47 protein-coding genes (1 of these 47 running past the window's edge) are annotated in these 57,671 nt (G+C 65.4%); 27 read left to right on the top strand and 20 right to left on the bottom strand.

Translation table 11 applies throughout. The annotated features are described in order from the left end of the window. Together mfd and ACLB1G_RS02285 are read right to left on the bottom strand one after the other, a co-directional pair. On the bottom strand, positions 1 to 2,493 hold the 5' portion of the coding sequence (gene mfd / locus ACLB1G_RS02290) for a transcription-repair coupling factor (protein WP_491625550.1). The gene continues 948 nt to the left of window position 1, outside the view; only the first 2,493 of its 3,441 coding nucleotides appear in the window; its start codon is at positions 2,491 to 2,493; the stop codon falls past the left edge of the window. A 68-nt stretch (positions 2,494 to 2,561) separates the two neighbouring features. Then, on the bottom strand, positions 2,562 to 3,500 hold the full coding sequence (locus ACLB1G_RS02285) for a 5'-nucleotidase (protein ID WP_491625549.1): 939 nt from the start codon (positions 3,498 to 3,500) through the stop codon (positions 2,562 to 2,564). Between the two features lie 157 nt (positions 3,501 to 3,657). Between ACLB1G_RS02285 and ACLB1G_RS02280 the strand changes: the two genes are divergently transcribed. Further along, entirely contained in the window at positions 3,658 to 5,391 is a 1,734-nt protein-coding gene (locus tag ACLB1G_RS02280; RefSeq protein ID WP_491625548.1) for a methyl-accepting chemotaxis protein, read from the top strand. A 78-nt stretch (positions 5,392 to 5,469) separates the two neighbouring features. On the opposite strand, the gene ACLB1G_RS02275 is transcribed toward ACLB1G_RS02280, so the two are convergent. Further along, the gene (locus tag ACLB1G_RS02275) at positions 5,470 to 6,300 is read right to left on the bottom strand and encodes a PP2C family protein-serine/threonine phosphatase (protein ID WP_491625547.1); all 831 of its coding nucleotides are present in this window, start codon (positions 6,298 to 6,300) and stop codon (positions 5,470 to 5,472) included. A gap of 97 nt (positions 6,301 to 6,397) precedes the next feature. Here ACLB1G_RS02275 and ACLB1G_RS02270 point away from each other — a divergent pair, with 97 nt between their 5' ends. Further along, a complete protein-coding gene (locus ACLB1G_RS02270) occupies positions 6,398 to 7,096 on the top strand; it encodes a TetR/AcrR family transcriptional regulator (RefSeq protein WP_491625546.1) in 699 nt (232 codons plus the stop codon). Positions 7,097 to 7,160: 64 nt separating this feature from the next. Here the strand turns inward: ACLB1G_RS02270 and ACLB1G_RS02265 are convergent, their stop codons facing one another. Next, a complete protein-coding gene (locus ACLB1G_RS02265; RefSeq protein ID WP_491625545.1) occupies positions 7,161 to 9,509 on the bottom strand; it encodes a penicillin-binding protein 1A in 2,349 nt (782 codons plus the stop codon). A gap of 143 nt (positions 9,510 to 9,652) precedes the next feature. On the opposite strand from ACLB1G_RS02265, the gene glpD reads away from it, so the two are divergent. Further along, complete coding sequence (gene glpD / locus ACLB1G_RS02260; RefSeq protein WP_491625544.1) at positions 9,653 to 11,224, top strand: glycerol-3-phosphate dehydrogenase; 1,572 nt, start codon at positions 9,653 to 9,655, stop codon at positions 11,222 to 11,224. 106 nt (positions 11,225 to 11,330) lie between these two features. Beyond that, entirely contained in the window at positions 11,331 to 12,344 is a 1,014-nt protein-coding gene (locus ACLB1G_RS02255) for an Rpn family recombination-promoting nuclease/putative transposase (RefSeq protein ID WP_491625543.1), read from the top strand. Between the two features lie 45 nt (positions 12,345 to 12,389). Here the strand turns inward: ACLB1G_RS02255 and ACLB1G_RS02250 are convergent, their stop codons facing one another. Then, positions 12,390 to 13,886, bottom strand: a complete 1,497-nt coding sequence (locus tag ACLB1G_RS02250) for a peptide MFS transporter (protein WP_491625542.1) — start codon at positions 13,884 to 13,886, stop codon at positions 12,390 to 12,392. A 10-nt stretch (positions 13,887 to 13,896) separates the two neighbouring features. Then, entirely contained in the window at positions 13,897 to 14,166 is a 270-nt protein-coding gene (locus tag ACLB1G_RS02245; protein WP_491625541.1) for a hypothetical protein, read from the bottom strand. On the opposite strand from ACLB1G_RS02245, the gene ppnN reads away from it, so the two are divergent. After that, entirely contained in the window at positions 14,165 to 15,535 is a 1,371-nt protein-coding gene (ppnN, locus tag ACLB1G_RS02240) for a nucleotide 5'-monophosphate nucleosidase PpnN (protein WP_491625540.1), read from the top strand. The two genes, ACLB1G_RS02245 and ppnN, sit on opposite strands and share 2 nt — an antisense overlap. A 73-nt stretch (positions 15,536 to 15,608) precedes the next feature. On the opposite strand, the gene lysS is transcribed toward ppnN, so the two are convergent. The 3 genes from lysS to prfB all read right to left on the bottom strand — a co-directional run bounded on the left by lysS (position 15,609) and on the right by prfB (position 18,965). Beyond that, entirely contained in the window at positions 15,609 to 17,138 is a 1,530-nt protein-coding gene (gene lysS, locus ACLB1G_RS02235; protein WP_491625539.1) for a lysine--tRNA ligase, read from the bottom strand. Between the two features lie 25 nt (positions 17,139 to 17,163). Continuing rightward, on the bottom strand, positions 17,164 to 17,856 hold the full coding sequence (locus ACLB1G_RS02230) for an HAD family hydrolase (RefSeq protein ID WP_491625538.1): 693 nt from the start codon (positions 17,854 to 17,856) through the stop codon (positions 17,164 to 17,166). A 4-nt stretch (positions 17,857 to 17,860) separates the two neighbouring features. Next, a protein-coding gene (gene prfB, locus ACLB1G_RS02225) for a peptide chain release factor 2 (protein WP_491625537.1) occupies positions 17,861 to 18,965 on the bottom strand; the annotation gives its coding sequence in 2 pieces (ribosomal slippage) (positions 17,861 to 18,883 and positions 18,885 to 18,965; 1,104 coding nt in all). A gap of 236 nt (positions 18,966 to 19,201) precedes the next feature. On the opposite strand from prfB, the gene ACLB1G_RS02220 reads away from it, so the two are divergent. The 15 genes from ACLB1G_RS02220 (at position 19,202) to ACLB1G_RS02150 (ending at position 38,724) form a co-directional block, all read left to right on the top strand. Next, complete coding sequence (locus ACLB1G_RS02220) at positions 19,202 to 21,178, top strand: bifunctional 2',3'-cyclic-nucleotide 2'-phosphodiesterase/3'-nucleotidase (protein ID WP_491625536.1); 1,977 nt, start codon at positions 19,202 to 19,204, stop codon at positions 21,176 to 21,178. A gap of 17 nt (positions 21,179 to 21,195) precedes the next feature. Next, positions 21,196 to 21,720: a tetratricopeptide repeat protein gene (locus ACLB1G_RS02215; protein WP_491625535.1), complete on the top strand. Its 525-nt coding sequence runs from the start codon at positions 21,196 to 21,198 to the stop codon at positions 21,718 to 21,720. 145 nt (positions 21,721 to 21,865) lie between these two features. Next, a complete protein-coding gene (locus ACLB1G_RS02210) occupies positions 21,866 to 23,023 on the top strand; it encodes an ABC transporter substrate-binding protein (protein ID WP_491625534.1) in 1,158 nt (385 codons plus the stop codon). Positions 23,024 to 23,101: 78 nt separating this feature from the next. Continuing rightward, complete coding sequence (locus tag ACLB1G_RS02205) at positions 23,102 to 23,992, top strand: branched-chain amino acid ABC transporter permease (RefSeq protein WP_491625533.1); 891 nt, start codon at positions 23,102 to 23,104, stop codon at positions 23,990 to 23,992. Between the two features lie 2 nt (positions 23,993 to 23,994). Then, positions 23,995 to 25,935: a branched-chain amino acid ABC transporter ATP-binding protein/permease gene (locus ACLB1G_RS02200; protein ID WP_491625532.1), complete on the top strand. Its 1,941-nt coding sequence runs from the start codon at positions 23,995 to 23,997 to the stop codon at positions 25,933 to 25,935. Positions 25,936 to 26,031: 96 nt separating this feature from the next. Continuing rightward, positions 26,032 to 26,754, top strand: a complete 723-nt coding sequence (locus ACLB1G_RS02195) for an ABC transporter ATP-binding protein (RefSeq protein WP_491625531.1) — start codon at positions 26,032 to 26,034, stop codon at positions 26,752 to 26,754. A 44-nt stretch (positions 26,755 to 26,798) separates the two neighbouring features. Continuing rightward, positions 26,799 to 27,344, top strand: a complete 546-nt coding sequence (locus ACLB1G_RS02190) for a nucleotidyltransferase family protein (RefSeq protein ID WP_491625670.1) — start codon at positions 26,799 to 26,801, stop codon at positions 27,342 to 27,344. After that, positions 27,341 to 28,951: a carboxylesterase/lipase family protein gene (locus ACLB1G_RS02185; RefSeq protein ID WP_491625530.1), complete on the top strand. Its 1,611-nt coding sequence runs from the start codon at positions 27,341 to 27,343 to the stop codon at positions 28,949 to 28,951. Before ACLB1G_RS02190 ends, ACLB1G_RS02185 begins: the two co-directional genes overlap by 4 nt. 96 nt (positions 28,952 to 29,047) lie before the next feature. Then, positions 29,048 to 29,479, top strand: a complete 432-nt coding sequence (locus ACLB1G_RS02180) for an RcnB family protein (RefSeq protein WP_491625529.1) — start codon at positions 29,048 to 29,050, stop codon at positions 29,477 to 29,479. Positions 29,480 to 29,566: 87 nt separating this feature from the next. Next, positions 29,567 to 30,415: an aldo/keto reductase gene (locus tag ACLB1G_RS02175; protein ID WP_491625528.1), complete on the top strand. Its 849-nt coding sequence runs from the start codon at positions 29,567 to 29,569 to the stop codon at positions 30,413 to 30,415. Between the two features lie 69 nt (positions 30,416 to 30,484). Further along, positions 30,485 to 32,641: an alpha/beta hydrolase domain-containing protein gene (locus tag ACLB1G_RS02170; protein WP_491625527.1), complete on the top strand. Its 2,157-nt coding sequence runs from the start codon at positions 30,485 to 30,487 to the stop codon at positions 32,639 to 32,641. A 120-nt stretch (positions 32,642 to 32,761) separates the two neighbouring features. Next, positions 32,762 to 34,123, top strand: a complete 1,362-nt coding sequence (locus ACLB1G_RS02165; protein ID WP_491625526.1) for an 8-oxoguanine deaminase — start codon at positions 32,762 to 32,764, stop codon at positions 34,121 to 34,123. Between the two features lie 65 nt (positions 34,124 to 34,188). Next, entirely contained in the window at positions 34,189 to 36,654 is a 2,466-nt protein-coding gene (locus tag ACLB1G_RS02160) for a glycoside hydrolase family 95 protein (protein WP_491625525.1), read from the top strand. A 106-nt stretch (positions 36,655 to 36,760) separates the two neighbouring features. Then, positions 36,761 to 37,318 carry a hypothetical protein gene (locus ACLB1G_RS02155; protein ID WP_491625524.1) on the top strand — a complete coding sequence of 186 codons (558 nt, stop codon included), beginning with the start codon at positions 36,761 to 36,763 and terminating at the stop codon, positions 37,316 to 37,318. Between the two features lie 65 nt (positions 37,319 to 37,383). Continuing rightward, entirely contained in the window at positions 37,384 to 38,724 is a 1,341-nt protein-coding gene (locus ACLB1G_RS02150; protein WP_491625523.1) for an energy transducer TonB, read from the top strand. A 31-nt stretch (positions 38,725 to 38,755) separates the two neighbouring features. Here ACLB1G_RS02150 and ACLB1G_RS02145 read toward each other — a convergent pair whose 3' ends face one another. From ACLB1G_RS02145 to ACLB1G_RS02120, 6 genes are all read right to left on the bottom strand, one after another. Beyond that, the gene (locus tag ACLB1G_RS02145) at positions 38,756 to 39,460 is read right to left on the bottom strand and encodes a GntR family transcriptional regulator (RefSeq protein ID WP_491625522.1); all 705 of its coding nucleotides are present in this window, start codon (positions 39,458 to 39,460) and stop codon (positions 38,756 to 38,758) included. 52 nt (positions 39,461 to 39,512) lie between these two features. Next, on the bottom strand, positions 39,513 to 39,842 hold the full coding sequence (locus tag ACLB1G_RS02140; RefSeq protein ID WP_491625669.1) for a DUF2288 domain-containing protein: 330 nt from the start codon (positions 39,840 to 39,842) through the stop codon (positions 39,513 to 39,515). 8 nt (positions 39,843 to 39,850) lie between these two features. After that, positions 39,851 to 40,510, bottom strand: coding sequence for an RES family NAD+ phosphorylase (locus tag ACLB1G_RS02135; protein WP_491625668.1), 660 nt, complete (start codon positions 40,508 to 40,510; stop codon positions 39,851 to 39,853). 30 nt (positions 40,511 to 40,540) lie between these two features. Then, positions 40,541 to 40,978, bottom strand: a complete 438-nt coding sequence (locus ACLB1G_RS02130; protein WP_491625521.1) for an antitoxin Xre-like helix-turn-helix domain-containing protein — start codon at positions 40,976 to 40,978, stop codon at positions 40,541 to 40,543. Positions 40,979 to 41,049: 71 nt separating this feature from the next. Continuing rightward, positions 41,050 to 42,744: a single-stranded-DNA-specific exonuclease RecJ gene (gene recJ / locus ACLB1G_RS02125; protein ID WP_491625520.1), complete on the bottom strand. Its 1,695-nt coding sequence runs from the start codon at positions 42,742 to 42,744 to the stop codon at positions 41,050 to 41,052. Beyond that, positions 42,741 to 43,805 (bottom strand): hypothetical protein, encoded by a 1,065-nt coding sequence (locus ACLB1G_RS02120; protein ID WP_491625519.1) that lies wholly within the window; start codon positions 43,803 to 43,805, stop codon positions 42,741 to 42,743. The genes recJ and ACLB1G_RS02120 overlap by 4 nt, the downstream gene beginning before the upstream one ends. Before the next feature lie 194 nt (positions 43,806 to 43,999). Between ACLB1G_RS02120 and ACLB1G_RS02115 the strand changes: the two genes are divergently transcribed. Genes ACLB1G_RS02115 through ACLB1G_RS02105 form a run of 3 tightly spaced genes read left to right on the top strand, consistent with a single transcriptional unit; the run spans position 44,000 to position 46,760 of the window. Continuing rightward, positions 44,000 to 45,265, top strand: a complete 1,266-nt coding sequence (locus tag ACLB1G_RS02115) for a lipoprotein-releasing ABC transporter permease subunit (protein WP_491625518.1) — start codon at positions 44,000 to 44,002, stop codon at positions 45,263 to 45,265. Continuing rightward, complete coding sequence (lolD, locus tag ACLB1G_RS02110) at positions 45,258 to 45,959, top strand: lipoprotein-releasing ABC transporter ATP-binding protein LolD (RefSeq protein ID WP_491625517.1); 702 nt, start codon at positions 45,258 to 45,260, stop codon at positions 45,957 to 45,959. Before ACLB1G_RS02115 ends, lolD begins: the two co-directional genes overlap by 8 nt. A gap of 9 nt (positions 45,960 to 45,968) precedes the next feature. Beyond that, entirely contained in the window at positions 45,969 to 46,760 is a 792-nt protein-coding gene (locus tag ACLB1G_RS02105) for a TatD family hydrolase (RefSeq protein WP_491625516.1), read from the top strand. Here ACLB1G_RS02105 and ACLB1G_RS02100 read toward each other — a convergent pair. Both ACLB1G_RS02100 and ACLB1G_RS02095 read right to left on the bottom strand, forming a co-directional pair. Next, positions 46,757 to 47,146, bottom strand: a complete 390-nt coding sequence (locus ACLB1G_RS02100; RefSeq protein ID WP_491625515.1) for a hypothetical protein — start codon at positions 47,144 to 47,146, stop codon at positions 46,757 to 46,759. The genes ACLB1G_RS02105 and ACLB1G_RS02100 overlap by 4 nt on opposite strands. A 10-nt stretch (positions 47,147 to 47,156) precedes the next feature. Beyond that, positions 47,157 to 47,537 (bottom strand): hypothetical protein, encoded by a 381-nt coding sequence (locus tag ACLB1G_RS02095; protein ID WP_491625514.1) that lies wholly within the window; start codon positions 47,535 to 47,537, stop codon positions 47,157 to 47,159. A 143-nt stretch (positions 47,538 to 47,680) separates the two neighbouring features. On the opposite strand from ACLB1G_RS02095, the gene ACLB1G_RS02090 reads away from it, so the two are divergent. Further along, positions 47,681 to 50,116 carry a DNA internalization-related competence protein ComEC/Rec2 gene (locus tag ACLB1G_RS02090; protein WP_491625513.1) on the top strand — a complete coding sequence of 812 codons (2,436 nt, stop codon included), beginning with the start codon at positions 47,681 to 47,683 and terminating at the stop codon, positions 50,114 to 50,116. 9 nt (positions 50,117 to 50,125) lie between these two features. Here ACLB1G_RS02090 and ACLB1G_RS02085 read toward each other — a convergent pair whose 3' ends face one another. Next, a complete protein-coding gene (locus tag ACLB1G_RS02085) occupies positions 50,126 to 52,522 on the bottom strand; it encodes a DUF4214 domain-containing protein (RefSeq protein WP_491625512.1) in 2,397 nt (798 codons plus the stop codon). A 179-nt stretch (positions 52,523 to 52,701) separates the two neighbouring features. On the opposite strand from ACLB1G_RS02085, the gene ACLB1G_RS02080 reads away from it, so the two are divergent. Both ACLB1G_RS02080 and dcd read left to right on the top strand, forming a co-directional pair. Next, positions 52,702 to 53,529, top strand: a complete 828-nt coding sequence (locus tag ACLB1G_RS02080) for an alpha/beta fold hydrolase (protein ID WP_491625511.1) — start codon at positions 52,702 to 52,704, stop codon at positions 53,527 to 53,529. Between the two features lie 79 nt (positions 53,530 to 53,608). Further along, complete coding sequence (gene dcd / locus ACLB1G_RS02075) at positions 53,609 to 54,175, top strand: dCTP deaminase (RefSeq protein WP_491625510.1); 567 nt, start codon at positions 53,609 to 53,611, stop codon at positions 54,173 to 54,175. Between the two features lie 56 nt (positions 54,176 to 54,231). On the opposite strand, the gene ACLB1G_RS02070 is transcribed toward dcd, so the two are convergent. Together ACLB1G_RS02070 and ACLB1G_RS02065 are read right to left on the bottom strand one after the other, a co-directional pair. Then, positions 54,232 to 56,025, bottom strand: coding sequence for an ATP-binding protein (locus ACLB1G_RS02070; RefSeq protein WP_491625509.1), 1,794 nt, complete (start codon positions 56,023 to 56,025; stop codon positions 54,232 to 54,234). 3 nt (positions 56,026 to 56,028) lie between these two features. Further along, positions 56,029 to 56,718 (bottom strand): response regulator transcription factor, encoded by a 690-nt coding sequence (locus tag ACLB1G_RS02065; protein ID WP_491625508.1) that lies wholly within the window; start codon positions 56,716 to 56,718, stop codon positions 56,029 to 56,031. Between the two features lie 197 nt (positions 56,719 to 56,915). Between ACLB1G_RS02065 and ACLB1G_RS02060 the strand changes: the two genes are divergently transcribed. Beyond that, the gene (locus ACLB1G_RS02060) at positions 56,916 to 57,620 is read left to right on the top strand and encodes a Spy/CpxP family protein refolding chaperone (protein ID WP_491625507.1); all 705 of its coding nucleotides are present in this window, start codon (positions 56,916 to 56,918) and stop codon (positions 57,618 to 57,620) included. Positions 57,621 to 57,671 lie beyond the last annotated feature (51 nt).

The following is a 57,671-nucleotide window of genomic DNA, read 5'->3' as shown; positions in this document are numbered from 1 at the left end:
CATGGCCAGGCGGTTCTGGATGGTCTCCACCTCGTTGTGCAGGAAGTACACCTGGCCGCCCCGTTTCAGCTCGCGCAAACAGGCTTCGCGGATGATGGATTCGCTCTCGCTGCGGACAAAGGTCTTGATGGCCAGCCGCTTTTGCGGCGCGGTGGCGATCACCGAGAAGTCGCGCAAGCCTTCCAGCGCCATGCCCAGGGTACGCGGGATGGGCGTCGCGGTCAGGGTCAGCACGTCGACCTCGGCCCGCAGCGATTTCAGCGCCTCTTTCTGGCGTACGCCGAAGCGGTGTTCCTCGTCGATGATGACCAGGCCCAGGCGGGTGAACTTGACGTCCTCCGACAGCAGCTTGTGGGTGCCGATGATGATGTCCAGGGTGCCGTCGGCCATGCCCTTGATGGCCTGGGCGATCTCCTTGCCGGTGCGGAAGCGCGACATTTCGGCGATGCGCACCGGCCAGTCGGCGAAGCGGTCGGCGAAGGTCTGGGCGTGCTGCTCGGCCAGCAGGGTGGTCGGGGCCAGGATGGCGACCTGCTTGCCGCCCATGACGGCGATGAAGGCGGCGCGCAGCGCCACCTCGGTCTTGCCGAAGCCGACATCGCCGCACACCAGGCGGTCCATGGGCTTGCCCGAGGTCATGTCGCGGATCACGTTGTTGATGGCGGCCGCCTGGTCGGGCGTCTCGTCGAAGCCGAAGCTGTCGGCGAAGCGCTCGTAGTCGTGCGCCGAGTATTCAAACGCGTGACCCTGGCGCAGGGCCCGGCGGGCGTACAGGTTCAATAGCTCGGCGGCCGTGTCGCGCACCTGTTCGGCGGCCTTGCGCTTGGCCTTTTCCCACTGGCCCGAGCCCAGCGTGTGCAGCGGCGCATCCTCGGGCGAGGCGCCGGAATAGCGCGAGATCACGTGCAGCTGTGATACCGGCACGTACAGCTTGGTGTCCTTGGCGTATTCGAGGTGCAGGAATTCGGTCTCGCCTTCGCCCAGGTCCATGCTGGTCAGGCCCATGTAGCGGCCGATGCCGTGGTTCACGTGCACCACCGGGTCGCCTATCTTGAGCTCGGACAGGTCGCGCACCATGGATTCGACCTGGGTCGCGCCTTCCTGCTTCTTCTTGCCGGCGCGGCGGCCGGAGCCGGCATACAGCTCGGTCTCCGTGATGAACACCAGCTGCTCTTCCGGCGTGGCCAGGGCGAAGCCGGCCTGCAGCGGGGCCACGCCCAGCACCACCTTGGCGTCGGAAGCGGTGAAGCCCTGGAAGCCTTCCACCGGGACCAGGGGCAGCTGGTACTCATTGAAGTACTGCTGCAGGGTTTCGCGGCGGCCATTGGAGTCGGCGCAGATCATCACCCGGCGGCCGGACTGCATCAGGTAGCTGCGCAGGTTGGTCAGCGGGTCGTCGGTGTGGCGGTTCACGGCCACGTCCGGTATCGGCGCCGACAGCGTGGACGGGCTGCCGTCCAGCTCCTTGGCAATGGCGATACGGCCGTAGGGCTTGGCCAGCGTGAAGAATTGCTCGTCGCCGAGGAACAGCTCCTGCGGCGCCAGGATGGGGCGCTCGCGGTCGGCCTTGAGGAAGCGGTAGCGCGATTCGGTGTCAGTCCAGAAGCGCTTGATGGCGGCGTCCACGTCGCCCACCATGGCCAGGCCGGCGCCGTCCGGCAGGTAGTCGAACAGGGTGGCGGTCTGCTCGAAGAACAGCGGCAGATAGTATTCGATGCCGGCCGAGGCGATGCCGCTGCCGATGTCCTTGTAGATCACGGTGCGCGAGGGATCGCCCTCGAACTGTTCGCGCCAGCGGCTGCGGAAGGTGGTGCGCGAAGCCTCGTCCATGGGGAATTCGCGGCCCGGCAGCAAGCGCACTTCCTTGACCGGATACAGCGAGCGCTGGCTGTCGGCGTCGAAGGTGCGTATGGTTTCTATGGTGTCGCCGAACAGGTCCAGCCGGTAGGGCAGGGCCGAGCCCATGGGGAACAGGTCGATCAGACCGCCGCGCACCGAGTATTCGCCGGGCGACATCACCTGGGTTACGTGGGTGTAGCCGGCCAGGGTCAGCTGCGACTTGAGTGCCGCTTCATCCAGGCGCTCGCCTTGCTGGAAGAAGAAGGTGTAGGCGGCCAGGAAGGAGGGCGGCGCCATGCGCACCAGCGCCGTGGTGGCCGGGACTATCATGACGTCGCACTGGCCGCTGCGGATTTCGTGCAGGGTGGCCAGGCGCTCGGACACCAGATCCTGGTGCGGCGAGAAAGCGTCGTAGGGCAGGGTTTCCCAGTCCGGCAGCAAATGGCAGCGCAGGCCGGCGGCAAACCAGGGGATTTCGTCGCGCAGGCGCTGGCCGTCGCTGGCCTGGGCCGCGATCACGGCCAGCATGCGGCCCTGGGCCTTCAGTTCGAGCGCGATGCGCGCCAGGGCATAGGCGTCGGCCGAGCCGTACAGGGCTGGCAACACAAAACGGGTGCCCGGCTTGGGCAGTGGGATGGTCAAGTCTGATGGCATCAACAGCGTATATTCGACAGTGAGTTGCGGCGCCCCGACATTATAGTGCATGCACCGCAGGGGCGTGGTCAGCCGGCCGCAGGCAGGTTGGCCACGCCGAACGGCACGTGCACCATGGGAATGTCGTCCGTGTGCGATGTCAGATGGGTAAGCTGGTCGTCAAAGAAGATATGGGGCCGGAACACGCCCAGCACCCGGGCTTTCTCCATCCCGCCCAGGAAGAAAGTCTCGTTGGCCGACACGCCCCAGCTCTTGAGCGTGGTCACCACCCGTTCATGCGAGGGGGCGCTGCGCGCCGTGATGATGGCGATGCGCAGGATGCGCCGGTAATCGGGATCGCGCCGCTGCGCCCTTTCCTCCAGCCGCTGCATGGTGGCCAGGCGCTGGAACAGGCCGGCCAGCGGGCCGGGGCGGTGCGGCGTGCCCACGTGCTGGCGCTCGTGGGCGTGGAATTCGGCCACGTCGTTGTTGCGCTTGTAGACGGTTTCCGATTCGTCGTCGGCGATCACGCCGTCGAAGTCGAAGGCCACGCGCAGTTCGGCATCGTCCTCGTCATCGGCGGTGCGCGAGGGCAGCACCAGGCCGGCCGGATAGCCGGCCGCCAGCGCCTTGCGCACGTCTTCCTCGTTGGCGCTCAGGAACAGGGAGCAGTTAAAGGCGGGCAGGTAGCTGTACGGCGATTTGCCTGTCACGAAGCAGGCTCGCGAAATGTCCAGGCCGTAGTGGGCGATGGAATGCATGACGCGCAGTCCGGTCTCGGGCGAATTACGCGACAGCAGCACCACCTCCACCGGGGCCTGGCGCGGATAGTGCTTGTTGATGTTCAGGAAGCGGCGGATGAAGGGGAAGGCCACGCCGCGCTGCAGGACCACGCCGTGCAAGGCTTCCTGGTACTTGCGGTATTCCTCGGCGCCCTGTTCCAGGTAGACGCGGTGCGATTCGGTCAGGTCGAACAGGGCGCTGGAGGCGATCCCGATCACCAGTTTCTGCTCGATGGGGTAGGGCATGGGCGGCTCAATCTTGGTGTAACGCCAAGTGTAATGCAGATTTGGGGGCGACGTCGCCTGTGCGCTGCGCACCACAAGCCAGGATATTGCTATTGACGCAACGCACGCCAGCCCGCATATTTGTTGATATAGGACAATTTACACGCTAGGGAGCAGCATGTTCAGGAATTTACGCATCAAATGGAAACTCGCCACGCTGGTGGGCGTCATGATCATTGCGCTGATGGTGGTGGGGGCGGCCGGCTACATGGGCATCCGCACGGTGGGTGGCGCCGTGAACGAAATCGGCGTGGTGCGGCTGCCGTCGGTACAGGGCTTGCTGCAGGTGAGCGAAGGCCAGACCGCCGTGTCGGCCGCGACGCTGTACACGGCGGTATTCGAGGAAAACTACAAGGCGCAGGACCAGTTCGCCGAGGTGATCCGCTTGCGGCAAAAGGCCTGGGCCAATATCGACGCCGGCTGGAAGCTGTATGAGCCGTTGCCGCAGACCGACGAGGAAGCCGTGCTGTGGAAGCAATTCATGGCCGACTGGGCGGCCTGGAAAACAGTGGACGACAAGCTGGGCGCCCTGATCGGGAAGATGGCCTCGAACCAGGACGAGCAGCAGCAGAAGGCGCTGTTCGCCGACTTTTACCGTGTGTACGAATCGTCGCGCCCCTTGTTCCTCAAGGCCGAGGGCACGCTGAAGAAGATAGAGCAGCTCAATATCGATGTGGCCGACGCCAGCGTGCGCAGCGGCGGCGAGGCGATCGGCCGGGCCCAGTGGATCATGGGCATATCGGCCCTGGTCGCGGCCCTGGTGGCAGTGGCTTGCGCGGCTTATATCACGGGGGCCATCACCACGCCCATCAACCAAGCGGTGCAGGTGGCGCAGACCGTGGCCTCGGGCGACCTGACCAGCCGCATCGAGGTTAGCACCACCGAGGAAACCGGCCAGTTGCTGGGCGCCTTGAAGGAAATGAACGATAGCCTGATACGCATCGTGGGCCAGGTGCGCAACGGCACCGACACCATCGCCACGGCCTCCACCGAGATCGCCAACGGCAACCTGGATCTGTCCTCGCGCACCGAGGAGCAGGCCAGCTCCCTGGAGGAGACCGCATCGTCGATGGAGGAGCTCACCAGTACCGTGCGCCAGAATGCCGACAATGCGCGCCAGGCCAACCAGCTGGCCGCCACGGCGTCCAGCGTGGCCGTGCGCGGCGGCGAGGTGGTGGCCCAGGTAGTGCAGACCATGGCCTCGATTAACGAATCGTCCAACAAGATCGTGGACATCATCGCCGTCATCGACGGCATCGCGTTCCAGACCAATATCCTGGCCCTGAATGCAGCGGTGGAGGCGGCCCGCGCCGGTGAGCAGGGCCGCGGCTTCGCGGTGGTGGCGGGCGAGGTGCGCACCCTAGCGCAGCGTTCGGCGGCGGCGGCCAAGGAAATCAAGGCCCTGATCGTCGATTCGGTCGACAAGGTCGGCGCGGGCAGCAGGCTGGTGGGCGAGGCCGGTTCCACCATGGAGGACATCGTCACCAGCGTGCAGCGCGTTACCGATATCATGGGCGAAATCACCATGGCGACCCAGGAGCAGAGTACCGGCATCGACCAGATCAACATGGCGGTGGGGCAGATGGACACGGTCACCCAGCAGAACGCGGCGCTGGTGGAGGAAGCGGCTGCTGCTGCGGCCTCGCTGCAGGAGCAGGCCGCCCGGCTGGCACAGGTGGTCAGCGTGTTCCGCATGGAGCAGGGCGCGGCGCCGCCTCCGGCGGCGGCGCGGCGGCCCTCGGCGCCGCCCGCCGGCGCCAAGGCCAAGGCCCCTGCCCAGTCCGTGACGCTGGCCAAGCCGGCCCCGCGCAAGGCGGCGCCGGCCGCCGGCGATGATTGGGAAGAGTTTTGAATCCGGACTTTCCGGACGAGAGGGGAAGCCGCCGCCAGGCCGCATGGTGCTGCCTGGGCAGCATGGTGGCTGCCTTGTCTAGCCGTCGCACTGTAGCAGGACGGCGGTAATGTTGTCGCGGCTGCCGTCGAGCTTGGCCATCTCCACCAGGCGGGCGCAGCAGGCTTCCAGGCCGGCGGCGTCCAGCTGCTCCAGTACGGAGGCGATGTTGGCGGCGGCGGTGTCGCCGTGCAGGCCGTCGCTGCATAGCAGGTAGGCGTCGCCGGGCAGCACGGCGATGCTCTGCAGTTCTGGCTGGATGCTGGCGGCCGGGCCCAGCGCCTGCAGCAGCAGGTTGCGGGCCGGAAGCATGTGGCGCACGCCGGCTTCCAGCGCCTGCTGATACAGGGTCTGGTCGCGCGTCACCTGGGTCAGGCGGCCTGCGCGCCAGCGGTACAATCGGCTGTCGCCGACGTGGAACACCAGGACTGGGCCATCGGCCAGCGGCCGCCATACGCCGGTCAGCGTGGTGCCCATGCCCGCCCCCTCGGGCTGGCGCAGGACGCGGTTGTGCTCGTAAATGCCGGCGTTGGCGTGGTCTAGCGCCGCCTGCAGCGCAAGCATGGCCTGGATGCCGGCCGCTCCTGGTGCGATGCCGGCATCATTGCCGCCGGCTGCGGGCGTGGGGTGCGGCGCGCGCCCGCTGTCGCGCAGGTATCGGTGCAGCAGGGCCAGGGCTTCTCTGCTGGCGACTTCGCCGGCGTCGTGGCCGCCCATCCCGTCCGCCACGGCCAGCAGGCCGAGGTCGGGATCGATCAGGAAATTGTCCTGGTTGACTTCCCGTACCGTGCCGACGTCGGTCAGGCCATATGCCGTGCCAAAGCGCAGCCGCAGCGGCTGCGACGGCGTCAGTTGCTTCCATTCGCCCAAACAGGCCTCCCGCAGAGCCGAGTAATGCCCTCATCCTAGCATGGGCGACCGCGCCCCGCGCTATAATCGGCGGCCAACCTCATCTTCGGAGCGATCCTTGCCGGTACTTCTGGACTTCCAACAATTCCAGCGCATGACGCCAGTCGATGGCGACAATATCTGGAGCTATATCCTGGACCGCAATGCGCAGCGTATCGGCGTCAAGCGCCGCAAGCCCGCATTGGAAAACCTTCAAAAAATCTTCAACGCCACCTTCCGCCTGGCCAACGAGAGCGGCTTCCGGGCCATGAACCTGCGCGACCTGTGCAGCGAAACCGGACTGTCCATGGGTGGCTTGTATGGCTACATCGCAGGCAAGGACCAGCTGGCCGAGATGATAGAGGATGTGGTGCGCCACACCACCCACGAGGTGCCGCTGCTGTTCTCGGACGTGAGCGATGCCATGCTGCGGCTGGAATCGCTGGTGCGGGCCTCGATCTACCTGTCCGAAATCCTGCAGCCCTGGTTCTACTTCGTATTCATGGATTCGCGCGTGCTGCCGCCCGACCAGCGCAGCATGGCCAAGGATTCGGAACTGTATGTGCAGGGCCTGCTGGCCGGCGCCATCCGCGAGGTCGGCACTCCGGCCGGCTGCGACGCGGAGCTGCTGGCGGCCCACGTGCTGGCCATGTTCCAGGACTGGTATGTCAAGCGCTGGAAGTACCGCGCGGCCCAGGTCACGCCGGACCAGTTTGCGGACAGCACGGTGCGCTTCGTGCGCAGCAGCCTGCGGCCGCGGCCGGCTGTGGCGGCATAAAAAGCGGCGCCCGCTCGGGGCGCCATTGCCGTCTGCCGTCGCCGTCAGTCGCCCGCGGTTGCCCTCAATTGGTGGGAGGCGTGGGCGCCGTTGGCGGGGCCGGTGGCGGCACCGGCTGCACCGATTCCGCCTGCGGTTCCTGGTCGTCCATGTCCAGCGTGCGCCGCGCGGCGTCGCCGGTGAATTCGTCGTACAGCCATTCGCCATCGACCTGGGTAAGGCCGGCCGGCACCAAGCGTTCCTGCGGCGGGCGGCCCTTGAGCGCCACCCGCATGTAGTCTATCCAGATGGGCATGGCCACGGTGGCGCCGAATTCCCGCCCACCCAGCGACTTGGGATCGTCATAGCCCATCCACGACACCGCCACGATGCCGCCGCCGTAGCCCGCGAACCAGCCATCGACCGCGTCGCTGGTGGTGCCGGTCTTGCCGGCGATGTCCGGACGTCCCAGCTTGCCGGCTTCGGCGCCGGTGCCGGTGCGGGTCACTTCGCGCAGCATGCTGTCGGTGACGTAGGCGTTGCGCGGATCGATCACGCGCGCCTCGTCCTGCAGCGTGGCCGAGGGCTTGGCTTCCGAAATCACCTTGCCGTCGCCGTCGACGATGCGCTCGATCAGGTAGGGCTGCACGCTATAGCCGCCGTTGGCGAATACCGCGTAGGCGCCGGCCATCTGCAGCGGGGTGACCGAACCGGTGCCCAGGGCCATGGTCAGGTTCCTGGGCCACTTGGCCAGGGTGAAGCCGAACTTGCCCAGGTAGTTGTGCGCATACGGCACCGTGATGGCGCGCAGCAGCCGCACCGAGGGCACGTTCTTGGACTTGGACAGCGCCATGCGCATGCTGATCGGACCGTCGAACACACCGTCGTCGTTCTGCGGGCTCCACACTTCATTGCCGGTTTCCGAGCCGGGCAGGGTGAGCGGCACGTCGTTGATCAGGGTGGCCGGCGAGAAGCCGCGCTCCAGCGCCGACGAATACACGAATGGCTTGATCGAGGAGCCGGGCTGGCGCCAGGCCTGGGTCACGTGGTTGAACTTCTGCAGGTTGTAGTCGAAGCCGCCCACCAGCGCGTGGTAGCCGCCGGTGACCGCGTCGATGGACACGAAGGCGGCCGCCACCTGCGGCACCTGGGTGATGGCCCAGGCGCCCTTGTCGCCCTTGATGATGCGCACCACGGCGCCGGGGCGAAGGCGTATGCCATCCCTGGCCTTGTCCGACAGGCCGGGCGCGGCCAGCTTCAGGCCGTCGCCGCTGATGGTGAGCTCCTCGCCCTGCGGATTCTGCACCTTGACCGCCTTGGGGCCGGCCTCCAGCACCACGGCCGGGATCAGGCGGTCGCTGGTGGGACGCTTCTGCAGCGCGTCCTCGATGGCGTCGTCGCGTTCCTCCTCGCCCTCGGGCAGGGTGATGAAGGCTTCCGGGCCGCGGTAGCCGTGGCGCTGGTCGTAGGCCAGCACGTTGCGGCGCACCGATTCATAGGCTGCGTCCTGGTCGGCTTTCAGGATGGTGGTGTAGACGCTGATGCCGCGCGTGTACGACTCTTCCTTGAACTGGGCGTACACGGCCTGGCGCGCCAGTTCCGACACGTATTCGGCGTGGGTGTCGAATTCCTGGCCACGGCGGTTGATGTGCAGGGTCTCGTGGCGTGCTTTCTCATATTGCGCGTCGGTGATGACGTCCTGGTCGTGCATCATCTTCAGCACCAGCTGCTGGCGCTGGCGGGCGCGCTTGGGGTTGGAGACCGGATTGTGGTTGGCCGGATTCTGCGGCAGGCCGGCCAGCATGGCCATCTCGGCGATGCTGAGGTCCTTGACCGGCTTGCCGAAATAGCTCTGCGCGGCGCTGCCGAAGCCGAACGAGCGCTGGCCCAGGTAGATCTGGTTCATGTACAGCTCCAGGATCTGGTCCTTGTTCAGCGAAGCCTCGATCTTCATGGCCAGCATGATCTCGTTGAGCTTGCGGGCGTAGGCCTTGTCGCGGCTCAGGTAGAAATTGCGCGCCACCTGCATGGTGATGGTGGAGCCGCCCTGGGCGCGGCGGAAGCCCATGTTGGCGCGCAGCGCGCCCAGGCCGCGCAGCCAGTCGATGCCGTGGTGCTCGTAGAAGCGCTTGTCCTCGATGGACAGCACGGCCTTCTTCATCATCTCCGGCATGTCCTTGATGGGGATGAAGTCGCGGTGCTCCTCGCCGAATTCGCCGATCAGCACCTTGTCGGCTGTGTAGATGCGCAGCGGGATCTTGGGCCGGTAATCGGTGATGGCGTCCAGCGCCGGCAGGTTGGGCGCCACCCACAGCAGGGCATAGGCCAGCAGGGCGCCGGCCGCCAGCAGTCCTGCCAGGGCCAGGCCGATGAAGCCACGGATGAGGTTGCGGCGGGTCAGCCAGGTGGACAAATCGGGTGTGGAAGCAGTCAAGACAATTATCCCTTGGTGATCTGGTGCGGGCGATTATAGACCATCGAAAAATCCTTTCCCTTAAATGCCGCCTGTGCCATAGTGTTGTATGATATATCCTGTTGATATATCACTAACATTCATTTCACAGCAGCTGGTGTCACATGGCGGAACCGCAGCACACACTCGATTGCGATCTCCTGGTGGTCGGAGGCGGCATCAATGGCGCCGGGATCGCGCGCGATGCCGCCGGTCGCGGACTGTCGGTGGTGCTGTGCGAGAAGGATGACCTGGCCGCGCACACTTCCTCGGCCTCGACCAAGCTGATCCACGGCGGCCTGCGCTACCTGGAACACTATGAATTCAACCTGGTGCGCAAGGCCCTGATCGAGCGCGAGGTGCTGCTGCGCAGCGCGCCGCACATCATGTGGCCGCTGCGCTTCGTGATGCCGCGCGACACCGGCCAGCGTCCGGCCCTGCTGATACGCACCGGGCTGCTGATGTACGACCTGCTGGCGCGGCGCGAGCTGCTGCCGGGTTCATCGGGCGTGGACCTGCGCCGCCATCCGGCTGGCCAGCCGCTCAAGCCTGAATATACCGAAGGTTTCCTCTATTCGGACGGCTGGGTGGACGACGCCCGGCTGGTGGTGCTGAACGCCATGGACGCGGCCGAGAAGGGCGCCACCATCCTGACCCGCACCGTGTGCCGCCAGCTGGAGCGCCAGCCGGGCCGCTGGGATGCCACGCTGGAAAAAGCCGGCTGCGGCGAGATCCGCGTCCACGCGCGCGCCGTGGTCAACGCGGCCGGCCCGTGGACGGCCGATTTCCTGCACGGCGCGCTGCCGCGCAAGGAAGCGCGCCACCTGCGCCTGATCAAGGGCAGCCATATCGTGGTGCGGCGCATCTTCGAGCATGACCATGCCTACATCTTCCAGCATCCGGACGGGCGCATCGTGTTCGCCATCCCCTACGAGCGCGAATTCACCCTGATCGGCACCACCGACGTGGACTTCCACGGCGACAGCAACGCGGTCGCCATCTCCGAGCAGGAAATCGCTTACCTGTGCCAGCTGGCCAGCCGCTACTTCAAGCAGCCGGTCACTCCGGGCGACGTGGTGTGGACCTATTCCGGCGTGCGTCCGTTGGTGGAGGATGGCGCCGACGCCAGCGCCGTCACGCGCGACTACCGGCTGGAGTTGGACCAGGAGGGCGCGCCCCTGTTGAGCGTTTTCGGCGGCAAGATCACCACTTTCCGCAAGCTGGCCGAGGAAGCGGTCGACATGCTGTCGCGCCCGCTGGAGAACCGCCACGGCGGCTGGACCCATGACGCCTGCCTGCCGGGCGGCGACATCTACGGCGCCGAGCCGCAGAACCGCGCCGTGCTGGAATTCGGTAACTGGGTCAGCGACATGCAGAACCGCTACGGCTGGCTGCCGGCGCCGGTGCTGTGCCGCTACGTGCGCGCCTACGGCACCCGCATCCACACCTTGTTGAGCGGACGGCTGCAGCTGTCCGACATGGGGGCGGAAGTGGTGCCCGGGCTGTACCAGGTGGAAATCGACTATCTGCGCCGCTACGAATGGGCGCGCACTGCGCAGGACATTTTATGGCGCCGCGCCAAGCTGGGCCTGCACCTGCCGCCCGGCGCGGCGGACACGCTGCAATCCTGGCTGGACAGTCATCCCATGCAGCTGCGCCCGTCTAGCGCGCCAGCGCGCGCTTCAGGCTGTCAATAGCGTAGTCCTGCGCCTCCATGCATGGCCGCATCGGCGCCAGCGCTGTGGCGCACACCTTTGAACCTCCTCAATACTGCCCCTCTGGGCCGGGCCGTAGACTGGGACGATGCCACCGACCGTTCCTCCCTCCCGCTATGACTTGCCCTGGAAAGCCGCGATGACGCATGCTTTCCGCGCCTTCATGGAGTTCTTCTTTGCCGAGCTCAGCATTCAAATCGACTGGAGCAAGCGGCCCCGTTTTCGCGACAAGGAGTTGGAGGGGATAGGATTCGGAGCCGCCACGAATGCCTTGGTGGCGGACAAGCTGGCCGAGGTCCGGTTGCGCGATGGCGGCATGCAGCTGGTGCTGATCCATATTGAGGTCCAGGCCCAGCGCGATGCCGCCCTGGCGAGCCGTGTACTCGATTACAATTACCGCATCTTCAAGCAGTACGGCCGGCCGGTGGCCAGCCTGGTGTTGCTTGCCGATGAAGACGCCAACTGGCGCCCCAATGCCTTTCACAACGAGGTGCTGGGAACGGTGATGGGTATCTCTTTCGCCACCGCCAAACTGGCTGACTACGCCGCCCGCATGGACGAGCTGCTGGCCTCGCATAACCCGTTTGCCTGGCTTGCCGTGGCACACCTGCGCACACAGCAGGCCCGGCACGACCCGGAGCAGCTGTATGCGGCCAAGTGGCAGCTCACCAAGCTGCTGTACCAGCATGGCTGGCCCAAACAGCGCATAATCACCATGTTCAAAGTGATCAACTGGATGATGGCTTTGCCTGGCTTGTATCAGGAACGCTACTGGCGGGCTGTTCTCAAGATGCAGAAGGAGCGCAAAATGAAGCGAACCATCGAATGGATTACCCCATTGGAGGAGTGGCTCATGGACAAAGGCAGGCAGAAGGGCCTGGAGCAGGGCCTGGAGCAAGGCCTGGAGCAAGGCCTGGAGCAAGGCCTGGAACGAGGCCGCAGGGAAGGCGCCGTGGCGCTGCTGGAAAGGCTACTCACCCGGCGTTTCGGTCCCTTGCCCAGGACTGTAAGAAGCCGTCTGGCGAAAGCCAGCCTGGCGCAGCTGGAGGCCTGGAGTGATGCGTTGCCGGAGGCGCAATCGCTGAAGCAGGTATTCGAATAAAAAAAGCCGCAGCATCCGCTGCGGCTTGGAATGTGGCGATCAGGATTACTTCACGCCGTGCATCAGCTTCTGGATCAGCGGGGCGATCAGGAACAAAATCACGCCGGCCGCCAGCAGGGAGTAGAAGCCCATGGTGTAGCCGCTCAGCGCCGAAGCTACCGACATGCCTTCCTCGCCGCTCACGGCCGAGGCGAAGATGCCGGACAGGTTGTTGCCGATACCGGTGGACAGGAACCAGCCGCCCATGCCCAGGCCCACCAGGCGCACCGGCGCCAGCTTGGTCACCATCGACAGGCCGATGGGCGACAGGCACAACTCGCCGATGGACTGCAGCACATACACCATGGCCAGGGTCCAGAACGGGATCTTGTTGTTGACGTCCACCAGCATGGACAGCGCATACATCAGCAGCGCAAAGGCGGACGCATTGAACAGCAGGCCGAGGCCGAACTTGCGCGGGATGGACGGATTGGCGCGGCCCAGTCCCACCCACACCAGCGCCACGATGGGCGCGAACACGATGATGGCGATCGAGTTCACGGTCTGGAACCAGGCGGTCGGGAAGGTCCAGCCGAACATCACGCGGTTGACGATGTTCTCGGCCAGGAAGGTGAACGAGCTGCCGGCCTGCTCGAAGAACATCCAGAACATGATGTTGAAGAAGAAGATCAGCAGCATGGCGATCACCTTGTCGCGCGCCACCTTGCCATTGCGGATGCCTTCCACCAGCAGCATCACGGCCAGGATGACGAACAGGATGGACAGCACCACCTGCAGGTTCTTGGCGCCAGCCGCCAGCAGCAGGTAGACCACCGGGATCACGCACAGCGCACCCAGCACCACGTAGACCATGCGCTTGGGATCGCGTGCTTGCGGTTCGGGCGCGCCTATGCCCTTCAGCCCCTGGCGGCCGATGAAGAACCACACCAGCGAAATCAGCATGCCGACGCCGGCCGACATGAACACCACTTTATAAGCGGGCATGTTGTTGATGCCGAACACGGTGGTGGCCAGGTATTCGGTCAGCACGGGGGCGACCAGGGCGCCGGAGTTGATGCCCATGTAGAAAATGGTGAAGCCGGAATCGCGGCGTTCGTCGCCGGTGCTGTACAGCTTGCCGACCATGGTGGAAATGTTAGGCTTGAACAGGCCGTTGCCGACGATGATGGTGGCCAGGCCGAACTTGAACACGTTCTGGTCCGGGACGGCGATCAGGAACAGGCCGGCGGCCATGAATGCGGCGCCGATCAGGATGGAGCGCTGGTAACCCAGCACGCGGTCGGCCACGTAGCCGCCGAACAGGGCGGCGGCATACACTACCGCCAGGTAGGAACCGTAGATCAGGTTGGCGGCCGACTGGCCGGACGGATCGCCGTTGTAGAACTGTGCCACGACATAAAGCACCAGGGCCCAGCGGATGCCGTAGAACGCAAAGCGTTCCCAGAACTCGGTCATGAACAACATCCACAATGGAGCGGGGTGCCCCATGATCTGCTTGAACTCAGGAATGGCAACTTCCTTGGTGGTGGTAGCACCGCTCATGCGGTTCCTCCTAAACGTAATCGACGGTAAATAAACAATATCCGGCCGCAGCGCCTTGTCTTGTGGATGAGGCGCCGCCTGCCGGATTCCGATAGGCGCGCCATTTTAATCCACAAAGCGCGGCAGGCAACAGCTTTTCAACCGCTGCAGGCCGAAAATTCAATTTGTGCTGTGCAGCGTAAGTTTCCAGGCGGATTAGCCAATGTTGCCAAGTTGTCGTATATTGGCACTGCGGGCAGCGCACGCCGCAGCGAAACTGAATAAAGGACTTACGCATCATGGAACATGACGTTGTCGATACCCTGATCTCGCCCGAAGGCCAGCTGGAGATTTTGTCCAAAGCAGAAGTCAACAAGCTGCTGGACACCAGCCAGGGCGGCCTGTACACCATATTCCGCAATTGCGCCCTGGCGGTGCTCAATTGCGGCAGCACTATCGACGATGGAAAGGAACTGCTGGAGCGCTACAAGTCGTTCTCGATCAGCATCATCCAGCGCGAGCGCGGCATCAAGCTCGATATCAAGGGCGCCCCGGCCACCGCTTTCGTGGACGGCAAGATGATCAAGGGCATACACGAGCAGCTGTTTGCCGTGCTGCGCGATATCGTCTTCGTCAGCAACGAGGTGACGGACAATCCCAAGTTCGACCTGAACGCCACCGAGGGCATTACCGACGCGGTATTCCACATCCTGCGCAATGCCGGGGTGCTCAAACCCATGCTGAACCCCAACATGGTGGTGTGCTGGGGCGGCCACTCGATCAACCGCGCCGAGTACAACTACTCCAAGGAAGTGGGTTACCAGATGGGCTTGCGCGGGCTGGACATCTGCACCGGCTGCGGCCCTGGGGCCATGAAAGGCCCGATGAAGGGCGCCACCATAGGCCACGCCAAGCAGCGCCTGGGCGCGGGCCGCTACCTGGGGATCACGGAGCCGGGCATCATCGCGGCCGAATCGCCCAACCCCATCGTCAACGACCTGGTGATCATGCCGGACATCGAGAAGCGCCTGGAAGCCTTCGTGCGCACCGGCCACGGCATCGTGGTATTCCCGGGCGGGGCCGGCACGGCCGAGGAAATCCTGTACATCCTGGGCATCCTGCTGCATCCGGATAACGCCGAGATCCCGTTCCCGCTGGTGTTCACCGGACCGGAAAGCTCGCGCGAGTACTTCGTGCAGATCAACCAGTTCATCCACGACACCCTGGGCCCGCAGGCGCAGCAGCGCTACAAGATCATCGTCGACGATCCGGAACTGGTGGCGCGCGAGATGCAGGCAGGGATCAAGCAGGTGCGCGAATTCCGCAAGGCCCGCAGCGACGCTTACTATTACAACTGGAGCCTGAAGATAGACCAGGAATTCCAGCGCCCGTTCGCGCCCACGCACGAGAACATGCGCAACCTGAGCCTGCACAAGAACCAGCCGGTGCACCTGCTGGCGGCGCAGCTGCGGCGCGCCTTCTCGGGCGTGGTGGCAGGCAATGTGAAGGAAGAGGGCATACGCGCCATCGAGAAGTACGGTCACTTCGAGATCCACGGCGACCGGCAGATCATGGGACCCATGGACGCGCTGCTGGCGTCTTTCGTGGCGCAAAGCCGGATGAAACTGGCCGGCAAGCCGTACACGCCCTGCTACCGGGTAATACAGTAAAACAAAGGCCGCTGGATACGGCCTTGGTGTCGTCTTCCGGTGAAAACAAAGGCCGCTCGCAGCGGCCTTTGTATTACTCCTCGCGGCGCAGGTGCGGGAACAGCAGCACGTCGCGGATGTTGGGCGAGTCGGTGATGATCATCATCAGGCGGTCGATGCCGATGCCGCAGCCGCCGGCCGGCGGCATGCCGTATTCCAGCGCGCGGATGTAGTCGGCGTCGTAGTACATGGCTTCCTCGTCGCCGGCGTCCTTGGCCGCCACCTGGGCCTGGAAGCGGGCGGCCTGGTCTTCGGCGTCGTTCAGCTCGGAGAAGCCGTTGGCGATCTCGCGGCCTACCATGAACAGTTCGAAGCGCTCGGTGATGCCCTCGCGGGTGTCGGAGGCGCGCGCCAGCGGCGACACTTCGACCGGGTAGTCGATGATGTAGGTCGGCTCCCACAGCTGCGCTTCGGCGGTTTCCTCGAACAGCGCCAGCTGCAGCGCGCCCAGGCCGGAGTGCGCGTGCGGCTTGACGCCGAACTTCAGCAGCTCCCGCTTGATGAATTCCGCATCGTTCAGCTGCTCGGCGGTATAGCCGGGCGCGTACTTGTTGATCGCCTCCACGATGGTCAGGCGGTGGAAGGGCTTGGACAGGTCCAGCGCGCGGCCGCCGTAGGTCAGCTCGGCGGTGCCGTGGGCGTCGATGGCGGCCTGGCGTATCACGGCCTCGGTGAAGTCCATCAGCCACTTGTAGTCGGTGTAGGCGGCGTAGAACTCCATCATGGTGAATTCGGGGTTGTGGCGGATCGACACGCCTTCATTGCGGAAGTTGCGGTTGATCTCGAACACGCGCTCGAAGCCGCCCACCACCAGGCGCTTCAGGTACAGCTCGGGCGCGATGCGCAGGAACATCTGCATGTCCAGCGCGTTGTGGTGGGTGATGAAGGGCTTGGCCGCCGCGCCGCCAGGGATGGTGTGCAGCATGGGGGTCTCGACTTCCATGAAGCCGTTCTTTTCCATGAAGCGGCGGATCGACGACATGGCGGCGGTGCGGGCCTTGAAGGTGCGGCGCGTTTCCTCGTTCATGATCAGGTCGACGTAGCGCTGGCGGTACTTGGTCTCCTGGTCGGCCAGGCCGTGGAACTTGTCCGGCAGCGGGCGCAGCGACTTGGTGATCAGGCGCAGCTCGGTGACCTTGATGGTCAGCTCGTCGGTCTTGGTCTTGAACAGCGTGCCCTTGACGCCCAGGATGTCGCCCAGGTCGTAGTGGTGCAGGGCGGCCATGGCGGCTTCGCCGGTCAGGTCCAGGGTGGCGTAGATCTGGATGCGGCCGTCGGCGCGCGGGCCGGACGCGTCCTGCAGGGTGGCGAAGGCGGCCTTCTTGCCCGCTTCGCGCTTGAGCATCATGCGGCCGGCCAGCACCACGGCCACCGGTTCGGCTTCCAGTTCCTCGCGCGTCTTCTGCCCGTACTGCGCGTGCAGGTCGGCGGCCTTGTGCTCGGGCTTGAAGTCGTTCGGGAAGGCGACGCCTTCGGCGCGGATGGCGGCCAGCTTGGCGCGGCGTTCCGCGATGATCTTGTTCTCGTCTGGCGCGGCGGCTAGTTCTTGCAGATCCGTAGTCATGGTCTTTGTTTCTGTGTTGAGGTGATTAGTTGGTGGCGGCTGCCGTGCTGCGCGCTTCCGCTGCGAACAGGGCGTCGATATCGAGCGCGCTGAAGTCGGGGGCGATGCAGATCACGTTGTCGAATTCGGCGAAGGCCTCGGCCGGCAGGGTGGTGGTCAGCACCACCGCGCGCATGCCGGCGCGGCGCGCCGCTTCCACGCCCAGCGGCGCGTCTTCGAACACGATGCTGTCGGCTGGCAGGGCGCCGGCGCGCTCGGCGGCCAGCAGGAACACGTCCGGGTGCGGCTTGCCGCGCGCGACGTCGGCGGCGCCGGCGATGGCGTCGAACTGCTTGCGCAGGTCCAGGCCGTCCAGGGTGAAATCGATATTGTCCGGCGGCGCGGCGGTGGCCACCGCCAGTTTGATGCCCTGGGCCTTGGCGCCCGCGATGAATTGCTCGAATCCTGGCGTGGCGGCCAGGTGCGGCGCGTACAGCTCGCGGTACAGGGTTTCCTTCTCGTGGTCGAGCAGGGCGATTTCTTCCGCCGTCAGGTGCTGGCCCAGGTAGCCGCGCATGATCTCATGGCCCTGGCGGCCGGCCGAATCACGGAAGAAGGCGTCCGGGTCCAGCACCTGGCCGCGCCGTTCGAAGAAGGCCAGCCAGGACTTGGTGTGGAAAGCCATGTTGTCGACGATGGTGCCGTCCATGTCGAAGATCAATGCGCGCTGTTTGCTCATCGGTTTATACGCCCTGCTTCAGGGAAGCGGAAATGAAGTCGTCCAGGTCGCCGTCCAGCACGCCCTTGGTGTTGCCGGTCTCGAAGTTGGTGCGCAAGTCCTTGATGCGCGACTGGTCCAGCACATAGGAGCGGATCTGGTGGCCCCAGCCGACGTCGGTCTTGGAGTCTTCCAGCTTCTGCTGCTCGCTCATGCGCTTGCGCAGTTCCAGTTCGTACAGTTTGGCCTTCAGCATGTCCATGGCTTCGGCCTTGTTGCGGTGCTGGGAACGGTCGTTTTGGCACTGCACCACGATACCTGTCGGGTTGTGGGTAAGGCGCACGGCGGAGTCGGTCTTGTTGATGTGCTGGCCACCGGCGCCGGAGGCGCGGTAGGTGTCGATGCGCAGGTCGGCCGGGTTGATCTCGATATCGATGGAGTCATCCACTTCCGGGTACACGAACAGCGACACGAACGAAGTATGGCGGCCGCCGGCCGAGTCGAACGGCGACTTGCGCACCAGGCGGTGCACGCCGGTTTCGGTGCGCAGGAAGCCGTAGGCGTATTCGCCCTCCACCTTCAGGGTGGCGGTCTTGATGCCGGCCACCTCGCCGTCGGACTGCTCCATGATCTCGACCTTGAAGCCCTTGCGCTCGCAATAGCGCAGGTATTGGCGCAGCAGCATGGAAGCCCAGTCCTGGGCCTCGGTGCCGCCGGCGCCGGCCTGGATGTCGATGAAGCAGTTGTTCGGGTCCATGGGGTTGCTGAACATGCGGCGGAATTCCATGCCCTCGATGACCTTGCGCACGCCTTCGGCGTCTTCGATCAGGGCTTCCAGCGTGTCATCGTCGCCTTCCTCGCGCGCCATGTCGAACAGGTCGCCCATGTCGCGCAGGTCCGCTTCGGCCTTGGTCAGAGCCTCGACCACGGCTTCAAGCGATTTCTTTTCCTTGCCCATTTCCTGGGCTTTTTTAGGATCGTTCCAGACGGCGGGATCTTCCAGTTCGCCGTTCAGTTGTTCGAGTTTCTCTGCCTTCTTGTCGAAGTCAAAGATACCTCCGAAGTTCGGCTTCGCGGGTCGTCAGATCGGCGAGCAGGGCGGAGAGGGAGTTGATGCGTTCGGCTTCCATGTTTTATCTTTTCTGTGGCTGAAATCAAACCTTGGATTATACCCTATGGCCGCCGCCGCCCTGTAGGGGAAAGCGGGCTGCTGAATTGTTGTGCAAGCTTGGCATTTGCGCCACATGATACAAAATTCGAGCGGCGCTACCACCTTGGAAGCTTGCTGGCGTGTGCCGCTGTGCGTATCATGCTGCGCATCCTAGGTAATTTATAACCCATGCGCCCCTACCCCCGTCGTCTGGTGATGTCCGCTTTGCTGCTGGCCTGCGCGCCGATATGGGCCGTGCCGGCAGCCGGTATCCGCGCCACCCTGGCCGTGCTGGAAACCACCGACCTGCACGCGACTGTGCTCAGTTATGATTATTACAAGCTCAAGGCCGATCCCTCCATGGGCCTGGAGCGCACCGCCGCCCTGATACGCCAGGCGCGCGCTGAATTCCCCAACACCCTGCTGCTCGATAACGGCGACGCCATCCAGGGCACGGCGCTGGCCGATTACCAGGCGCTGGTGGCGCCGGTCGGCTGCGGCCAGACCCTGGCCATCTACAAGGCCATGAACGCGGTTGGGGTGGATGGCGCCGGGGTCGGCAACCACGAATTCAACTACGGCCTGGCTTACCTGAGCCAGGTGACCGGCAGCCGGTTGCAGGTCGACAGCCTCGATCCGGCCCGGCCGCGCTGCGCCGGTCCCGCTTTCCCCATCGTGCTGGCCAATATCTACAGCATGCGGACCAGACAGCCATTGTTCGAACCTTACCGCATTCTGGAACGCCAGTTGAAGGCCACTGGAGCCGATGGCCAGCCCGTCACGGCCACCATCAGGATAGGCATCATCGGCTTCACGCCGCCCGGGGTGCTGGAATGGGACAAGCGCTGGCTCAAGGACAAGGTCTATGCCGAAGGCGTGCGCGAGACCGCGCAAAAATACATCCCCGAGATGCGCGCCCAGGGCGCCGACCTGGTGATCGCCATCGCCCACGGCGGTTTGAGTGGCGCGCCCTACGAGCCGGGCATGGAGGACGCCAGCTACTATCTGGCCCAGGTGCCCGGCATCGACGCCATGCTGATCGGCCATGCGCACCAGCTGTTCCCCAACGCCGCCAGCACCTTCCCGGCCTTCGACCTGCCCGGCGTGGACAAGGCCAGGGGCTTCGTCCACGGCGTACCGACCGTGATGGCCAACCTGTGGGGCAAGCACCTGGGCGTGATCGGCCTGCACTTGCGCCACGACGGCCGGCGTTGGCTGGTGGACCAGGACCAGACCACGGTGGAGGCGCGTCCCATCCAGCTGGGCGCCGGACGCTACGTGGAGCCCGATCCGGCCATCGCCGCCCTGGTGAAAGATGAGCATGAAGCCACCATACGCTATGTGCAAACGCCGGTGGGCAGCAGCGACTATCGCATGACCTCGTATTTCGCCGACCTGGGCGACGTCAGCGCCATCCAGCTGGTGAACCAGGCCCAGGCCGACTACGTGCGCCGCTACGTGCAGGCCAGTCTGCCGCAATATGCCGCGCTGCCGGTGCTGTCGGTGTCGGCGCCGTTCAAGAGCGGCTCGGCCGGGCCGGGCGACTACACGGATGTGAAGGCCGGCGGCCTGGCGCTGAACAACGCGGCCGACCTGTACCTGTATCCGAACGCCCTGTATGCGGTGAAGGTGGATGGCGCGGGCCTGAAAGCATGGCTGGAAAAGTCGGCCGAGCGCTTCCGCCGTATCGATCCGTCGCGCAGCGAGCCGCAGGAGCTGGTCGACACTGCCTTCTTCGGCTTCAATTTCGACATGCCGTCCGACCCGGACCTGGGCTACCGCATCGACGTCACCCAGCCGGTGGGCAAACGCATCGTGGACCTGCGCTACCAGGGCAAGGCGGTAGGAGCGAAACAGGAATTCCTGGTCGCCACCAACAATTACCGCGCCAATGGCGGCGGTAATTTCCCCGGCCTGGACGGCACCCGCACTGTACTGGCCTCGCCCGACGCCAGCCGCGACGTGCTGATCGCCTACATTCAGCGCGTCAAGCAGGTCAGCCGCGCCGCCAACGGTGCGGCGCGCAGCTGGCGCTTCCAGCCGGTGCGCACCAAGGGACCTGTGCTGTTCCATACGGCACCCGGCGTACTGGACCTGGCGCGCGCGGCCGGCTTGGACAACGTCAGCCTGCTCAAGGACGACGATGGCGCGGGCAAGGGTTTTGCTTTGTACGCGGTCGATTTGTCCAAATGAGTGCACGGGGAGGGCGTATGGTGCGCGCGATGGCATGGGTGATGACGTGGGTGGCAGCGGCGGCGCTGGCCTGTGGCCAGGTCCATGCCGGCGCGATCGAGGATGCCCGTTTGTACCTGCGCGGCAGCGCCACCGTGGCGCAGAACCTGCCCAAGGCGTTCAAGTTGTTCAGCGGTGCGGCGCAGGCCGGCGATCCGCTGGCCAGCTATTACCTGGGCCTGATGTACAAGAATGGCATGGCGGTCAAGCGCGATGCCAGGAGCGCTGCGCGCTGCCTGCGCTACGCCGCCGAGCGCGCGCTGCCGGCCGCCATGTTCGTGCTGGCGAATATGTACCTGAGCGGCGACGGCGTGCCGCGCGACGAACAATCGGCGCGGCGCTGGATAGAGAAGGCGGCCGACCTCGATTATCCCGAAGCCGTGATGGCGATGGCCATCGGCCTGCGCGACGGCTCCATGGGCTTCGATCGCAACGAGGCGCTGGCCGAGGCCCATATGCGGGTGGCTGCCCACGCACTCCAGCACCGCACCCCTGACCTTTAGGCCGTCGCTCCTTGCTGCGATGCCGCACACGTATGTGTTGCTGCTGTCGATCTACTAACCTACAATGGGCCATCGATGGGGGCGGCTTTCCAGCTGCAACGACCCTCCGACTATCATAAAAATCGTGGTGACAAGGAGACGGCAGATGAATTTCGCACGGAAGTTGATCGCAGCAAGCTTGGTTCTCGGTTTCACGGCAGCGGCCCAGGCGGCCGAGCCCATACGGATTGGCGTGGCCGGCCCCTTCACCGGCGGTTCCGCGCCCATGGGCGTGTCCATGCGCGACGGCGTCAAGCTGGCTGCCGCCGAAATCAACGCCAAGGGCGGCATCCTGGGCCGCCAGATCCAGCTCATCGAGCGCGATGACGAAGCCAAGAACGAGCGCGGCGTGCAGATCGCCCAGGAACTGATCAACAAGGAAAAGGTGGTGGCCACGGTTGGCTACATCAACACCGGCGTGGCCCTGGCTTCGCAGCGCTTCTACCAGGACGCGAAAATCCCGGTGATGAACAACGTCGCCACCGGCTCCATCATCACCAAACAGTTTGCCGACAAGCCGGAGAACTACATCTTCCGCAATTCCGCCAGCGACCAGATCCAGTCTTCCATGATCGTGGAGGAAGCGGTCACGCGCCGCAAGTTCAAGAAGGTCGCCATCCTGGCCGACTCCACCAACTACGGCCAGCTGGGCCGCGAGGACCTGGAAAAGGCGCTGGATAAAAAAGGCCTGAAGGCGGTCGCGGTCGAGAAATACAACCTCAAGGACGTCGACATGACGGCCCAGCTGCTGAAAGCCAAGCAGGCCGGCGCCGAGGTCGTGCTCACCTACGGCATCGGCCCCGAACTGGCGCAGATCGCCAACGGCATGGAGAAGCTGGGCTGGAAGGTGCCGCTGATCGGCAGCTGGACCCTGTCCATGGCCAACTTCATCGACAACGCCGGCAAGAACGGCAACGGCACCCGCATGCCGCAGACCTTCATCCAGGATCCGAACACGCCCAAGCGCAAGGCCTTCATCGACGCCTACATCAAGGCCTACAAGCCGGCCGGCGACCGCATGCCGTCGCCGGTGTCGGCGGCCCAGGGCTACGATTCCATCTACCTGCTGGCGGCCGCCATCAAGCAGGCCGGCACCACGGACGGCCCGGCCGTGAAGAATGCGCTGGAAAACCTGAACGAGACGGTGGAGGGCGTGGTCACCACCTACAAGAAACCGTACAGCAAGGATGACCACGAGGCCATCGACGCCGCCATCACGGTGTTCGGCGAGGTCAAGGATGGCAAGGTGGTCCTGGCCAAGTAAGGCCCGCCGCCACACGCACCAACGGCCAGCCTTGAGCACTTCAAGACTGGCCTTTTTCTTGTCGCCCCAGAGGGAACCATGGACATCTTGCTGCAACTGGTATTGAGCGGGATCGCGCTCGGCATGATCTATGCCGTGATCGCGTTCGGCTATCAACTCACGTTTGCGACTTCCGGCACCCTGAACTTCGGCCAGGGCGAGTCGCTGATGCTGGGCGCCCTGGTCGGCCTCAGCCTGGTCAGCAATATCCACGGCGGGCCCTACATGGGCTATCTGCTGATGATACCGGTGGTGCTGGCCTTTGGCGCGCTGCAGGGCGTGTTCGTGGAATGGATAGGGGTGCGCCCGGCGATCAGGATCAAGTCCGAATTCGGCTGGATCATGTCCACCATCGCGCTGGCCATCATCTTCAAGAATGTGGCCGAGAATATCTGGGGCAAGGATGACCTGACCTTCCCCTCGCCGCTCAGTTCCGCGCCGCTGCAGGTGCTGGGCGCCAACGTGCAGCCCATGCAGATCGCCGTGGTGGCCGGGGCGCTGGCCATGATGCTGGCGGTCGAACTGTTCAACCGCAAATCCATCTACGGCAAGGCGGTGGTGGCCACCGCCAACGACCGCGACGCGGCCGGCCTGATGGGCATCAACACGCGCATGGTGATCACCTTCTCGTACGCGCTGTCGTCGGCCACGGCGGCCTTCGCCGGCGTGTTGGTGGCGCCGCTGACCCTGACCGGCGCCACCATGGGCGCCTCGCTGGGCCTGAAGGCGTTCGCGGTGGCCATCATCGGCGGCCTGACCTCGGGCGTGGGCGCCGTCGTCGGCGGGCTGATACTGGGCATCGCCGAGACCACCACAGGCTATTACATCTCGACCGGCTACAAGGAAGTCCCGGGCTTGCTGCTCCTGCTGCTGGTGCTGGCCGTGAAGCCGTCCGGCCTGTTCGGCAAGGCCGCTATCAAGAAAGTCTGACCATGACCAAAACACTGATCGCGGCTAGCGTGGCGGGACTGGCGGTGCTGGTGCTGTACCCGGTGCTGATCACCAATCCCTATTACATCCACCTGTTCGAGACCATCCTGATCTACGCCATCCTGCTGTTCGGGCTGGACATCGTGGTGGGCTACACGGGGCAGGTGTCGCTGGGGCACGCGGGCCTGTTCGGCATCGGCTCCTATGTCAGCGGGGTGCTGTTCTTCAAGCTGGGCATGCCGTTCTGGGTGGCGCTGCCAGCCAGCGTGGTGTGCGCCGCCGTGTTTGGCGCCGTGCTGGCGCTGCCGGCCTTGCGCGTCACTGGTCCCTATCTCGCCATGGTGACGCTGGCCTTTGGCACCATCATCCAGATCCTCATCAACGAGATGAGCTTCCTGACCGAGGGGCCGATGGGCATCAAGCTGGCCAAGCCGGAATTCTTCGGGCAGAAGATGGGCGAGGTGGGCTTTTATTATCTGGTGGCGGCGCTGATGGTGCTGTCGCTGATCGTGGTGCACCGTATCCTCAAGTCCAACCTGGGACGCGCCTTCGAGGCGCTGCGCGACAGTCCGATCGCGTCCGACTGCATGGGCGTCTCGGTGTATCGCTACAAGGTATATGCTTTCGTGATCAGCGCCGGCTTCGCGGGGCTGGCCGGCTCGCTGTATGCGTATTCGGAGGAGTACATCTCGCCCAACACATATAACTTCGAGCTCACCATCCTGTTCCTGCTGGCCGTGATCATGGGTGGACGCAAGACGCGTTCCGGCGCGCTGATCGGCGCGCTGATCGTGGTGATGTTGCCCAGCCTGCTGGCTGATATCGAACTGTTCCGCAAGATCGCGGTGGCGGCGGCCGTGCTGGGCGTGATCGGTTCCGGCGTGGCGCTGGCGCGCGGGCGCAGCACCGTGCGCGGCGTGCTGGTGCCGCTGGTGGCGACCATCGGCATGGCGGCGTTCTCCTTCCACCTGGAGAATATCGTCGACTGGCGCCTGACCATCTTCGGGCTGATGACGCTGTTCGTCGTCTACTACCTGCAGGATGGCATCGTCGGCTACCTGCGCGGCCTGCTGGACAAGGGGCCGTCGCACGACAAGTCACTGTCCGTGGCCGGCCATGGCGCCGAGCCGTTCCCGCAGGCCCAGGGCGGCGCCGTGGGGCAGACCTTGCTGGCGGTGGAGCAGATCCTGATGCAGTTCGGCGGCCTCAAGGCCCTGAACCAGGTGGACCTGAACGTGCTGCAGGGTTCCGTGCATGGGCTGATCGGCCCCAACGGCTCCGGCAAGAGCACCATGATGAATGTGCTGACGGGGATTTATCGTCCCACGGCGGGCAGCGTGTCGTTCGCTGGCGCCGTGATCTCGGGCCGCACGCCGTCGCAGATCGCGCTGGGCGGCGTGGCGCGCACCTTCCAGAACGTGCAGTTGTTCGGCGAGATGACCGCGACCGAAAACGTGCTGGTCGGGCTGCACAACACCTTCCGCTCCAATGTGCTGGACGTGATGCTGCAGACCCCACGCTACCGGCGCGAGGAAAAGGCCGCGCGCGAGCGGGCCGCCAGCATCCTGGAGTTTGTCGGCCTGGCGGACATGGCCAACGAGGAGGCGCGCAACCTCCCGTATGGTAAGCAGCGGCTGCTGGAGATAGGCCGCGCCCTGGGACTGAGCCCGCGCCTGCTGCTGCTCGATGAACCGGCGGCCGGGCTGACCGCGCCCGACATCAAGGAACTGATGGCCATCATACGCAAGATCCGCGCGCACGGCATCACCATCATCCTGATCGAGCACCACATGGACGTGGTGATGGCGCTGTCCGACACGGTCACGGTGCTGGACTTTGGCCAGAAGATCGCGGAAGGCAAACCGGCCGCCGTGCAGAACGATCCCAAGGTGATCGAAGCCTACCTGGGCGGCGCCCAGCCCGCGCAGGTCATTTCAAAATGACCATGGCGTCGTTGCCGCTCCTCGCCGTGCAGGCGCACTGTCTTCGTCGCGGCGCCTACCCACGCTCATCTTGAAATAACCTGCAAAGGAAGAGGCATGCTATCGATCTCCAACCTGCACGCCGCCTACGGCAAAGTCGAAGTCCTGCATGGCATTTCGCTGGACGTCCCGAAAGGCAAGCTGGTGACGCTGATCGGCTCCAACGGCGCCGGCAAGACCACCACCATGCGCGCCATTTCCGGCATGATCAAGCCCAAGAGCGGCAAGGTCACGTTGGACGGCAAGGACATCACCGGCGACGACTCCCACAAGATCGCGCGCGCCGGGCTGGCGCATTCGCCGGAAGGCCGGCGCGTGTTCGCTTCCATGACGGTGACCGACAATTTGCTGCTGGGGGCCTTCCCGCGCTTTACCCGCTCGCGTCCCAAGGGCGACATCAAGCGGGACCTCGAAAAGGCGCTGGAACTGTTCCCGCGCCTGAAGGAACGCCAGGGCCAGCTGGCCGGCACCCTGTCCGGCGGCGAACAGCAAATGCTGGCCATGGCGCGCGCCGTCATGCTCAACCCGGAGGTGATCCTCCTGGATGAGCCGTCGATGGGACTGGCGCCCATCCTGGTCGAGGAAGTGTTTCGCATCATCACGCGCCTCAAGGCGGAAGGCGTGACCATGCTGCTGGTCGAACAGTTCGCCGCCGCCGCGCTGAACGTGGCCGACTATGGCTATGTGCTGGAGAACGGCGCCATTTCCGTGCACGGCCCGGCCGACAGCCTGAAAACCGATCCCAAGGTGGTCGCCGCCTATCTGGGCGGCGGCCATTGAACGGTGCGCAAAGGGAAGAGGCTTTACGCCAGCGACTGACCGCCATCGTCAGGGGATCGCAAGAGCTGATGGCGCTGCTGGCGGAGGTACGTGCGCTGGGCTTGTCGTCCTGGTGCATAGGCGCGGGCGCGGTGCGCAACCTGGTCTGGGACCGGCTGCACGGTGTGGACGCCACGAGCAGTGACGATATCGACGTGGTGTATTTCGATGCGGCAGGCGGACCGGAGCGCGATGCCGAACTGGCAGCGCTGCTGCGCAGCCGCCGGCCCGGGGTGCAGTGGGACGTGACCAACCAGGCCACCGTGCACGGGTGGTTCCTGGCGCAGTTGGGCCGGCACGTCGCCCCGCTGCGCTCACTGGAGGAGGGCGTGGCCACCTGGCCGGAGTACGCCACCTGCGTGGGCGTCACCCTGAACGATGACGACAGCATGGGTATCGTCGCCCCGCATGGGCTGGACGACTTGTTTGCACTGCGCGTGCGGCATAATCCCGCCAGGGCCGACGCCGCCACATTCCAGCAGCGGGTGGCCGCCAAGCGCTTCAGGGAGCGCTGGCCCCAGCTGCAGATATTATCCACTGGAGTAACATGAAAACCATACGCTATGCCTATGCCTATGCCATCCCCGCCATGCTGCTGGCGGCATCCAGCTACGCCGCCTCTGATACGCCGGGCGTCGGTAAGCCGGGCGTCGATACGCCGGGCGTCGGTACGCTGCGCGTCGATATCGCCGACGGCGCCCTGCAAGGGACCTTGGAAGCCAACGGCGTGCGCGCGTTCAAGGGCATACCGTACGCCGCGCCGCCGGTCGGCCAACTGCGCTGGAAGGCGCCGCAGCCGGTGGCGCCGTGGCAGGGCGTGCGCAAGACTGATCATTTCGGGCCGCGCGCCATGCAGCTGCCTCTATTCAGCGACATGGTGTTCCGCTCCGACGGCGTCAGCGAGGATTGTTTGTACCTCAACGTCTGGACCCCGCCTGGCGCGGCTGGCAAGAAACTGCCGGTGCTGGTCTATTTCTACGGCGGCGGCTTCATGGCCGGCGACGGCTCCGAGCCGCGCTACGATGGCGCCAGCATGGCCGCACGCGGGATTGTCGCGCTCACCGTCAATTACCGCCTGAACGTGTTCGGTTTCTTCGCCCATCCGGAGTTGACGGCGGAATCGCCTCATAAGGCTTCCGGCAATTACGGCCTGATGGACCAGGCGGCGGCCCTGCAATGGGTGCGCAGGAATATCGCGGCGTTCGGCGGTGATCCGCAGCGCGTCACCATTGCCGGCGAGTCGGCGGGCTCGTTCTCGGTCAGCGCCCAGATGGCTTCCCCGCTGGCCAGGGACACCATTGCAGGGGCCATCGGCGAGAGCGGCGCGCTGCTAGGCGCCATGCCGCTGGCGCCGCTGGAGTACGCCGAGCGGGAAGGCATGAAATTCGCCCAGGCGGCAGGCGCGGACGGCCTCGCGGCGCTGCGCGCGCTGCCCGCCCAGCAATTGCTGGAGCTGTCGGCCAAGCCCGGCATGCCGCGCTTCAGTGCCATCACCGATGGCTATTTCCTGCCGCGCGCTCCGAGAGACATCTATGCTGCGGGTGAGCAGGCCCGCGTGCCGCTGCTGGCGGGCTGGAACTCGGCCGAAGGCCATGCCAGGAACATCCTGGGCGACAATCCTCCCACCGAGGAGAATTTCACCGCCGCCCTCCAGCGCTTCTATGGCGATCAGGCCGGCGCCGCCCGCCAGGCCTACGCCGGACCGGTGGAGGTGGCGGCGACACACCTGGCCAGCGACATGTTCATCGCCTTCGGCACCTGGAAATGGATAGACACCCATGCCCGCACCAGCGGCCAGCCCACCTACCGCTACTACTACGTGCATCCGCGCCCGGCCACCAGGGCCGGCGGTCCGGCCTCCAGGGGCGCCGCGCACTCCGCCGAAATCGAGTACGCCTTGGGTAACCTGGACAGCAACCAGGTTTACGCCTGGACCGACCATGACCGCGTAGTGTCTCGCAAAATGCAGGCTTACTTCGCCAATTTCATCAAGACCGGCAACCCGAACGGCGCCGGCCTGCCGCAATGGCCAGCCATCACGGCCAGCCAGGGCGCAGGTGAAGGCTCGCCGCTGATGGTGCTGGACGTGCAGCCCAAAACCATCGCCGCCAACGATGGGGCGCGCCATGCATTCCAGGAGCGCCAGGTAAAGCCTTGATGGCCGGGACTGCAATTTTGTACGTCAGCGAACGGAGGGCCAGCGGCGTTGCAGCTATAGTGGTTCTATCATGGACCTTCCCACCGAGGAGCTGAGATGAACAGGAAAATCATCGCCACCGCGCTGTTGAGCGCCTATCTGGGCGCCATCGGCGCCGCGCAGGCGCAAGACCGTGGCCCGGACCGTGGCCGCGACCAGGGCCATCGCCAGGATGACCGCCGCGATGAGCGCCGCAATGACCGGCATGACGATCGCCGGGATGACCGTGGCGAGCGCCGCAACGACCGCTACGATTACCGTCCGACGGCGGACCGTGGCGAACACCGCGGCGCCGGCCCGCGCCACAATCTGTACAAGGGCGGCCGCCTGCCGGCCGAATACCGGGGCCGCCAGTACGTGGTGGACGACTGGCGTGCCCACCACCTGAGCGCCCCGCCGCGCGGCTACCACTGGGTGCAAACCGGCGGTGACTATGTGCTGGTGGCGATCACCACCGGCATCATCGCCAGCCTGCTGCTGAGTAATTAAGCAGATTAATTAAGCATATCGTTCCATCCTGCGTGTTTGCGCCCAGCGTGATAAAGTTGGCAACGCATTAGCACCGGAGGAACGACAATGAAGCATTTGAGCTTGCCATCCGGCGTCCTGGTTCCCGTGCTGGGCCAGGGCACCTGGTACATGGGCGAACAGGATCACCGCAAGCAGCAGGAGGTGGACGCCCTGAAGCTGGGCCTGGACCTGGGCATGACCCTGATCGACACGGCCGAGATGTATGCCGAGGGCGGCGCCGAACTGGTGGTGGCGGACGCCATCGAAGGGCGCCGCACGGAAGTATTCCTGGTCACCAAGGTCTATCCCCACAATGCCGATTTCCACGGCATCCAGCAAGCTTGCGAGCGCAGCCTGCGCCGCCTGCGTACTGACTACATCGATTTGTATTTGCTGCACTGGCCCGGCGCGGTGCCGCTGGAAGAGACCATCAAGGGCTTCGAAGCGCTCAAGCAGGCCGGAAAGATACGCGACTACGGCGTCAGCAATTTCGATATCGATGGCATGAAGCAGCTGGAGCGCCTGGCGCCCGACCAGGCCATCGCTACCGACCAGGTGCTGTACAACCTGTCCAGGCGCGGCATCGAGTTCGACCTGCTGCCCTGGTGCCGCGAGCGCGGCATGCCGGTGATGGCCTATTCGCCGCTGGAATCCGTGGGCCGCGAACAAAAGGCCATGTTGAACAATCCCACCCTGCAGGCCATCGCCGCCTCGCACAAGGTCAAGCCGGCCCAGGTCGCGCTGGCCTGGGTGCTGCGTCAGGACGGTGTGCTGGCCATTCCCAAGGCCGCCGATCCGGTCCATGTACGCGTCAACCGCGCCGCCGCCGACCTGGTGCTGACGCCGGAAAACCTGGCAGCGCTGGACAAGGTCTTCCCGCCGCCGCGCAAGGCCCGGCCCTTGGACATGCGCTAGAACTTCCCATTCAGGACACTAGCCGGGCTACACTGCTGACAGTCCAACCTGTCCAGACCGTGAGCGTCCATGTACCTGCAATCCTTAATAGAGTTCTTCAACCCGCGCCGCCGCGATGGCGCCCTCACCGCGGCGGCCGGCGTCCGGGGCGCCAGCGATGGCTGCATGTCGGGGCGTTCGCGCCTGAAGCCCGCAGCGGCGCTGCTGGGCACCGCGCTGGCCTGCTGCTTCTGCCCGGCGCAGGCCGCCGTCGAGCGTATCGAAATCACGGAACGCGCGCCGTTCGCGTCCGGCGCCAGCTTCGGCGAGGCTGGCGCCTACGAAAAGATACGCGGCGTGGCCCACTACGCGCTCGATCCGGACGCGCCAGCCAACGCCGCCATCGTGGACCTCAAGCTGGCGCCGCGCGACGCGCGCGGCAAGGTGGTGTTTTCCAGCGAATTCGTGCTGCTGCGGCCTGCCGGCGGCCAGCCTTCCACCCTGCTGTACGACGTGAACAACCGCGGTGGCATCGCCATCCTTGGCCAGGTCAACGGCCGCAGCCCGGCCAACAACGATCCGATTACCGCTGCCGACGCTGGCGACGGCTTCCTGATGCGGCACGGCTTTTCGCTGCTGTTCTCGGCCTGGACCTGGGACGTGGCGCCCGGTGCGCCCGGCAACCGTCCGCTGGTGTTCCGGCCGCCGGTGGCGCGCGGGGTCACTGGTAAGGTGTACAACGAGTTCACTGTGGCGGCGCCCGCCGCCATCGCCACCTACGCCGGCATGCGCGGTCTGACCTACGAGCCGGCCACGCCGGACGACAGGCAGGCGGTGCTGACCGAGCGCGCCCGTCCCGGCGACATGCGTCGTGTGATCCTGCGCAGCCGCTGGCGGTTCGCCGCCCCGGAGCAGGCAGGCGGCCCCGGACGCATACGGCTCGATGGCGGTTTCCAGCCTGGCGTGATCTACGAGGTGAGCTACGCCGCCAGGGACCCGTACGTGACGGGTGCCGGACTGGCCGGCATCCGCGACCTGCTGTCCTGGTTCCGCGATCATCCGTTCGAGGGTGCGCCGGCGCCGCGCAACGTGCTCATGTTCGGCATCAGCCAGTCCGGGCGCTTGATCGGCCGCATGATGCACGATGGCTTGAACGTGGACGAGGGCGGCCAGTTGGTGTTCAGCGGCGCCTACCTGCAGGTGCCGGGCGCGGGCGGCTCGGCCGGTTTCAACAGCCGCTTTGCCCAGCCCACGCGCCATCCTTCCATGCTGGAGGAGCACGACTACCCGGCCGACGCCTTCCCGTTCACCACGGCGCCGTCGCGCGACCCGGTGACCGGCGTGACCGCCTCCACCCTGGACCGCGCACGCGACCGCGACGGCCGCCTGCCGAAGCTGTTTGTCGCCAACACCTCGACCGAGTTCTGGAACCGCGGCGCCTCGCTGATCGCCACCACGCCGGACGGCAAGCAGGACGTCGCGCCGGCGGACAACGTGCGCCTGTACGCCTTCATGGGTGCGCAGCACTACGTGGGCCGCTCGCGCACACGAGCGCCGTTCACGCAGTGCGTCTCCACCAGCGACCATTACCTGCCCATGCGCGCCCTGGTCCTGGCGCTGGACGACTGGACCCTGCAAGGCAAGGCGCCCCCGGCCAGCGCCTATCCGCGGCTGGCCGACGGCACGCTGGTCACGGTATCGGGCTACCGCGCCGCCTTTCCGGCCATCGCCGGGCTGGCGCCGCCGCGGCAGAACCTGCGCCCGCCGCGCCTGGACTTCGGTCCCAGGTTTGCAGGTCAGGGCGTGGCAGACGTGGCGCCACCGCGCCAGCTGGCGGACTACGAGACCCGAGTTCCGGCGCCGGACGCCGACGGCAACGACCAGGGCGGCGTGCGCCTGGTCGAACTGCAGGCGCCGCTGGGCACCCACACCGGATGGAACCTGCGCGCGCCGGACACCGGCTTCGCGTGGGCCACCTCACGCTTCGACGGCAGCTTCGTGCCCTTCGCCCGCACCGAGGCCGAGCGCCGCGCGGCCGGCGATCCGCGCCCCAGCCTGGAAGCCCGCTATGCCACGCGCGAGGCCTACGTGGACGCCGTGCGCGCCGCTGCCGGCCGTCAGGTGGTGGCCGGATTGCTGCTGCCGGAAGACGTGGAGCGCAGCATCGCCGGGAACACTGGCCTGTACGACCGCATCCTGGCGCGCGATCCGGCAGGGCAGGATTGCGATTACCTTTTTTCCAAGTAAATCCTCGATAACAGGTGCGCCGAACGCAGGCATAATCCGGACGCAGGCCAAACATAACCCACACATTGTTTCCGCAGTGCCCATGCATTGTTTCCGCAGTGTTCAACTCTCGAAGAAGCGATGACCAAGACTCTACTGATCAAGAATGCGCGTGTACTGGTAACCATGGACGAGGAGCGCCGCGAAATCGCGGACGGCGCGGTTTTAGTGCGCGGCAATGTGATTGAACAGGTGGGCCCCAGCGCCGATCTGCCGCAGCAAGCCGATGAAGTCATAGACGCCAGCGGCCAGGTGGTGATGCCGGGACTGGTGAATACCCACCACCATATGTACCAGAGCCTGACCCGCGTGATTCCGGCGGCCCAGAATGGCGAGCTGTTCAACTGGCTGACCAATTTGTATCCGATCTGGGCCAACCTGACGCCGGAGATGGTGCAGGTGTCCACGCTGGCCGCCATGTCGGAACTGATACTGTCCGGCTGCACCACCAGCAGCGACCACCTGTACATCTACCCGAACGGCTGCCGGCTCGATGACAGCATAGCAGCGGCGCGCAGCATAGGCATGCGCTTCCACGCGGCGCGCGGCTCCATGAGCGTGGGCCAGTCCAGGGGCGGCCTGCCCCCGGACCGCGTGGTGGAGGCAGAAGCCGCCATCCTCAAGGATAGCCAGCGCCTGATCGAGACCTACCACGACGGCTCACGCCACGCCATGGAGCGCATCGTGGTGGCGCCGTGCTCGCCGTTCTCGGTGTCGCGCGACCTGATGAAGGAAGCGGCGGCGCTGGCGCGCCATCATGGCGTGTCGTTGCACACCCACCTGGCGGAAAACCTCAACGATATCGCCTACAGCCGCGAGAAGTTCAACATGACGCCTGCCGAATACGCCGAGGATTGCGGCTGGGTGGGCCGCGACGTGTGGCACGCCCACTGCGTGCAGCTGGACGACGACGGCATCCACCTGTTCGCCCGCACCGGCACCGGGGTGGCGCACTGCCCGTGCTCCAACATGCGGCTGGCGTCCGGTATCGCGCCCATCCGCACCATGCTGGACCGGGGCGTGCCTGTGGGCCTGGGAGTGGACGGCTGCGCCTCCAACGACGCCGGCCACATGATGGGCGAGGTGCGCCAGGCCATGCTGCTGCAGCGGGTGGGCTTCGGCCCGGACGCCATGACCGCCCGCCAGGCCCTGGAAGTGGCCACGCTGGGCGGCGCCAGGGTCCTGAACCGCGACGATATAGGCGCGCTCAAGCCGGGTATGTCGGCCGATATCGTCACCTTCAAGCTCGATGGCATCGCCTACGCGGGCGCGCTGCACGATCCGGTGGCGGCCCTGGTGTTCTGCTCCCCGCCCAGCGTGTGCTACAGCGTCATCAACGGCAAGGTGGTGGTGCGCGACGGGCAGCTGGCCACCATCGACCTGCCGGTGGTGGTCGAACGCCACAATGCGCTGGCCCACGAACTGGCCGAGACGGCGCGCTAGCGGTCCTTGGTTAGTACGCAATATATTGAGTACAATTGCCCGCCGATCTGGGTTAGCATGTAAGCATGAAAACCACATTCTTCCCATTCCTGGCCGGCGTGCTGGCCGTATCGCTGGCGCAGGACGCGCAGGCCGCTGCCTCCAACGCGCTGTCGCTCCACTACGATAAACTCGCCTCGGTGTGGACCGAAGCCCTCCCGGTCGGCAACGGCCGCCTGGGCGCCATGGTGTTCGGTCGCCCCGGCGAGGAGCTGCTGCAGCTGAACGAGGCCACCTTGTGGAGTGGCGGCCCGGTTGCCGCCAACATCAATCCCGGCGCTTACCAGGCGCTGGGCGAGGTGAGGGCGGCGCTGGCGCGCGGCGATTACGCGGCGGGCTACGCGCTGGCGCGCAAGATGCAGGGCCGCTACAGCGAAAGCTTCCTGCCGCTGGGCGACCTGCGCATACGCCAGGACCTGAAGGGCGCCCAGCCCGCCGATTACCGGCGCGGGCTGGACATCCGCGACGGCATCGCCACTACCTCCTACACCGTGAACGGGGTGCGTTACCAGCGCGAGGTGTTCGCTTCGGCGCCGGACCAGGTGATCGTGGTGCGCCTGAGCGCCGACCGGCCGCGCCAGCTGAACTTTGAACTGGAGGCCGGCAGCCAGCTGCGTGCCGAGGCCACGGCCGCCGATGGCGCGCTGGTCCTGCGCGGCAAGGCGCCGGCCCATGTCGATCCCAATTACGTCAATTACAACGCCGAACCCGTCGTGTACGACGATCCCGCCGGCTGCAAGGGCATGCGCTACGAGCTGATCGTCCAGCCCATCGTCAAGGATGGCAAGGTAACCAGCGACGGCCAGCGCGTCTCCGTGACCGGCGCTTCCGAAGCCGTGCTGCTGCTGTCGGCCGCCACCAGCTTTGCGGGCTACGACCAGTGTCCGGACAGCGCCGGCAAGGACCAGCACGCGCTGGCCCGGGCCGCGCTCGACGGCGCCGCCCGGCGCGGCTACGCCGCCCTGCGCGCGGCCCACCTGGCCGACTTCCACCGCCTGTTCGACCGCGTTTCGCTCACCATCAACCCGCGCGAGGCGGACCGCAGCGCCATCCCTACCGACCGCCGCCTGGCCGACTACACGGCAGGCCAGCCGGACGCCGGACTGGAAGCGCTGTACGTCCAGTACGGCCGCTACCTGCTGATCTCGTCCTCGCGCACGCGTAACGCGCCGGCCAACCTGCAGGGCATCTGGAACAATGCGGTGCGCCCGCCGTGGAGCAGCAACTACACCACCAACATCAATGTGCAGATGAACTACTGGCCCGTTGAAAGCGCCAACCTGGCCGAGCTGTTCACCCCCTTGGACGACCTGATACGCAACCTGTCCGTGACCGGCAAGGAAACCGCCAGCTCCTACTACCACGCCCCAGGCTGGGCGGTGCACCACAATTCCGACATCTGGGCCACCAGCAATCCGGTCGGCGACCTGGGCAAGGGCGATCCCAAATGGGCCAACTGGGCCATGGGCAGCGCGTGGCTGAGCCGCCACCTGTGGGAGCACTACCAGTACAGCGGCGACCGTGCCTACCTGCAGGGCGCCTATCCCGTCATGAAGGAGGCGGCGCGCTTCATGCTGGCCTGGCTGCAGACGGATGCCGACGGCCACCTGGTCACCTCGCCCTCGACCTCGCCCGAGAACGATTTCTACTACGGCGACAAGCAGAAAGGCGTGGTCAGCGTGGCCTCCACCATGGACATGGCGATCGCCCGCGACCTGTTCGGCAACGTCGACGCGGCCGCCCGGACGCTGGGCGTGGACGCGGATTTCCGTGCCGAGCTGCAGGCCGCCGCCGGCAAGCTGCTGCCATTCCAGGTGGGTTCCAAGGGCCAGTTGCAGGAGTGGTACAAGGATTTCGAGGATGTCGATCCGCACCACCGCCACGTATCCCACCTGTATGCCCTGCATCCGGCGAACCTGATTTCGCCGCTGGCGACGCCGCAGCTGGCCAACGCGGCGCGCCGCACGCTGGAACTGCGCGGCGACGACGGCACCGGCTGGAGCCTGGCCTGGAAAGTCAACATGTGGGCGCGCCTGCTGGATGGCAATCACGCCCACACCCTGTTCCGCAACTTGCTGCGCTTGACCAGGCCGGGCGACAAGCACGGCGGCGCCTACGCCAACCTGTTCGACGCCCATCCGCCATTCCAGATCGACGGCAATTTCGCCGGCACGGCCGGCGTGATCGAGATGCTGCTGCAAAGCCAGAACCAGGAACTGCACCTGCTGCCGGCCTTGCCGGATGCGTGGCAGGAGGGCGAGGTCCAGGGGCTGGCGGCGCGCGGCGGCTATGTGGTGGACATCCGCTGGCAAGCTGGCCAGCTGCGCGCCGCCCGCATCACAGCGCGCCAGGACGGCCGCTGCGTGCTGCGCACGGCCGTGCCGGTGGAAGTAAAAAGTATCCCGGCCCGCAGCGAGCGTAGCGCCATCGGCTACAGCCTCGCCTTCAATGCAGTGCAGGGGCAGGTTTATCAGGTGGAAGTAGTGAGGTAATGCTTATTTGACAATTCTACGGTTGTCGTCTACTCTTCTAACACCGATCTATCACGATTCCGCGCGATACATGAGGTGGGCTGGAGGGAAAATGGAAATATCGCGTATGATGACCGCCGCCGCCGCCGCCGCCGCCGCTCTGTGCGCCGCAGCGCCCGCCGTTGCCGCTGAAGTCTTTAATCGCCCCATCGTTTTGCCTGCCCAGCTGGGCTTTGTTCGCGAGGCCCGGGATTGTCAGGACTACCAGGCTGCGCAATCAAGCAAGATCAAGACCATCACCGCCGATCATTCGGCTTGCATGCTGGATGATCTGGTCTGCAAGCAGGCGCCCGGCGGGGCGTCCAAGCCATGTCTGACCAGGCATTGCGAGGCCCTTGGCGAGCAATTGCAACGTTTTGAGCAGCAACTGGACCGTACCATGGCGCATTGCAATGCTCAGGTAAGGGCTCTGGAGCAAACCAAGGCCGATAATGCTTTGCGCTCCATGGCTGACCAGCTACGCCATGCACAACGCATCCGGGATGCGCAGAAAAAAGCTGCTCCGCCCTTGAAGGCAACCGGCGTAAAAGAGGGCGGAGAGTGTGCGGTGCTGGACGACGTGGAGCGCTCAGGCATGCTCGATGCCGATCAATACAACGCATTGCTGAAGAAGTGTTACCAGTAGCCGTACAAGAACGCCCGGGGCTGACTCCCATGGTGCTTAGCGAAGTCCGGTGGCACGGAGGCGGTATGCAATTCTCATTGATAAACTTGGTGTGCTATGGCTGTGTACTGGCGACGGCAGCGCTACTGTCGGTTGCCAACGCCGACGAGAACAGGTCGAATGCCAAGGCGGTTGCGGACTTCACGACTTGCGACAAGCCAAAGTGGCCTCTGAGTTCCTTGCGCAATGAAGAGGAGGGCAGTACCGTGATCGAGTTTGCTATCGGCGCCGATGGCGCGGTGCAGAGCGCCAGGATACTGGAATCGAGCGGTTTCGAATCACTGGATAATGCCGCGCTGGAAGGCATACGCCTATGTAAATTCGTCGCGGCCCGGCGCAATGGCAAGCCGGTTGCGTCGGTCCTGGCGGTTCAGTACAAATGGGCGTTGGACAACGATACTGATGCGTCTGCAGCAGCGCAAGAGCAAGCACCTTCCGGCACGCAGGGGCGCCTTGCCAGCCTGATTCAACGCGGGCGTGACCAGTTGCTGATCAAGGATTTCAGGGGGGCGATGGAGTCGTCTGTCGCCGCGCTTAAGCTGGATAGGAAGAATTTCGACGCCAATTTTCTGGCAGCTAACGCCAGTTTGGGCTTGAACGTTTTTGATGATGCTGACCGTTTCCTGGAACAGGCCGCCCAGTTTGCGCCAGCCACGCGCCGCGATGTGGTCGCGAGTCTGAAAAAAACCATCGCACAGCAGCGGGTCACGCTGGAACCCGTCTTGCGACGCCTGGCGGCTGAGCGGCTCGAAAACGAGACCACGTCTTCCAGCGCACCTCAACAAGGCGGGGCGCAAGGCAAACATTCGATTAAGGCAGCTTCCGAACCAGCCGGACGTACTGTGGCAGCGGGGCCAGCCAAGGCAGGCGAGGCGAGAGGCGGCAGCGAGCAGCCGGCCAACACCCAGCCAGCAGCGCAGTCTGCAGCCGGCTCACAGGCTGCTGGCGCCGGCAAGTGTCCGGCTTCGCTCGACTACCTGGCACCCAAGCTGCCTGTTTGCAGCGGTAACGCCAATCTGATTGAATTGCGTCGGATAGCGCTTGCAACCGACGTGTCCTTTCGCGCTGATGCCGCCGCAGGGTACGCCCTGAAAGATGTGGCATTGATGGCTGGCGAAAGTGCCAAGAGATTCGAGGACGCCATGAAAGAGAACGAGGAAGTGATGGCCAGCGTGGCAAATTCGGATGAGTTGCTGCGCGAACGCTTGCAGTCTTTGCGTGCCACGCCGCCGCAATGCGACGCCCAGGACAATCCCGCTACCATGGGGCAGAGCGCATATAACGCCTATGTGGCGAGTTATATGGGGGCGATGGTCAATCGGGCGGTATCTGCCATCGCAGCGTGCAAGGCCAGATTACAGCCCTAGGACATCAACAGCACCATGATGGGCCGCCGGTCTACATCAGCAGGGCGCTGACCAGGTCTTTCCTGGCGGCGGAGGTGCTGCTGCCAAAGTCCAGGGCGGCTTCGACATGGTGCAGGTGGTCCAGCATGATGCGGGCCGCCTGGTCGGCGTCGCCGGCCTTGGCCGCGTCCAGGAAGGCGCGATGCTCGTCTGCGGAGCAGGCGGTGTCGCGCTCGGACTGGTACAGCATGGTGATCAGGGTGCTGCGGCCCACCAGCTCGCGCACGATTTCGCGCAGCACCTGGTTGCCGACCACATCGGCCAGCAGTACGTGGAAGTCGCCCAGCAGCTGCTGCCTGGCCTTGGACGGCGCCTGGTCCAGCGAACAGCGTTCCTCCTTCAAGTGCTTTTCCAGGCGCCGGTAATCGGCCGCCTTGGCCCGGGCCACGAATTCGTGCGCCAGCGCTCCCTCCACGATGCGGCGCGTGGCGAAGATTTCGCGCGACTCGGTCTCGCTGGGCTGGGCCACGAAGGCGCCCTTGTCCGGCACCGCGTTGATCAGCTTGTCCTTGGACAGGATCAGCAGCGCGGCGCGGATCTTGGTGCGGCTGACCGAATACAGCCGGCACAGCGCTTCTTCTCTCAGCCTGGTTCCCGGCGGGAGCTTGCGGGCCGCGATGGCCTCGGCGATGTCGTGGGCGATGTCGGCGGAACTGCCGCTGTTGCGTGGCTTGTCGATGGGGATGAGGGCAGGCATGGCCCAATGATACATTGCCATTGCAATTTATGTCAGCCAAGGGCCGCCGCGTTCAGTGGACCGCGCCCTTCACGGCTTTCTGTTCCTGCACCAGGATGAAGGGGCTGACCACCACCGCCCATAGCTCGGCGTTGGCCTCCAGCCAGCCCTGGGCCTGCAGGTCGCTGACCTTGGCCAGCAGGCCGGCGTTCATCCATTGGGTGATGCTGGCCTTGTCGTCATGCGAAATGCGCACCGCCACGTCCACCAGGTCCAGTGAGTTGGCCACCCACACCACGTTGCCGGCGGCGAAGTGCTTGAGCAGCTCCACCCACGGCAGGCGGGCGGTTTCGCGGTTGACCTTGAGGCGCAGGTCGGTATCGTTTTCTGGCTTGGTTTGCATCATATGGCTCAACAGGTTTCGATGATCGGTACGGGGTTGCCCCGCCATGTTAACCGATACACGGGGCCTTTGCGTACATTGCCCACCAGCGCGGGGCGGAAGCAGGCCAGGTTGGTGCCGCCGGCGCGCCGCACGCTGGGATAGATCAGGCCCAGCGAACCGCTGTCGAGCAGGCGCGCGGCCAGGGCCTGGGAGGCGATGTAGCTGTCCGGGTCCAGGCAGTCGGCAAAGCGCTCATCGCCTCGCAGGTCATGAAATTGGGCCGTGAAGTCGGCCAGCATGGCCTGGTACTGCACGCTGTCGTCGTAGCGGCCGATCTCGGCATATTCCACCGCCTTGTGGAAGCTGACCTCGGCCAGGGCCGTGCCGGCGTCGAAGGCGCAGTACCAGGCGCCGCGCTCGCCGTCGTTGAAGCGGCTGCCTTCCGGCCGTGCATAGGTGTAGGCGGCGTTGATGATGCGGAAGTTGGGCACGCCGAACACCAGTTCATCGATGTCGATGCCAGCCGCCGCGCCGTTCTGCGCCAGCAGGCGCGCGTTGGTGGCGTTGTCCAGGTCGAACAGGTCGTGCAAGTGCGCGTCGCCGTCGGCCAGCGGTGACAGCACGGAATCCTCGACATCGGCAAAGCGCGAGGGCAGCAGGCGGCAGGTGTCGAACTGCCGCAGCATGGCCAGGGCCGGGGTGTGCTTGAACGGCACTTACAGGCCCCCGCGGCGTGCGTCCAGCAGCTTGCGCGTCGTTTGCATGGCCAGCAGGCCGCCGGCCAGCATCACGCTCAGCGGGGTGCGGCCGCCGAAAATGGTGTTCTTGTTGGGCAGGGTCGGCCACTGGTCGGCCAATTTGTCGCCATACAGGATGTGCAGCGCCTTGTAGATGCCCAGCAGGTAGGAGATGCGGGTGATGCAGTCCACCTCCAGCACCCGGTCCGGTTTCTTTTTCCAGTCGTAGTAGGTGCTGCTGGAGACGCCGCCCAGCAGCTGGCGGGCGTCCTCGTCGCGCACGCCCCACGCCTCGATCAGCTTGAAAAAGCCCTTCAGGGCCGATTGCGACAGGCGCTCGCGCTCGGCCTTGGAGTTGAGGTCCACCAGGACCGTGGGCTCGAAACGGCTCCTGGGGTAGGCATAGTTGAGATGCATGATTCCTCCGTCGTTGGAGTGGTTATACTCCGATTTCGGATGAATTGCAAACTGATTCTGGAGTGCTGGTGTCAGGCCGGCTCCGCGTGCTCCACCAGCAATTGCACTTTGGTTACGCCGTTATACTCGTTGGCGTCCAGCCGGAACGCCACCCGCGCGCGGTCCGGCAGGGCGTCGACATGGCCGAACCAGATCGCATCGTAGCGCCTGCCATTGCGCTCCAGCAGCAGCTTGAGGTGGCGTTCCTTGAGGATGCGCTGGCTGACCACGCGGAATTCGTCGCAGAACACGGGCGGGGCGAAGCCCTGGCCCCATACCTGGCCATCCATCAGTTCAATGAAGGCGGTGCTGTAGTACTCGTCCTCCAGCGGTCCGTCGGTCTCGATTACGCGCTCTAGCTGCTGCCGGGTAAGCCAAGACCGCCCCACTTCCTCGAAAGCCTGCGCGAAGGCCTCGAAGGCCTCAGCCCGTATGGTCAGCCCGGCCGCCATGGCGTGGCCGCCGAACTTCTCGATCAGGCTGGGCGCGCGCTTGGACACCAGGTCGAGCGCGTCGCGCAGGTGGAAGCCCGGGATGGAGCGGCCCGAGCCCTTGATCCAGCCCTCGGCGCCGGGCGCGAAGGTGATGGTGGGGCGGTAGAACTTTTCCTTCAGGCGCGAGGCCACGATGCCGATCACGCCCTGGTGCCAGGAGTCGTCGAACACGCTGATGGTGCTGCTGTCGGCCGGCGTGTAGCGGTCCAGCTGCAGCAGGGCGGTGTCCTGCATCCCGGCTTCGATCTCGCGCCGCTTCAGGTTGATCTCGTTGAGCTGCTGGGCCAGCTGCCAGGCGCGCGCCTCGTCGTCCGTGACCAGGCATTCTATGCCCAGCGACATGTCTTCCAGGCGGCCGGCCGCGTTCAGGCGCGGGCCCAGGGCGAAGCCAAGGTCGAACGGGTTGGCGTTGCGCGGATCGCGTCCCGCCACCCGGAACAGGGCCGCCACCCCGGCGTGCATGCGGCCGGCGCGCATGCGCTTCAAGCCCTGGGCCACCAGGATGCGGTTGTTGGTGTCCAGCTTGACCACGTCGGCCACCGTGCCCAGCGCCACCAGGTCCAGCAGGCTGTCCAGCTTGGGCTGGGTCTGGGCGTCGAACACGCCGCGGCGGCGCAGTTCGGCGCGCAGGGCCAGCAGCACGTAGAACACCACGCCGACGCCGGCCAGGTGCTTGCTGGGAAAGCCGCAGGCCGGCTGGTTGGGGTTGACGATCACGCGCGCGTCCGGCAACTCGTCGCCGGGCAGGTGGTGGTCGGTCACCACCACGTCGATGCCGCGCCGCCTGGCCTCGGCCACGCCGTCCAGGCTGGCGATGCCGTTGTCGACCGTGATGATGATGTCCGGTTCATGCTCGCGCGCGGTCAGCGCCACGATCTCGGGCGTCAGGCCGTAGCCGTATTCGAAGCGGTTGGGCACGATGAAATCGATACGCGCGCCCATGCTGCGCAGGCCGCGCAGGGCGACGGCGCAGGCGGTGGCGCCGTCGCAGTCGTAATCGGCCACGATCACCATGCTGCGGCCGGCGGCAATGGCATCGGCCAGGAACACGGCGGCGGCGTCCACGTGCAGCAGGCCGGAGGGCGGGATCATGGCGCCCAGTTCGCTGGCCAGCTCGCCGGGATCGGCCAGGCCGCGCGCCGCATACAGGCGCGCCAGCACCGGGTGGATGCCGCCCTGGCGCAGCATTTCCGCTTCGCGCCAGGGGCAGGGACGGGTGGCGATACGGGTCATGCTGCTTTCCCCAGCAGCGAGAGGGAAGGCTTGCGCCAGAACTGATACAGGCCGTAGCGGCTGCAGCCGACCTCTATCCAGTCGTCGCGGTGGCCCAGCACCAGCGCCAGGCGGCCAATGCTTCCGGCGCGCAGGGCGGCCAGCAGGGGAGCCAGCCATTCCGTGTCCAGACGCTGCAGCTGCTGCAGCCACATGCCCCAGTCGCCGGCCTGGGCGTCGGGTATCAGGTCGGCCAGCATGATGGCGGCGTCGCGGCCGTCCGCCACCAGCTGCGCGGCGGAGACCTGGCGCAGGGCCGGTGCGCTGACGGCGCTCATCCACGCCGGCAGGCCGGCCGCGGCGGTAATGCCCACCGCCGGCTGGGCGGCGGTGACGGTGAGCGCATTGGCGCCGCCCCACAGCCACAGCGAATTGACCGGCTGCAGGCCGCGCGCCTGGCGCGCCTCGTTGACGGCATGCTCGTGCCACAGCATCTGCACCTCGTTCTGCAGGCGGCGGAAAGCGCGCGCCTGCTCGCCGCTGGGCAGCCAGTCGCTCAAGCTCTGGCTGACCACGGCGTCCGGGCTGGCGGTGGACAGGCCGGCCCAGTCGTCGGCGCGCAGGAACCACAAGTCGGGGCCGCCATACAGCAGGGTCTTGCCGGTCTCCTGCACATAGGGCAGGGCCAGCGCGAACAGGGCGCGCGACTCTTCCTCGGCCAGGCGCAGCAGGCGCGGCTCGGCCAGCAGCATGTGGGTGCGTGAAATCTGCACGTGGATGGGCTGCAGCACGAACCAGTGGCCTTGCTGCGCTTCGGCGCCCAGACCGCAGCCGCGCATGGCGGCCACCGCCAGCGGCGCGTCGGCGCGCGGCCGCTGCGGCGCGCCGGCCAGGCCCAGCGCATGCGCCAGCCAGGCTTCGTGCGGCAGCACGCGGCTGGCGTCGTCAAGATGATAGGAATGCAAGTTACTGTGCCGTGAAAGCAACATTGCCAGGGCGGGCGCCTGCACGGCGCGCAGCAGGTCTGGCGCCATTTCCGCAGGGGGGAGGGCGAAGGGCAAGGCGAGGGTGATCTGTGTCATCCCGCGATTGTAGGGCATAGCAGGCTGGAATGGACACTTGATACTTGTCGCTGACCCTTCCGGTTGGCGCATCGCTGGCACGCGCCGTGAGGTCCCGCCCGGGGCGTTTTCCATTTGGTGCGGTGTTTCACCCATGAAAGTGCCAAGATATGGCACACTGCGGGCTTTGACACTGACGGCTGCTATCCCGCCCCATGCGTTTCATCCAACAATTGCCCTATGAATGGCTGGTCGGCCTGCGCTATACGCGCGCCGGCAAGCGCAGCGGGCGCAATTCCTTCATTTCCTTTATCTCCCTGATTTCCATGGCCGGCATCGCGCTGGGCGTGGCGGCGCTCATCATCGTGCTGTCGGTGATGAACGGCTTCCAGAAGGAAGTCACCGACCGCATGCTGTCCGTGCTGGCGCACGTCGAGGTGTTCGACGCCAGCGGTTCCATGCCGCAGTGGCGCCAGGCGGCAGACGAGGCGCGCCGCAACCCCGAAGTGACCGGCGCGGCGCCGTTTGCCGAGACCCAGGGCATGCTGGTGCGCGACGAGGTGCTGCGTCCGGCCGTGGTGCGCGGCATCCTGCCGGACATGGAGCCGGCCGTGTCGGATGTCGCGGCGCACACCAAACGCGGCAGTTTCGATGCGCTGCAGCCGGGCGCCTACAACATCGTGCTCGGCATCGAGCTGGCGCGCGCCCTGCGCGCCAACCTGGGCGACAAAGTGACCCTGGCCCTGGCGCAGGGCCAGCCCACCCCGGCCGGCATCCTGCCGCGCCTGCGTTCCTTCACCGTGGTCGGCATCTTCGAGGCCGGGCACAATGAATTCGATTCAGCGCTGGCCTTCGTGCACCTGACCGACGCCGAGAAGCTGCTGCGCATAGACGCCCCTTCCGGCCTGCGCCTGCGCCTGAAGGACATGCAGCGCGCGCCCGAGGTGGCCGTGGCGCTCAAGCAGAGCATGAGCGGCGACCTGGTGATGCGCGACTGGTCCAGGCTGAACGCCAACTGGTTTGCCGCCGTGCACACGGAAAAGCGCATGATGTTCATCATCCTGGCCCTGATCATCGCGGTGGCCGCGTTCAACCTGGTGTCGACCCTGGTGATGACGGTGACCGACAAGCAGGCCGACATCGCCATCCTGCGCACCCTGGGTTCCTCGCCGCGCTCCATCATGAAGATCTTCATGATACAGGGCGCGCTGGTGGGCATCCTGGGCACCATCATCGGCGTCGGGCTGGGCGTGCTGGTGGCGCTCAACATCGACGTCATCGTACCGTTCATCGAACATCTGTTAGGAGTGCAGTTCTTGTCCAAGGATATCTACACCATCAGCACCGTGCCGTCCGATATGCGCTGGCCGGATGTGTTCCAGATCGGCGCCATGGCGGTGCTGCTGGCCTTCGTCGCAACCCTGTACCCCAGCTGGTGGGCGGCCCGTGTCAAACCGGCGGAGGCGCTGCGCTATGAGTAATCAGGAGAACCAACCGGTGGTGCTGTCCTGCCGGGGACTGGGCAAGACCTTTACCCAGGGCGCCTACGCGGTGCAGGTGATCAAGGACATCAGCCTGGACGTGCGGCGCGGCGAGCGCGTGGCCATCGTCGGCGCTTCCGGCTCCGGCAAGTCGACCCTGCTGCATCTGCTGGGCGGGCTGGATACGCCCACCGCCGGCAGCGTCACGCTGCAGGGCCAGGACTTCGCCAGCCTGAGCGAGAAGGCGCGCGGCGATCTGCGCAACGCGCAGCTGGGCTTTGTCTACCAGTTCCACCACCTGCTGCCGGAATTCTCGGCGCTGGACAATGTCGCCATGCCGCTGTTGATACGCCGCACCAAACGGGCCGAGGCCAACGAGGCGGCGCAGCAGGTGCTGGCGCGCGTCAACCTGGCCAAGCGCGTGACCCACGTGCCGGGCGAGCTGTCCGGCGGCGAGCGCCAGCGCGTGGCCCTGGCGCGCGCCCTGGTGACCCGGCCGGCCTGCGTGCTGGCCGATGAACCGACCGGCAACCTCGATCACGGCACGGCGCAGCAGATCTTCGACCTGATGCTGGAACTGTCGCGCACCCTGGGCACGGCCTTCGTGATCGTCACCCATGACATCGAGCTGGCGCGCCGCTGCGACCGCGTGCTGCGCATGACCGACGCCGGCCTGCAGCCCGACACGCTTTAAGAGTCCGCCATGTGGATAGACACCCATTGCCACCTGGACGCCCATGAATTCGGCGCCGAATCGGCCAGCCAGGCCGCGCTGGCGGCCGGGCAGGGTGTCGCCATGATCGTGATTCCGGCGGTGGAAGTGGGGAATTTTTCCATGGTCCGGCAGTTGGCCCACAGCGTGGACAATGGCTGCTACGCGCTCGGCATCCATCCCATCTACGTGCCGCACGCCAGCGAGGGTGATTTGCTGCTGCTGCGCGAGCGGGTGGCGGCGGCCATGGACGACCCGCGCTTTGTCGCCATCGGCGAGGTAGGGCTGGATTTCTTCATCCCCATGCTGACCGAGCCGGCCATGCGCGACAAGCAGGTCCACTTCTTCCGCGAGCAGCTCAGGATAGCCCGTGATTTCGGCCTGCCGGCCCTGATGCATGTGCGCCGCTCGCAGGACGTGGTGCTCAAGCATGTGCGCCAGATTCCGCCGGCCGGCGGCATCGCCCATGCCTTCAACGGCAGCGTCCAGCAGGCGCAAGGCTATATTGACGCCGGCTGCAAGCTGGGCTTTGGCGGCGCCATGACCTTCACCCGCGCGCTGCAGATCCGCCGCCTGGCAGCCGGGCTGCCGCTGGAATCCATCGTGCTGGAAACCGATGCGCCCGATATTTCCCCGGCCTGGGTCCATCCCGGCCGTAACAGTCCCGACCAGATCCCCCGCATCGGCGCCATGCTGGCCGAACTGCGCGGCATCAGCGTGGACGAAGTGGCCACCGCCACCGGCGCCAACGCCCGCGCCATCCTGCCGCGCATGACGATTTAACCCTGCAGTTGCGCCAGGAACGCATCAACGGCATGCCGATCTCTTTCTGTTTTCGCATTCCTGCGCAGCACCGGCGCGACGTGATACGCGACAAGCTTCAGATCATCGGCATTGGATGGCAGTGCGTCTTTCACAGCGGAGATCAATGACGGCAGCGACATGAACGATGCCAGCACTTCGTATGGCTTGGCGCTGGCGAACGGCATATTCCGCAGGTAAAAGCGGGCCAGACGTATTTGATCAGGCCGCTTCCAGGAACGATGCGCCATGACGGTGAAGGCTGCACCACAGCTGGCGGTATCAGCCGGATAGCGCTCCATAAGCAAGGTCGCGGCATCCCTCGAGGAGAGTGTAGTGATCGTCTCAATTGCACTCTGATCCATCATGCTAGCCCCCTCAATATTGCACAAATAAGCCCAGCGGTAAACCGGCGGCATATGCCATTGATGCGGTCGGTTGATATTGTCCAGAATCGTTCTGCCAGTGGACCATTGTCCCACGTCGCGGCCCTGCATTGTTCGCGAATCGTACTGATCCCGCGTATCTGACGTCAGCGCCGCCGCTCAAGCCGAGGTGGGTTGAAAAAGCAAAGCTACCATTTGGACGCGCCACGCGAATGATCCCACTACGCATCGTTACAAAGTCATACTTTCCTGATGGCGTAACGCGCTGTCCGTAAATGCTACGCAGCCAATATCGTCCATTGGCGTCCTGAAACAAGAAACGCAAGGCCTTCTGTAAAACGACGGGGTCACCAGGACGTAAATTGCTGAACATATCGGCCACGCGCAGATCTGGAAATCGTTAGCGTAGCCACTTTTGTACATTTATTTATACTCCTGCAGGTGGCGATAGATCAAACTCCGTTGCCTTGACCATCGCTACCATCGCCTGATGCCAACTGGGCAGTGGGAGGCGCGATGCGTGGATGGGTGCTGGGATGGGTGGCGGGAACCATGCTGTTGCAGGCACAGGCCGTGTTGCCCCGGCCAGGCTGGTGCTGGCTGTACGCAGCGCTGGCGCTGGGCTTGGTGGCGCCGCTACTCGTCCGCCGCAAAACGGGCGCCATCCGCGACAAGCTGGCCAGGCTGCTGGCGTGCGCCATGGCCGCAGGCTTGCTGGGCTTTGCCTGGTCGGCGGCCGTCGCCACGCATGTGCTGGACGATGCCTTGCCGCTGGCGGATGAAGGACGCGATATCGTCATGACCGGTGTGGTGGACAGCCTGCCTTACCGGTTCGAGCAGGGCGTGCGATTCAACTTTGCCGTCGAATCCGAGGGCGTGGCGCCGCGCCGGGTGGCGCTGTCCTGGTATGCCGGGTACCGGGGCGCGCTGCGCGCCGTTCCCGATGTACAGCCGGGCCAGCGCTGGCGCTTCACTGTACGGCTGCAGCGCCCGCATGGCAATGCCAATCCTTATGGTTTCGATTACGAGGCCTGGCTGCTGGAGCAGGGCGTGCGCGCCACCGGCTATGTGCGGTCCGACAGCCCCAGCGCCAGGCTGGCGGACGTCGTGCCCGGCTTCGGCTACGCGGTCGAGCGCTGCCGCGCCGTGCTGCGCGCCCGCATCCTGCGGGCGCTGGCGGGCAAGGAGTATGCGGGCGTGATCGTGGCCCTGGTGGTCGGCGACCAGCGCGGCATCGGGCAGGACGACTGGCAAGTCTTCAACCGCACCGGAATAGGTCATTTGATCTCCATCAGCGGCCTGCATATCACCATGGTGGCGGGCTTGTTCGCCATGGCGGCCTTCAAGCTGTGGGCGCATTCCTTCCATACCCATGCCCAGCTGCCGCTGCTGCTGCCGGCGCAAAAGGTGGCGGCGCTGGCGGGCGCGCTGGCCGCCTTTGCCTACGTGCTGCTGGCCGGCTTCGGCGTGCCGGCCCAGCGCACCTTGTACATGCTGTGCGTGGTGGCCATCGCGCTGTGGAGCAACCGCATCACGGCTTTTTCGCATGTGCTGTGCTGCGCGCTGGGCGTGGTGGTGGTGCTTGACCCCTGGGCCGTGATGTGGCCGGGATTCTGGCTCTCGTTCGGTGCGGTGGCCATCATCATGTACGCCACCGTCGGGCGTACTGTGCAGCGCGTTCGGCGCCGCCCGGCCGGGCCGCAGGCGGCGGAGCAGGCGCAAGCGCCATGCGCCGGCCTGCGTGGCGCGATGTACGCCGCCGTAGCCACGCAATATGCGGTGACCGTTGGGTTGGTGCCGCTGACCATGCTGCTGTTTTCGCAGGTGTCGCTGGTCAGCCCGCTGGCCAACGCCATCGCCATTCCGCTGGTCAGCCTGGTGGTGACGCCGCTGTCGTTGCTGGGCTGCCTGTTGCCAGCGCCGCTGGCGACGCTGGTGCTCGGGCTGGCCCACCTGCTGGTGCAGTGGCTGGCCGCGCTGCTGCAGTGGTGCAGCGCCTGGCCGGCCGCGGTCTGGAGCGCACCGGAGCCGCCCTGGTGGGTCTTTGCCTGGGCGCTGTTCGGCACCCTGTGGCTGCTGGCGCCGCGCGGCTGGCCTCAGCGCTGGCTGGGGCTGGCGACCTGGGTGCCGCTGCTGGCGGCCCAGCCCACGCATCCCGAGCCGGGCAAGCTGCGCATTACGGCCTTCGACGTGGGGCAGGGCATGGCGCTACTGGTCGAAACCAGTGGCCACCGTCTGCTGTACGATACCGGCCCGGCCTACACGCCCGAGTCCAACGCCGGCAACCGCGTCATCCTGCCTTACCTGCGCTCGCGCGGCATCCACAGGCTAGATGGCGTGATCGTCAGCCACAGCGACACCGACCACGCCGGCGGCGCCCTGCAGGTGCTGCAAGGGGTGGCGGTGGGCTGGCTGTCCTCCTCGCTGCCCTTGGGACATCCGGCGGTGCGCGCGGCAGCCGCCCACAGCCGCTGCATGGCCGGGCAGCGGTGGGGCTGGGATGGTGTGCAATTCGAGATGCTGCACCCGGCGCCGGAGAGCTATCAGGACGCGGCGCTCAAGCCCAACGCACGCGGCTGCACACTGAAGATCACGGCGCGCGGCGGATCCGTGCTGCTGGCGGCCGATATCGAGGCCCGCCAGGAGGCCGAGCTGCTGCGGCGCGTTGGTACCAACCTCAAGGCCGACATCCTGCTGGCGCCGCACCACGGCAGCGGCACCTCGTCCACGGCCGCTTTTCTGCAAGCCGTGCGGCCTGAAGTCGCCCTGTTCCAGGTCGGCTACCGCAACCGCTATCGCCACCCCAAGCAGGAAGTATGGGACCGCTACGGCGCCCTGGGCATGCGCCGCCTGCGTACCGACGCCAGCGGCGCCGTCACTATCGATATCGGGGACGGCATCGGGTTGGAGGAATACCGCCGTGAGCGGACCCGGTATTGGTATGGTTACTGATTCCCTTGTTCAGATGTAGGGGATATAGCGCATGCCCGCCACGATTTCGGCATGGACGGCGGCTGAGTTCTCGGGACTATTGCTGAATGACAGCAGCACCTGGGCGCGCGACAGCACGCCGTGTTCGATGATCTGGCTCCAGTAGTCGAAGCCCCCCTGGTCCGGCATACGGTGCAGTACATTCTGGTACAGGTGCGTGATGAAATCGCCGTTGCCCGACGACTTGCCGTATAAGTTGGAAAATTCCGTGCTGTTGATGAAACTCTCTGCAATCTCCTGCATGGACACGTTTTTTTCTGCCCGCGCTAGCCAGTAGCCCAATCCACCCTCATCGGGCTTGCGGTCGAAGGCGGCGCGATACAGCTGGTACAGCTCTGGCAAGGTACCGCCCTGGTCGAAGGCGACGGTGGCATCGTCGAACTGCATGCGCTCCACCGACTTGAAGGTCAGGCCATATTCACCCAGGTGTCCAACCCGTCCCGCGCTGACGAAGTACTCATTGCTTTTGCCTGCGAAAACAACGGTGTCGGTGCCGGCCCCGCCGTTGTAGGAGAACACACCGTCATGTCGCTGGGCTGCGTAAAACACGTCATTTCCGTCGGTCCCGCCGTCCCGATACGGGTAGGTCAGTCCGCCCGAAATTGAATCGACCAGGGTGACATTGCCATCCTTGTCGGAGACCAGGCCTGCCGACACCACCAGCTTGTATGTCGTGTTTGGCAGTAAAACCGGTGCCCCCACCAGCTTGACGTGAGTGCCATAGATGACTTCCAGCGTGTGGTTGGCGGTGCTGAAAGTGGCTACTGTGGCGCCACCGTCGATGCTCAGTGTCACCGTACCCTCGCGCAGTTGCACAGGTTCATTGAAGATCAGCGTGATGGCGTCCCAGTCATCGGGGTCACGATGCGAATTTTGAAATGGGGCGTTCAGGCTGAACAGCTCTGGCGCTTGAATATCGGCCCCGTTTTGCTCGCCATAGATGGTCAAGCTGTAGCTACCGGTGTTCGTGCTACCGGTGCTGACCTGCAGATAGTACGTGCCGCTGCGTTCGACAGTCGCGTCCATCTCGTTGCGCGAGGTGCTGAACCCCCGGATCGAGGCCTCGGAATAGACCGTGCCGTCAGCTCCCATCAGGACGAGCTCAAGGATGCCGTCCGTGGTGTCCAGTGTGCCGCCTTGTGTACCCAGGGCAGATACCCTGAATTCGTAAGGCACGCCTTGCTTCAGATCCACCTTGAACCAGTCACGGTCGCCCGCATAGTCGATGGCTGCCCTGGTTGCCTTTCCGTGTTCCAGCAAGGCGGTGGTGCTGCTGTCTGCCGCCTGTGCGTCGCCTTGCTGGCTGTAGGACGTCAAGGTGTACCCTACATTGAAGGTGGCACTGTTGCCACCGACCACGAGATAGTAATCTCCGCTGGCCTTGGCCTGGTAGCTCAGCAACTGGTCCGTCCGTCCGGCAGGGCTGTTAGCGGTGTACTGTACGACCTTCCCCTCGGCATCCACCAGCTTGAGCTCGGACATCGCGGCCCGTTGGCCATTGCTGTAGGTGGCGTGCAGGCCGAACGTGTACCCTTGGCCGGCCAGCAGGCTGACCTTGACCCAATCGACATCCCGGGCCAGGTAAGCGGTGGCGCTCAAGGTTCCACCTATCGGCAGGGTGGCGCTGGTGTTGCGGTCAGCACTGATATCGTCCGGAGGGATGATTTCGCTTCTCAATGTATAGCTGCCACTGTAGTAGCTGTCGGTAACCCCCAGGTAGTAATCCCCACCGAGGGTGCTGCTGACAGTCAGCACCGAGCTTCCATCGCCTCGCCCAGAGGCGTGCAGGTCGATATCCTTGCCGTTGGCATCGTATAACTTGAAGTTGCTCCGCTCCGATGAGCTGTTCAGGATGAATGCATACGCTTGCTTGGGCAGGAGTGTAATCTTGAACCAGTCCTCGTCCAACGGTGATTCCAGCGTGCCCGCTACGGTACCCCCGGTCGGCAAGCTGCCCGCCGTGGTGTTGTTACCCGCGTAGTCATCCAATGCCAAGGCCACCATCAGTTGATAACCCATGCTGGCGATCACTCCGGGGCCGTGATGGACGGTAACGTAGTACGCGCCGTTACCGGCCGCAGTGAAATCGAGGTCGCCGATGCCGTAGGCATAGCCGCCAAGACCGATCGGCGGGGTGACATCGAGCGCCGGCGCCGCCTGCGCACCTCCCTCATCGCTTTGTCCTGTGGCATGGACGTGGTAACTGACTCCCGCCTGAACCGGTATTGCGAAGGTATCCTGATCATAATCGCTTTCAAGCCTGCCGGCCTGTTCCAGCCCTATCTGCAGTTCGGTTGCACCTTCCTGATAGTCAACGTAATCATCGCCGGGAGTGATTCCGCTTGCTGCCTTCTCTACAGTGGCCATTTCTAATTGATTTTTTATGAATTGATATTTTTGCAGCCAGATTGCGAATTTGCAAGGATATTTTCCAGCTGATATACGATTAGAGCGCTAGCACCAATCGGCAACGGGATATGGCCGTTACAATGCAAAAAAACACACAGGGAGGCCGTTTCCGTATTGAGGAGACGCAGGAATCACCGATGAACAAACCCAAGCTGCATTTTGCCCACGCCAACAGCTACCCGGCTGGCGTGTACCGCCAGTATTTCGCCTTGCTGGCTCCTGACTTCGACATCCAGGCGCTGGACATGCATGGCCATAATCCGCGCTATCCGGTCACCAGCAACTGGCCGCACCTGGTCCAGGAATACATCGAAGAATTGACGAATCGCTACGACGAGCCGGTGATCCTGGTTGGACATTCCCTGGGCGGCATGCTCAGTCTGCTGGTGGGCAAGGCCAGGCCGGATCTGGTGCGTTGCGTGGTGATGCTGGATGCGCCCGTGGTGGCTGGCTGGCGCGCCTGGGTGTTGCGCATGATTAAGAGCTTGGGCCTGGGTCAAAAGGTGCCGCCGGCCAAGTTCTCCGTACGCCGCCGCCATGTCTGGCCGGACGCCCGGGCCGCCTATGAGCATTTCGCCGCCAAGGACATCTTTGCGGCCTGGGCCCCCGGGGTGCTGCAGGACTATATCGACAGCGGCCTGAAGCCGCACCCGGACGGCGTCCAGCTGCGCTTCACGCGCGAGCAGGAGACCGCCGTCTATCAGAACCTGCCACACCACCTGGGCGGGCTGCTGCGCTCCGGCTATCCGGTGCCGATAGGCTTCATCGGCGGCACCGACTCGTGGGAAACCAGCCAGTCCGGCCTGGAGCACACCCGCGCGCTGGTGGGCCGCCATTTCCGCCTGCTGCCCGGCGGCCACCTGTTTCCCATGGAGTCGCCGGCCGCCGCCGCCCAGGCCACGCGCGAGATGATAGGCCAACTGCTGGCCGATGCGGGCGCCGTCCCGGTCCGCCGGCGGGCATGACGAAGCGGCAAAATTGTTCTGCCGCAGTGGCGGTTTCGCGTAAAATCTCGTCTTCACCAGATTTCACAGTGGCTTTGCGATGACGATTAAAAGCGATAAATGGATACGCCGGATGGCGGAACAGCATGGGATGATCGAGCCGTTCTTCCCCGACCAGGTGCGCGCGGAGGATGGCCGCAAGGTGATTTCCTACGGCACTTCCTCTTACGGTTACGACATCCGCTGCGCCGATGAGTTCAAGGTCTTCACCAACATCAACAGCACCATCGTCGATCCCAAGAACTTCGATTCCAACTCCTTCGTGGACATCAAGAGCGATGTCTGCATCATCCCACCGAACTCGTTCGCGCTGGCCCGCACCATCGAATACTTCCGCATCCCGCGCAACGTGCTGACCGTGTGCCTGGGCAAATCGACCTACGCGCGCTGCGGCATCATCGTCAACGTGACGCCGTTCGAACCGGAATGGGAAGGTTATGTGACCCTGGAATTTTCCAACACCACTCCGCTGCCGGCCAAGATCTACGCCGGCGAAGGCTGCGCCCAGGTGCTGTTCTTTGAAAGCGACGAGGTGTGCGAGACCTCGTACAAGGACCGCAACGGCAAATACCAGGGCCAGCACGGCGTCACCCTGCCCAAGGCTTGAGATAGCGGGCCAGCGGGCCCTTCAGCACCGGCGCTGCCCGGCGCCCGGCGCCGTGTTCAGGCCGTGGCTGGCGCCACCGGCAGGGTGATCTCCACGCACAGGCCGCCGTCGGGGCGGTTGCTGGCCTTGATGGCGCCGCCATGCGCCTGCACCACGTGCAGGGCGATGGCCAGGCCCAGGCCGTGGCCCTCGGTGCTGGCGTTGGCCGAGCGGAAGAAGGGCTGGAAGATGGTGTCCAGGTCTTCCGGCGGCACGCCCGGGCCGCGGTCCAGCACCCGCACGATCAGCTGGCGCGCCACCCGCACCGCCTGCAGCTGCACGGTGCCGCCGTCCGGGCTATGCTTGACGGCGTTGCGCACCACGTTCTCGATGGCGCGCGCCAGCAGATCGGTGTGCCCCACCACCATCACTTCGGCTTCGCCCTCCAGCACCACGTGACGCCCATGGCTGGCGGCTTCGAATTCGGCGTCGCCGGCGATTTCCATCAACAACTCGCCCATGGGGATCTCGTCGTGCAGGGCGCTCATGGCGCCGGCCTCCAGGCGCGATAGCGTCAACAGCTCACCCACCAGCTTGTCCATGCGTACGCTCTCGCGTTCTATGCGCTCCAGCGAGGCGCCCAGCTTGTCAGGGCGCTGGTGCGCCAGGCCGATGGCGGCCTGCAGGCGCGCCAGCGGCGAGCGCAGCTCGTGCGAGACGTCGTGCAGCAGGCGGGTCTGGCCTTCGATCAGGTTGCGCAGGCGTTCCGTCATCTGGTCGAAATCGCGGCCCAGGTCGTGCAGTTCGTTGCCGCTGCCGTTGACGTGGGCGAAGCGCGGCGCCAGGTCGCCGCCGGCGGCCGCTTCGAAGGCGAGGCGCAGTTCGCGGATAGGGCGCGAGAAATACCACGCCAGCAGAAAGGCGAACAGCAGGCTGGCGGCCACGGCGGCGGCGATCGGCAGCCAGGGCGTCATCGGCTGGAAGCGCGGATTGAAGCCGCGCCTGCGGTCGAAGAAGTCGCGGTTGTCGGGCTGGCCGAAGCGCTCCATGCCTTCCGGACCGCCGGGCGGACCGGGCGGCGGTCCGGCGTTGGCCGGGGAGGGCGTGGCGCCGCCCTGCGCAGGCGCCGCCAGAATGGCCGGAGAGCCTGTCGCTGCCGGCGCGGAGGCCACCTGCGCGCTGGCCGGGCCAGGCACCGAATCGTAGGCGGCGCTGGCCGCGCCCGCACCCTGCGTCGTCGCCGCAGGGCGCTGCTGCTGCGGGCCGCCAGGCGCGCCAACACCCGGTCCGGGGCGGAAACCACCAGGACCGGCATTGCCCGGCGGGCCATTCTCCGGTCCGCGCGGCTCCTGCAATGCGCGCAGGCCCAGCGGATCGACGGTGCGTCCGCGCAGCGTAGCGACGATGGGATTGCTGTCGCCACCCATGCCGGGATGGCCTCCGCCGGACGGGATGAACAGCAGATAGCGCTTGCCTTCGGTGTCGGTGACCTGGCGCACCACGCGCCGCTGTCCGCCGTTGTGCCTGTCCGCCTGCCTGCCGTCCTGGACCAGCAGGTAGCGCGCTTCGGCCAGCATGGGCTTGGTGACGATGCGGCCCAGCATTTCATGGTTTTTCTCGTCCACGGCGTAGACGCGGTGCATGTCCATGTTTTCCAGCATGCTGCGCAGCGCCTTCGGCCCGCCATATGCCAGGGTGGCGGCGGCCGAGGTGACCGCCATCTCGGCTGGCGGGCTGGTATCCAGGTCGGCCGTCGGGTCCTTGGCTTCCTGGCTGCGGTTTTTCAGCCAGACGGCGCCGCCTATGCCCACCGTGGCGGCCAGCTGGGCCAGGAGTATGCACAGGAAGAACTTCCAGAACAGACGGCCCAACACTTACTCCTTGATCAGCTGGTAGCCCAGCCGGTATACCGTCTGCAGGCAGGAGCGGCCATCGGCGATGGTGCCCAGCTTGTGGCGCAGGCTGCTCAGGTGCACGTCGATATTGCGGTCGAAGCGCTGCATGGGGCGGCCCAGGCCCTGCTCCGACAGGGTGTTCTTGCTGACCGGACGGCCGGCGTTGCGGGCCAATACCTCCAGCAGGTTGAATTCGGTGCTGGTCAGTTCCAGTTTGACGCCGCCCCATGCCGCGCGGCGCTGCTCCGGCCACATGGTCAGCTGGCCGACCGTGATGGCGTTGCTGGCGCCCGCCTCCTGGGGCGCGCTCTGGGCCCGCCGCAGGATGGCGCGGATGCGCGCGGTCAGCTCGCGCGGGGTGCAGGGCTTGGCCACGTAGTCATCGGCGCCCAGTTCCAGGCCGACGATGCGGTCGGTGTCGTCGCCGCGCCCGGTCAGCATGAGGATGGGCAGCTGGCTGGTGGTGCGGATACGGCGCAGGGTTTCCAGGCCGTTCATGCGCGGCATCATGACATCCAGGATGGCGATCGCGTACATGCCGGTGTAGGCCTCGGCCACGCCGGCTTCGCCGTCGTGCACCGCCTTGACCTCGAAGCCTTCCTGTTCCAGGTATTCCTTGAACATGCCCACCAGTTCGATGTCGTCGTCTATCAGGAGTACTTTACTCATTGCTGCAAGTTCACTTCAGTTTCGATTTCACTATGATAACAGCGCCCATTGTTGCGCCAGAGTCCATTTACCCGCTTTTACACCGCTTCCCCGCGCTGGGCAAGAAGCATTCTTTACATCGTTTTACCCGTGACTTACAGCGCTTTACACCCCTGCCTCCGAGAATGAGCACTCCCCACCCTACGAGGATTGTTTGCATGAAAAAAATTCAAAGAGCTAGCGTACAACAGATCGTGCTGGCCGCCGCCCTGGCGCTGCCTCTGGGCTGGTCCCACGCCGCCGATCTCGATAGCGGCGCCGCCGCTGCGCCGGCCCACGCGGACGACGGCGCTCCTGGCGGTCCCGGCCCGCGCGGCCCGAATGCGGAGCGCGGCCCGGGCGCCGACTGCGGCCCGGCGGCCGATGGCGAGCGCCGGAGGCCGGGCGGGCCAGGCGGCCCCGACGGTGAACGCGGCGAACGGCGCGGTTTTGGTCCCGCGCATGGCGGCCCCGAAGGCGGTCCGCGTGGCGGCCAGGACGGTGAGCACGGCCCGGCGCCATTTGGTCCGGGCTTCGGCGGCCCCGGCGGATTTGCCGGTGGCCCTGGCCCGCGTGGCCTGCATGGCGTCGAGCTGAACGAAGCCCAGGAGGACAAGGTGTTCGCCATCCTGCACGCCGAAGCGCCTTATCTGCGCGAACAGGGCAAGATCGCGGCCAAGGCGCGCGAGGCGCTGCAGGCCCTGGCCAGGTCTGACAAGTTTGACGACGCCAAGGCGGCCGCACTGGCCCGGGAAGCAGCCCAGGCTCAGGCCAACATCGGGCTGCAGCATGTGCGCACCGAACAAAAATTGCTGGCTGTGCTGACGCCGGAGCAGCGCAAGAAGCTGGCAGAAGACAAGCCGCAGCGTCCGCCGCGGCCTTGATGGCAGTAACGCAGTACCTGTAGTGCCCCCCAAACCATAATTTATTCACCG

The organism is Duganella kummerowiae, assembly GCF_053572355.1.
This window is presented reverse-complemented; position numbering and strand designations above follow the sequence as displayed.

Coding starts and splice junctions, on each gene's coding strand:
- ACLB1G_RS02130 (WP_491625521.1), bottom strand. CDS start 40,978: ATGCATCTCAACTATGCCTACCCCAGGAGCCGTTTCGAGCCCACGGTC.
- ACLB1G_RS02180 (WP_491625529.1), top strand. CDS start 29,048: ATGAACAGGAAAATCATCGCCACCGCGCTGTTGAGCGCCTATCTGGGC.
- ACLB1G_RS02285 (WP_491625549.1), bottom strand. CDS start 3,500: ATGCCCTACCCCATCGAGCAGAAACTGGTGATCGGGATCGCCTCCAGC.
- glpD (WP_491625544.1), top strand. CDS start 9,653: ATGGCGGAACCGCAGCACACACTCGATTGCGATCTCCTGGTGGTCGGA.
- ACLB1G_RS02085 (WP_491625512.1), bottom strand. CDS start 52,522: ATGGCCACTGTAGAGAAGGCAGCAAGCGGAATCACTCCCGGCGATGAT.
- ACLB1G_RS02095 (WP_491625514.1), bottom strand. CDS start 47,537: ATGTTCAGCAATTTACGTCCTGGTGACCCCGTCGTTTTACAGAAGGCC.
- ACLB1G_RS02115 (WP_491625518.1), top strand. CDS start 44,000: ATGCGTTTCATCCAACAATTGCCCTATGAATGGCTGGTCGGCCTGCGC.
- dcd (WP_491625510.1), top strand. CDS start 53,609: ATGACGATTAAAAGCGATAAATGGATACGCCGGATGGCGGAACAGCAT.
- ACLB1G_RS02230 (WP_491625538.1), bottom strand. CDS start 17,856: ATGAGCAAACAGCGCGCATTGATCTTCGACATGGACGGCACCATCGTC.
- ACLB1G_RS02080 (WP_491625511.1), top strand. CDS start 52,702: ATGAACAAACCCAAGCTGCATTTTGCCCACGCCAACAGCTACCCGGCT.
- ACLB1G_RS02210 (WP_491625534.1), top strand. CDS start 21,866: ATGAATTTCGCACGGAAGTTGATCGCAGCAAGCTTGGTTCTCGGTTTC.
- ACLB1G_RS02065 (WP_491625508.1), bottom strand. CDS start 56,718: ATGAGTAAAGTACTCCTGATAGACGACGACATCGAACTGGTGGGCATG.
- ACLB1G_RS02250 (WP_491625542.1), bottom strand. CDS start 13,886: ATGAGCGGTGCTACCACCACCAAGGAAGTTGCCATTCCTGAGTTCAAG.
- ACLB1G_RS02100 (WP_491625515.1), bottom strand. CDS start 47,146: ATGATGGATCAGAGTGCAATTGAGACGATCACTACACTCTCCTCGAGG.
- ACLB1G_RS02200 (WP_491625532.1), top strand. CDS start 23,995: ATGACCAAAACACTGATCGCGGCTAGCGTGGCGGGACTGGCGGTGCTG.
- ACLB1G_RS02120 (WP_491625519.1), bottom strand. CDS start 43,805: ATGACACAGATCACCCTCGCCTTGCCCTTCGCCCTCCCCCCTGCGGAA.
- ACLB1G_RS02175 (WP_491625528.1), top strand. CDS start 29,567: ATGAAGCATTTGAGCTTGCCATCCGGCGTCCTGGTTCCCGTGCTGGGC.
- ACLB1G_RS02280 (WP_491625548.1), top strand. CDS start 3,658: ATGTTCAGGAATTTACGCATCAAATGGAAACTCGCCACGCTGGTGGGC.
- ppnN (WP_491625540.1), top strand. CDS start 14,165: ATGGAACATGACGTTGTCGATACCCTGATCTCGCCCGAAGGCCAGCTG.
- ACLB1G_RS02215 (WP_491625535.1), top strand. CDS start 21,196: ATGGTGCGCGCGATGGCATGGGTGATGACGTGGGTGGCAGCGGCGGCG.
- ACLB1G_RS02150 (WP_491625523.1), top strand. CDS start 37,384: ATGCAATTCTCATTGATAAACTTGGTGTGCTATGGCTGTGTACTGGCG.
- ACLB1G_RS02140 (WP_491625669.1), bottom strand. CDS start 39,842: ATGCAAACCAAGCCAGAAAACGATACCGACCTGCGCCTCAAGGTCAAC.
- ACLB1G_RS02170 (WP_491625527.1), top strand. CDS start 30,485: ATGTACCTGCAATCCTTAATAGAGTTCTTCAACCCGCGCCGCCGCGAT.
- ACLB1G_RS02195 (WP_491625531.1), top strand. CDS start 26,032: ATGCTATCGATCTCCAACCTGCACGCCGCCTACGGCAAAGTCGAAGTC.
- ACLB1G_RS02105 (WP_491625516.1), top strand. CDS start 45,969: ATGTGGATAGACACCCATTGCCACCTGGACGCCCATGAATTCGGCGCC.
- lolD (WP_491625517.1), top strand. CDS start 45,258: ATGAGTAATCAGGAGAACCAACCGGTGGTGCTGTCCTGCCGGGGACTG.
- ACLB1G_RS02145 (WP_491625522.1), bottom strand. CDS start 39,460: ATGCCTGCCCTCATCCCCATCGACAAGCCACGCAACAGCGGCAGTTCC.
- ACLB1G_RS02160 (WP_491625525.1), top strand. CDS start 34,189: ATGAAAACCACATTCTTCCCATTCCTGGCCGGCGTGCTGGCCGTATCG.
- recJ (WP_491625520.1), bottom strand. CDS start 42,744: ATGACCCGTATCGCCACCCGTCCCTGCCCCTGGCGCGAAGCGGAAATG.
- ACLB1G_RS02185 (WP_491625530.1), top strand. CDS start 27,341: ATGAAAACCATACGCTATGCCTATGCCTATGCCATCCCCGCCATGCTG.
- ACLB1G_RS02220 (WP_491625536.1), top strand. CDS start 19,202: ATGTCCGCTTTGCTGCTGGCCTGCGCGCCGATATGGGCCGTGCCGGCA.
- ACLB1G_RS02090 (WP_491625513.1), top strand. CDS start 47,681: ATGCGTGGATGGGTGCTGGGATGGGTGGCGGGAACCATGCTGTTGCAG.
- ACLB1G_RS02245 (WP_491625541.1), bottom strand. CDS start 14,166: ATGATGCGTAAGTCCTTTATTCAGTTTCGCTGCGGCGTGCGCTGCCCG.
- ACLB1G_RS02155 (WP_491625524.1), top strand. CDS start 36,761: ATGATGACCGCCGCCGCCGCCGCCGCCGCCGCTCTGTGCGCCGCAGCG.
- ACLB1G_RS02255 (WP_491625543.1), top strand. CDS start 11,331: ATGCCACCGACCGTTCCTCCCTCCCGCTATGACTTGCCCTGGAAAGCC.
- ACLB1G_RS02205 (WP_491625533.1), top strand. CDS start 23,102: ATGGACATCTTGCTGCAACTGGTATTGAGCGGGATCGCGCTCGGCATG.
- lysS (WP_491625539.1), bottom strand. CDS start 17,138: ATGACTACGGATCTGCAAGAACTAGCCGCCGCGCCAGACGAGAACAAG.
- ACLB1G_RS02060 (WP_491625507.1), top strand. CDS start 56,916: ATGAAAAAAATTCAAAGAGCTAGCGTACAACAGATCGTGCTGGCCGCC.
- ACLB1G_RS02135 (WP_491625668.1), bottom strand. CDS start 40,510: ATGCTGCGGCAGTTCGACACCTGCCGCCTGCTGCCCTCGCGCTTTGCC.
- ACLB1G_RS02165 (WP_491625526.1), top strand. CDS start 32,762: ATGACCAAGACTCTACTGATCAAGAATGCGCGTGTACTGGTAACCATG.